Origin of the sequence: Saccharibacillus sp. CPCC 101409, from assembly GCF_030518235.1 — a bacterium.
Taxonomy (GTDB): domain Bacteria; phylum Bacillota; class Bacilli; order Paenibacillales; family Paenibacillaceae; genus Saccharibacillus.
On the sequence record NZ_JAULSA010000018.1, the window covers coordinates 1 to 57,671 of the forward strand.

50 protein-coding genes and 1 riboswitch (1 of these 51 running past the window's edge) are annotated in these 57,671 nt (G+C 57.8%); of the genes, 34 read left to right on the plus strand and 16 right to left on the minus strand.

Features of this window, described 5'->3' with window-relative positions:
- The 8 genes from QWJ34_RS23460 to cyoD all read left to right on the plus strand — a co-directional run.
- Nucleotides 1-577: IS3 family transposase (locus tag QWJ34_RS23460; RefSeq protein WP_302731537.1), on the plus strand; the 577-nt coding region annotated here is incomplete at its 5' end.
- A gap of 417 nt (nt 578-994) precedes the next feature.
- Nucleotides 995-3,343, plus strand: a complete 2,349-nt coding sequence (locus QWJ34_RS23465) for a glycoside hydrolase family 95 protein (RefSeq protein WP_302731538.1) — start codon at nt 995-997, stop codon at nt 3,341-3,343.
- A gap of 403 nt (nt 3,344-3,746) precedes the next feature.
- Complete coding sequence (locus QWJ34_RS23470) at nt 3,747-5,093, plus strand: GH1 family beta-glucosidase (protein WP_302731539.1); 1,347 nt, start codon at nt 3,747-3,749, stop codon at nt 5,091-5,093.
- 159 nt (nt 5,094-5,252) lie between these two features.
- Nucleotides 5,253-5,495 (plus strand): hypothetical protein, encoded by a 243-nt coding sequence (locus QWJ34_RS23475; RefSeq protein ID WP_302731540.1) that lies wholly within the window; start codon nt 5,253-5,255, stop codon nt 5,493-5,495.
- 530 nt (nt 5,496-6,025) lie between these two features.
- A complete protein-coding gene (gene cyoA, locus QWJ34_RS23480) occupies nt 6,026-7,009 on the plus strand; it encodes a ubiquinol oxidase subunit II (RefSeq protein WP_302731541.1) in 984 nt (327 codons plus the stop codon).
- Nucleotides 7,010-7,083: 74 nt separating this feature from the next.
- A complete protein-coding gene (locus QWJ34_RS23485) occupies nt 7,084-9,054 on the plus strand; it encodes a cbb3-type cytochrome c oxidase subunit I (RefSeq protein ID WP_302731542.1) in 1,971 nt (656 codons plus the stop codon).
- Nucleotides 9,054-9,671, plus strand: a complete 618-nt coding sequence (locus QWJ34_RS23490) for a cytochrome (ubi)quinol oxidase subunit III (RefSeq protein WP_302731543.1) — start codon at nt 9,054-9,056, stop codon at nt 9,669-9,671. The genes QWJ34_RS23485 and QWJ34_RS23490 overlap by 1 nt, the downstream gene beginning before the upstream one ends.
- A gap of 1 nt (nt 9,672) precedes the next feature.
- The gene (cyoD, locus tag QWJ34_RS23495) at nt 9,673-10,017 is read left to right on the plus strand and encodes a cytochrome o ubiquinol oxidase subunit IV (protein ID WP_302731544.1); all 345 of its coding nucleotides are present in this window, start codon (nt 9,673-9,675) and stop codon (nt 10,015-10,017) included.
- A 367-nt stretch (nt 10,018-10,384) separates the two neighbouring features.
- Here the strand turns inward: cyoD and QWJ34_RS23500 are convergent, their stop codons facing one another.
- Nucleotides 10,385-11,875 carry a glycoside hydrolase family 43 protein gene (locus QWJ34_RS23500; RefSeq protein WP_302731545.1) on the minus strand — a complete coding sequence of 497 codons (1,491 nt, stop codon included), beginning with the start codon at nt 11,873-11,875 and terminating at the stop codon, nt 10,385-10,387.
- 200 nt (nt 11,876-12,075) lie between these two features.
- Between QWJ34_RS23500 and QWJ34_RS23505 the strand changes: the two genes are divergently transcribed.
- Together QWJ34_RS23505 and QWJ34_RS23510 are read left to right on the plus strand one after the other, a co-directional pair.
- Nucleotides 12,076-12,984 carry an ArsR/SmtB family transcription factor gene (locus tag QWJ34_RS23505; RefSeq protein ID WP_302731546.1) on the plus strand — a complete coding sequence of 303 codons (909 nt, stop codon included), beginning with the start codon at nt 12,076-12,078 and terminating at the stop codon, nt 12,982-12,984.
- On the plus strand, nt 12,981-14,033 hold the full coding sequence (locus tag QWJ34_RS23510; RefSeq protein WP_302731547.1) for an SGNH/GDSL hydrolase family protein: 1,053 nt from the start codon (nt 12,981-12,983) through the stop codon (nt 14,031-14,033). The genes QWJ34_RS23505 and QWJ34_RS23510 overlap by 4 nt, the downstream gene beginning before the upstream one ends.
- Nucleotides 14,034-14,055: 22 nt before the next feature.
- On the opposite strand, the gene QWJ34_RS23515 is transcribed toward QWJ34_RS23510, so the two are convergent.
- From QWJ34_RS23515 to QWJ34_RS23530, 4 genes are all read right to left on the minus strand, one after another.
- Nucleotides 14,056-14,481, minus strand: a complete 426-nt coding sequence (locus QWJ34_RS23515) for a GtrA family protein (protein WP_302731548.1) — start codon at nt 14,479-14,481, stop codon at nt 14,056-14,058.
- Nucleotides 14,478-16,463, minus strand: a complete 1,986-nt coding sequence (locus tag QWJ34_RS23520; RefSeq protein ID WP_302731549.1) for a glycosyltransferase family 39 protein — start codon at nt 16,461-16,463, stop codon at nt 14,478-14,480. Before QWJ34_RS23520 ends, QWJ34_RS23515 begins: the two co-directional genes overlap by 4 nt.
- A 210-nt stretch (nt 16,464-16,673) precedes the next feature.
- Nucleotides 16,674-18,143: a sensor histidine kinase gene (locus tag QWJ34_RS23525; RefSeq protein ID WP_302731550.1), complete on the minus strand. Its 1,470-nt coding sequence runs from the start codon at nt 18,141-18,143 to the stop codon at nt 16,674-16,676.
- On the minus strand, nt 18,140-18,817 hold the full coding sequence (locus tag QWJ34_RS23530; RefSeq protein WP_302731551.1) for a response regulator transcription factor: 678 nt from the start codon (nt 18,815-18,817) through the stop codon (nt 18,140-18,142). Before QWJ34_RS23530 ends, QWJ34_RS23525 begins: the two co-directional genes overlap by 4 nt.
- Nucleotides 18,818-19,057: 240 nt before the next feature.
- Here QWJ34_RS23530 and kduI point away from each other — a divergent pair, with 240 nt between their 5' ends.
- From kduI to kduD, 3 genes are all read left to right on the plus strand, one after another.
- Nucleotides 19,058-19,891, plus strand: coding sequence for a 5-dehydro-4-deoxy-D-glucuronate isomerase (gene kduI / locus QWJ34_RS23535; protein ID WP_302731552.1), 834 nt, complete (start codon nt 19,058-19,060; stop codon nt 19,889-19,891).
- A 41-nt stretch (nt 19,892-19,932) separates the two neighbouring features.
- Nucleotides 19,933-20,697 (plus strand): DeoR/GlpR family DNA-binding transcription regulator, encoded by a 765-nt coding sequence (locus QWJ34_RS23540; protein ID WP_302731553.1) that lies wholly within the window; start codon nt 19,933-19,935, stop codon nt 20,695-20,697.
- A gap of 69 nt (nt 20,698-20,766) precedes the next feature.
- Nucleotides 20,767-21,519, plus strand: a complete 753-nt coding sequence (gene kduD / locus QWJ34_RS23545) for a 2-dehydro-3-deoxy-D-gluconate 5-dehydrogenase KduD (RefSeq protein WP_302731554.1) — start codon at nt 20,767-20,769, stop codon at nt 21,517-21,519.
- A 154-nt stretch (nt 21,520-21,673) separates the two neighbouring features.
- Here kduD and QWJ34_RS23550 read toward each other — a convergent pair whose 3' ends face one another.
- The gene (locus QWJ34_RS23550; protein WP_302731555.1) at nt 21,674-22,342 is read right to left on the minus strand and encodes a Type 1 glutamine amidotransferase-like domain-containing protein; all 669 of its coding nucleotides are present in this window, start codon (nt 22,340-22,342) and stop codon (nt 21,674-21,676) included.
- Between the two features lie 191 nt (nt 22,343-22,533).
- On the opposite strand from QWJ34_RS23550, the gene QWJ34_RS23555 reads away from it, so the two are divergent.
- The 5 genes from QWJ34_RS23555 to QWJ34_RS23575 all read left to right on the plus strand — a co-directional run bounded on the left by QWJ34_RS23555 (nt 22,534) and on the right by QWJ34_RS23575 (nt 27,541).
- Complete coding sequence (locus QWJ34_RS23555) at nt 22,534-23,394, plus strand: sugar phosphate isomerase/epimerase family protein (RefSeq protein WP_302731556.1); 861 nt, start codon at nt 22,534-22,536, stop codon at nt 23,392-23,394.
- 191 nt (nt 23,395-23,585) lie between these two features.
- Nucleotides 23,586-24,410 (plus strand): SDR family NAD(P)-dependent oxidoreductase, encoded by an 825-nt coding sequence (locus tag QWJ34_RS23560; RefSeq protein WP_302731557.1) that lies wholly within the window; start codon nt 23,586-23,588, stop codon nt 24,408-24,410.
- 202 nt (nt 24,411-24,612) lie between these two features.
- Nucleotides 24,613-25,908: a homocysteine synthase gene (locus QWJ34_RS23565; protein ID WP_302731558.1), complete on the plus strand. Its 1,296-nt coding sequence runs from the start codon at nt 24,613-24,615 to the stop codon at nt 25,906-25,908.
- Nucleotides 25,909-26,144: 236 nt separating this feature from the next.
- The gene (trxB, locus tag QWJ34_RS23570; protein ID WP_302731559.1) at nt 26,145-27,107 is read left to right on the plus strand and encodes a thioredoxin-disulfide reductase; all 963 of its coding nucleotides are present in this window, start codon (nt 26,145-26,147) and stop codon (nt 27,105-27,107) included.
- 203 nt (nt 27,108-27,310) lie between these two features.
- Nucleotides 27,311-27,541, plus strand: a complete 231-nt coding sequence (locus QWJ34_RS23575; protein ID WP_302731560.1) for a glutaredoxin family protein — start codon at nt 27,311-27,313, stop codon at nt 27,539-27,541.
- A gap of 166 nt (nt 27,542-27,707) precedes the next feature.
- On the opposite strand, the gene QWJ34_RS23580 is transcribed toward QWJ34_RS23575, so the two are convergent.
- Nucleotides 27,708-28,889, minus strand: a complete 1,182-nt coding sequence (locus tag QWJ34_RS23580; protein ID WP_302731561.1) for an ROK family transcriptional regulator — start codon at nt 28,887-28,889, stop codon at nt 27,708-27,710.
- Nucleotides 28,890-29,766: 877 nt separating this feature from the next.
- On the opposite strand from QWJ34_RS23580, the gene xylA reads away from it, so the two are divergent.
- The 3 genes from xylA (at nt 29,767) to QWJ34_RS23595 (ending at nt 34,447) form a co-directional block, all read left to right on the plus strand.
- On the plus strand, nt 29,767-31,080 hold the full coding sequence (gene xylA / locus QWJ34_RS23585; RefSeq protein ID WP_302731562.1) for a xylose isomerase: 1,314 nt from the start codon (nt 29,767-29,769) through the stop codon (nt 31,078-31,080).
- 467 nt (nt 31,081-31,547) lie between these two features.
- Complete coding sequence (xylB, locus tag QWJ34_RS23590; protein ID WP_302731563.1) at nt 31,548-33,053, plus strand: xylulokinase; 1,506 nt, start codon at nt 31,548-31,550, stop codon at nt 33,051-33,053.
- A 266-nt stretch (nt 33,054-33,319) separates the two neighbouring features.
- Nucleotides 33,320-34,447 (plus strand): transglutaminase domain-containing protein, encoded by a 1,128-nt coding sequence (locus tag QWJ34_RS23595; RefSeq protein WP_302731564.1) that lies wholly within the window; start codon nt 33,320-33,322, stop codon nt 34,445-34,447.
- Between the two features lie 100 nt (nt 34,448-34,547).
- Here QWJ34_RS23595 and QWJ34_RS23600 read toward each other — a convergent pair whose 3' ends face one another.
- Nucleotides 34,548-36,017: an amino acid permease gene (locus QWJ34_RS23600; RefSeq protein ID WP_302731565.1), complete on the minus strand. Its 1,470-nt coding sequence runs from the start codon at nt 36,015-36,017 to the stop codon at nt 34,548-34,550.
- Nucleotides 36,018-36,137: 120 nt separating this feature from the next.
- A riboswitch (Lysine riboswitch) is annotated at nt 36,138-36,326 on the minus strand.
- A gap of 303 nt (nt 36,327-36,629) precedes the next feature.
- On the minus strand, nt 36,630-37,787 hold the full coding sequence (locus QWJ34_RS23605) for a conserved virulence factor C family protein (RefSeq protein ID WP_302731566.1): 1,158 nt from the start codon (nt 37,785-37,787) through the stop codon (nt 36,630-36,632).
- 160 nt (nt 37,788-37,947) lie between these two features.
- Between QWJ34_RS23605 and QWJ34_RS23610 the strand changes: the two genes are divergently transcribed.
- Entirely contained in the window at nt 37,948-39,060 is a 1,113-nt protein-coding gene (locus tag QWJ34_RS23610) for an MBL fold metallo-hydrolase (RefSeq protein WP_302731567.1), read from the plus strand.
- Nucleotides 39,061-39,250: 190 nt separating this feature from the next.
- Nucleotides 39,251-40,876: an ABC-F family ATP-binding cassette domain-containing protein gene (locus tag QWJ34_RS23615; protein ID WP_302731568.1), complete on the plus strand. Its 1,626-nt coding sequence runs from the start codon at nt 39,251-39,253 to the stop codon at nt 40,874-40,876.
- A 126-nt stretch (nt 40,877-41,002) separates the two neighbouring features.
- On the opposite strand, the gene QWJ34_RS23620 is transcribed toward QWJ34_RS23615, so the two are convergent.
- The 3 genes from QWJ34_RS23620 to QWJ34_RS23630 form a co-directional block, all read right to left on the minus strand.
- A complete protein-coding gene (locus QWJ34_RS23620; protein WP_302731569.1) occupies nt 41,003-41,185 on the minus strand; it encodes a hypothetical protein in 183 nt (60 codons plus the stop codon).
- A 192-nt stretch (nt 41,186-41,377) separates the two neighbouring features.
- Complete coding sequence (locus tag QWJ34_RS23625) at nt 41,378-42,172, minus strand: hypothetical protein (RefSeq protein ID WP_302731570.1); 795 nt, start codon at nt 42,170-42,172, stop codon at nt 41,378-41,380.
- 355 nt (nt 42,173-42,527) lie between these two features.
- The gene (locus QWJ34_RS23630; RefSeq protein WP_302731571.1) at nt 42,528-42,695 is read right to left on the minus strand and encodes a DUF1328 family protein; all 168 of its coding nucleotides are present in this window, start codon (nt 42,693-42,695) and stop codon (nt 42,528-42,530) included.
- A 208-nt stretch (nt 42,696-42,903) separates the two neighbouring features.
- On the opposite strand from QWJ34_RS23630, the gene QWJ34_RS23635 reads away from it, so the two are divergent.
- From QWJ34_RS23635 to QWJ34_RS23680, 10 genes are all read left to right on the plus strand, one after another.
- The gene (locus tag QWJ34_RS23635; protein WP_302731572.1) at nt 42,904-43,419 is read left to right on the plus strand and encodes a DUF948 domain-containing protein; all 516 of its coding nucleotides are present in this window, start codon (nt 42,904-42,906) and stop codon (nt 43,417-43,419) included.
- Between the two features lie 114 nt (nt 43,420-43,533).
- On the plus strand, nt 43,534-44,058 hold the full coding sequence (locus QWJ34_RS23640) for a hypothetical protein (protein ID WP_302731573.1): 525 nt from the start codon (nt 43,534-43,536) through the stop codon (nt 44,056-44,058).
- 146 nt (nt 44,059-44,204) lie between these two features.
- Entirely contained in the window at nt 44,205-44,552 is a 348-nt protein-coding gene (locus QWJ34_RS23645; protein ID WP_302731574.1) for a YflT domain-containing protein, read from the plus strand.
- A 258-nt stretch (nt 44,553-44,810) separates the two neighbouring features.
- The gene (locus QWJ34_RS23650) at nt 44,811-45,980 is read left to right on the plus strand and encodes a PP2C family protein-serine/threonine phosphatase (protein WP_302731575.1); all 1,170 of its coding nucleotides are present in this window, start codon (nt 44,811-44,813) and stop codon (nt 45,978-45,980) included.
- Nucleotides 45,981-49,661 (plus strand): response regulator, encoded by a 3,681-nt coding sequence (locus tag QWJ34_RS23655; protein ID WP_302731576.1) that lies wholly within the window; start codon nt 45,981-45,983, stop codon nt 49,659-49,661.
- Nucleotides 49,662-49,723: 62 nt separating this feature from the next.
- Nucleotides 49,724-50,596 (plus strand): CheR family methyltransferase, encoded by an 873-nt coding sequence (locus QWJ34_RS23660; RefSeq protein WP_302731577.1) that lies wholly within the window; start codon nt 49,724-49,726, stop codon nt 50,594-50,596.
- A 17-nt stretch (nt 50,597-50,613) separates the two neighbouring features.
- Nucleotides 50,614-52,272 carry a response regulator gene (locus QWJ34_RS23665; RefSeq protein WP_302731602.1) on the plus strand — a complete coding sequence of 553 codons (1,659 nt, stop codon included), beginning with the start codon at nt 50,614-50,616 and terminating at the stop codon, nt 52,270-52,272.
- A gap of 135 nt (nt 52,273-52,407) precedes the next feature.
- Nucleotides 52,408-52,746 (plus strand): STAS domain-containing protein, encoded by a 339-nt coding sequence (locus tag QWJ34_RS23670; RefSeq protein ID WP_302731578.1) that lies wholly within the window; start codon nt 52,408-52,410, stop codon nt 52,744-52,746.
- Nucleotides 52,747-52,764: 18 nt separating this feature from the next.
- Complete coding sequence (gene rsbW / locus QWJ34_RS23675; RefSeq protein ID WP_302731579.1) at nt 52,765-53,220, plus strand: anti-sigma B factor RsbW; 456 nt, start codon at nt 52,765-52,767, stop codon at nt 53,218-53,220.
- The gene (locus QWJ34_RS23680; RefSeq protein WP_302731580.1) at nt 53,217-53,990 is read left to right on the plus strand and encodes a sigma-70 family RNA polymerase sigma factor; all 774 of its coding nucleotides are present in this window, start codon (nt 53,217-53,219) and stop codon (nt 53,988-53,990) included. The genes rsbW and QWJ34_RS23680 overlap by 4 nt, the downstream gene beginning before the upstream one ends.
- Before the next feature lie 122 nt (nt 53,991-54,112).
- Here QWJ34_RS23680 and QWJ34_RS23685 read toward each other — a convergent pair whose 3' ends face one another.
- The 4 genes from QWJ34_RS23685 to QWJ34_RS23700 form a co-directional block, all read right to left on the minus strand.
- Nucleotides 54,113-54,532, minus strand: a complete 420-nt coding sequence (locus QWJ34_RS23685) for a DUF5665 domain-containing protein (protein ID WP_302731581.1) — start codon at nt 54,530-54,532, stop codon at nt 54,113-54,115.
- A 95-nt stretch (nt 54,533-54,627) separates the two neighbouring features.
- The gene (locus QWJ34_RS23690; RefSeq protein ID WP_302731582.1) at nt 54,628-55,197 is read right to left on the minus strand and encodes a YtxH domain-containing protein; all 570 of its coding nucleotides are present in this window, start codon (nt 55,195-55,197) and stop codon (nt 54,628-54,630) included.
- A gap of 76 nt (nt 55,198-55,273) precedes the next feature.
- Nucleotides 55,274-55,531 carry a GlsB/YeaQ/YmgE family stress response membrane protein gene (locus QWJ34_RS23695; RefSeq protein WP_302731583.1) on the minus strand — a complete coding sequence of 86 codons (258 nt, stop codon included), beginning with the start codon at nt 55,529-55,531 and terminating at the stop codon, nt 55,274-55,276.
- Between the two features lie 247 nt (nt 55,532-55,778).
- Complete coding sequence (locus QWJ34_RS23700) at nt 55,779-56,018, minus strand: DUF1128 domain-containing protein (protein WP_302731584.1); 240 nt, start codon at nt 56,016-56,018, stop codon at nt 55,779-55,781.
- A gap of 286 nt (nt 56,019-56,304) precedes the next feature.
- On the opposite strand from QWJ34_RS23700, the gene yyaC reads away from it, so the two are divergent.
- Nucleotides 56,305-57,671, plus strand: partial view of a spore protease YyaC gene (gene yyaC / locus QWJ34_RS27135; protein ID WP_368047089.1) — the 5' portion only. 49 nt of this gene lie beyond the right edge of the window; only the first 1,367 of its 1,416 coding nucleotides appear in the window; it begins with the start codon at nt 56,305-56,307; its stop codon lies off the right edge, out of view.

Consider the following 57,671-nt stretch of genomic DNA (forward strand, 5'->3'; position numbering starts at 1 on the left):
GTTTCGCGTACAAACGACGGATTCCAACCACGACCTGCCGATTGCGCCGAATGTGCTGGAGCAAAACTTTAACGTGGCCGAGCCGAACCGGGTATGGGTGACAGATATTACGTATATCCCCTGCCGTGAAGGCCGATTGTACCTGGCGAGCGTCATGGATCTGTGCACACGAGAAATTGTGGGGTGGCGTTTGGAAAGACGGATGACCAAAGAACTTGTAATTGGCGCGCTGCAAGATGCCTATGCCGCAAAGCGACCGAAAAAAGAGCTGATCCACCACTCGGACCGCGGGTCGCAGTATGCCTCTCGTGAGTACCGCGAGCTGCTGCAAACCTACGAAATGCAAGCCAGCATGAGCCGAAAAGGGAACTGCTATGACAATGCGACGATGGAGTCGTTTCACAGTCTCTTAAAGAAAGAATTGGTGTACGTGAAGAAATTCAAGACATGTGCACAGGCGTATGAAGAAATCTACCGCTACATTGAATTCTTTTACAACCGAAAGCGAATGCATGGCTCCCTTGGCGATCTGTCCCCGGTTCAGTTTGCCGCACGGTTCAAGAAAAAAGTCGCTTAACGGGTCCCTTAATTACTGTCTACTATCTTGACAGAGGTCCAAATAGATGTATGAGTGCAGTTATTTGCTCGAAAACGTAAGATAAAGCCGGAATAAGGGCCTATACGCAGCTATTTGGATTCTTCTTGCCGCTGGCTTTATTTCTCCAGCCCTTTCCCGACCTTTCCTTCCAATCGAACCCGCCTAAATTAGGTTTACATCCAATCGTTTCTCGACAATCTGACCTTCATCGATAAGATGAAGGTTTTTTGCCGCGGAAATCCGGGCGGCATATTAAAGACGAATTTTGTCGAATTTGGAGTCTGCGGATTGACGGTCCCCGCGCGCTAACTTATACTGAGAACGTGTTGAAAGCCGTTTCAGACAAGTTTTGCCGGAATTGACCTAAAACGTTTTCTGAAAAAGGGGTATACCGGGATGAAGTCAAATCAAACGTATAAATTATGGTACAAACAGCCCGCTTCCCGCTGGGAAGAAGCGCTGCCGGCAGGCAGCGGAAGGCTGGGCGCGATGGTGTTCGGCGGCGACCGCAGAGAGCGGCTGCAGCTGAACGAAGACACGCTGTGGTCGGGCTTTCCGCGCGATAAGGTCAACTACGACGCCCAGCGCTACCTGAAGCGCTCCAGGGAGCTGATCTTCGCCGGCGATTACGCCGCAGCGGAGAAGACGATCAACGCCGGAATGCTCGGCTGGAACACGGAAGCGTATCAGCCGCTCGGCGATCTGTATATCGACCGGATCGGCGGCGGGGAAGCCGGCGGCTACGAACGCGAACTCGATCTGTCGACGGGCGTGCTGACCACCGCGTTTACGGCGGACGGCGTCCGCTTCACGCGCGAAGTCTGGATCAGCGCGCCGGACCAGGTGCTGGCGGTCGTACTGGAAGCGGACAAAGCGCACGCGATCGATATCGACGTCTCGCTCGAAAGCCTGCTGCCTTACGAGACGGCTTCGCAAACGGACGGACGCCTGACGATGCGCGGCATGGCGCCGAGCCATGTGGAATCGAATTATTTCCGCGACCATCCGCAGGGCGTGCTGTTCGAAGAAGGACTGGGCATGCGCTTCGAAGCGCAGCTGCTGCCGCGCGTCGACGGCGGCGAAGTCCGCGCGGCCGGCGAAAAGCTCGAAATTCGCGGCGCGGACCGCGTCGTGCTGCTGCTGGCGGCGGCGACCAACTTCGAAGCCTACGACAAACTGCCGGAGAGCGGCGGCCGCCGGCCGGACAAGCTCTGCCGCGAATGGCTGGAAGCGGCGGAGCGCTGCGGGGAAGCCGCCCTGCGCGAGCGGCATATCCGCGACCATGCGGCGCTGTTCGGCCGCGTGGAGCTGGATCTGGGCGGAGCGGAGCGGGCGCTGCTGCCCACCGACGAGCGGCTGGCTGCTTATAAGGAAGGAACGCAAGACCCGGCGCTCGAAGCGCTGTACTTCCACTACGGCCGCTATCTGCTGATGGGCAGTTCCCGTCTGGGCACCCAGCCCGCCAATTTGCAGGGAATCTGGAACCACCAGATCGAACCGCCGTGGAACAGCAACTACACATCGAATATCAACGTGCAGATGAACTACTGGCCGGTCGAGCTGGTCAACCTGAGCGAGTGCCACGAGCCGATGCTCAAGATGATCGAAGAGCTGGCGCAGGCCGGCCGCCGCACGGCGAAGATCCATTACGGCACGCGCGGCTGGACGGCCCACCACAACGTCGATCTGTGGCGGATGACCAATCCGTCGGGCGGCGAAGCGAGCTGGGCGTTCTGGCCGATGGGCGGCCTCTGGCTGACTTCGCATCTGTGGGAACACTATCTGTTCACCCGCGACGAAGAATTTCTGCGCGAGCGGGCTTATCCGGTAATGCGCGAAGCGGCGCTGTTTGCGGTCGACTGGCTGGTCGAAGCTCCGAACGGCAAACTGACCACCGTGCCGTCCACGTCGCCGGAGAACAAGTTCCGCGCCGAAGGAGGAGAGCCGTGCAGCACGGCTTACGGCTCGGCAATGGATCTGACGCTGATCCGCGACGTGCTGGAGCACTGCGTGGAGTCCGCGTCGCTGCTGGGTCTCGGCGAAGAAGAATCCGCCGAATTCCGCTCGGCGCTGGAGCGGCTGCAGCCGCTGCGGATCGGCGCGGACGGCCGTCTGCTGGAATGGGGCGAGGAGCTGGAAGAACACGAGCCGGGACACCGTCACGTCTCGCATCTGTACGGCGTGTATCCGGGCCGCTCCATCAACCGCGGCGAGACGCCCGAGCTGCTCGAAGCGGCGCGGAAGTCTCTCTCCGCCCGTATCGCGAGCGGAGGCGGCCATACAGGCTGGAGCTGCGCGTGGCTGATCAATCTGTACGCCCGACTGCTGGACGGCGAGAGCGCGTACCGCTTCGTGCATACGCTGCTTGCGCGTTCGACGCACCCCAACCTGTTCGACGACCATCCGCCGTTCCAGATCGACGGCAACTTCGGCGGTGCCGCCGGCATCGCGGAGCTGCTGCTGCAAAGCCATCTGGACGAAGTCCATCTGCTGCCCGCCCTGCCGGCGGCATGGCCCGACGGCTCCGTGCGCGGGCTGCGCGCGCGGGGAGGCTTCACCGTCGCGCTGGAATGGCGCGACGGCCGCATTCGGTCGGCCGAGATCGCGGCCGACCGCTCCGGCACGGTCCGCCTGCGCGCGGACCGCGCCTTCGAAGGCGCCTCGCCCGCAGACGGCGAGGCCGGCACGTTCACCGGCGAGCTGACCCTCGCCGCCGGCCAGACCGTCCGCCTGAGCTTCGCGTAGGCGAAAGACCCCGCCCTGAGGCCGCCTCTCATCCAGGCGGCCTCAGGGCCCCGGCAGGGCGGCCTTTGAACGCGAGGCCGCTCTGCCGCACCGATCCGCGGCCTTGCCTTTAAGGCCGCCGCTCTACCCGCACCCACAGCCCTGCGCAGCAGGCCGCGGGGCATTCGTCCTGTTCCCAAAGGCCGTCAGGCGGAGGGAGGGAATCGTGAAGGAGTGGAACGTTCGCCTTTGAAACCGGGAAATTCCATTTTGATTCAATCAAAATTTCCTGGTTTCAACACGCGACCGTAACGAATCCCTCCCGGAGCCGCCCCCCCCCGCCTTTCCCCAGAACAGGATCTACAGCCAGAAAGCCCGCTCCGCGGGGCCCAACTCAACTAACCGTATGGAGGAACATTCATCAATGACGATTTTTCAATTTCCTGAAGGCTTCAAATGGGGCACGGCTACGGCCGCTTATCAAATCGAAGGAGCCGCAAAGGAAGGCGGACGCGGTCCGTCCATCTGGGATACGTTCTCTCATACGCCGGGCCGGGTATACAACGGCGACAACGGCGACGTCGCGTGCGACAGCTACCATCGCTACGAAGAAGACATCGAGCTCATGAAAGAGCTCGGCATCAATACGTACCGCTTCTCCGTTTCCTGGCCGCGCATCCTGCCGGACGGCGACGGCGAGCTCAACCGCGAAGGACTGGATTACTACCACCGCTTCGTGGACAAGCTGCTGGAAGCGGGCATCGAACCGTTCTGCACGCTGTACCACTGGGATCTGCCGCAGGCGCTCCAGGACGCGGGCGGCTGGGAGAACCGCCGCACCATCGACGCTTTCGTCAAATACTCGGATATCATGTACCGCGAATTCTCCGGCAAGATCAAGAACTGGCTGACGTTCAACGAGCCGTGGTGCATCGCGTTCCTGTCGAACCTGATCGGCGTGCACGCGCCGGGCAATCAGGATCTCCAGGTCGCGCTGAACGTCGCGCACAACCTGCTGGTCGCGCACGGCAGATCCGTCTCCCGCTTCCGCGAGCTGGGCGCGGACGGCAAGATCGGCATCGCGCCGAACGTGGCCTGGGCCGTGCCTTATTCCAAAAGCGAAGACGATCAGGGAGCGGCGGACCGCAATATCCAGGTCTTCTCGGACTGGTTCCTCGACCCGATCTATAAAGGCAGCTATCCGAAGCCGCTCTACGACTGGTTCGAGCAGTCCGGCCACGTGCCTCCGATCCACGCAGGCGATATGGAAGACATCGCGCAGCCGATCGACCATATCGGCATCAACTACTATGCGATGAGCGTCAACCGGTTCAATCCGGACGGCGGTTATTTGCAGATGGAAGAAGTGGATATGGGCCTGACCAAGACCGATATCGGCTGGCCGGTCGAGTCCCGCGGTCTGTACGACGTAATCCATTACCTGCAAAAATACGGCAACATCGATATCTATATCACCGAGAACGGCGCCTGCATCAACGACGACGTCGTCAACGGCAAAGTCAACGACGAGCGCCGCATCTCCTACCTCCAGCAGCATATCGCCCAGGTGCACCGCGTCATTAACGACGGCATCAACCTGAAAGGCTATATGGCCTGGTCGCTGATGGACAACTTCGAATGGGCCGAAGGCTACCGCATGCGGTTCGGCCTGGTCCACGTCGATTACCGCACGCTCAAACGCACGCCGAAAGAAAGTTTTTACTGGTACCAGAACGTGGTGAAGAACAACTGGCTGAACACCCGCAAGTAAAAGTATCGCCGCGAAGACCGCCCGGTCTCCGCGGCTTTTTTGCGCTTTTTTCGCCCGGCCGGGCCTCAAGAATTGTTTAAATGTAAGCCAAAAGAGTTAATGGGAAGTAAGCGAACAATTCCAGCCGCAGGGGCGGCGTTGAAAGAAGGGGATCGAGAGATGAACCGCGAAGCGAAAAACACCAGAGGTCTGATGCTGGTCTCCACGATTATCTCTGTTATTTTGCTGGTGATCGGTATTGTAATGATCGTAATGGACCTGGGCAACTTCAGCGACAAAAGTTATCCGGTCATGGTCGGCATCGGATTTATCGTAGGCAGCATTATCATCTACGGCCTCAGCCGGGCGGTAGGCATGGCGCAGATGCGCAAGGAAGAAAGCAAGGGCAAAGTCGAGAATTGACTTCGGTCCGCGGCCGGATGAAATCCTTGCCCGCCGAATCGGAAAGTCCCTGAGCAAGCTCCGAAAGCGGGAGAGCTCAAGGACTTTTTTTGTGAAAAAAAGCCCGTTTTCCGATACCGGAACGCAGCGCGCCTAAGGAAGGAAAAGCGAGTCGGGTGTTTAGAAGTACGGCGGGGGATTTAATGGCTATATAAGAGCATATAATAGAAGAGAAAATTAAAATTTGAGATAATGGGAGGGATAAAGAGAGGGGATAAGGAAAAGAAAGCGGGTATCGCTAAGGAAGGATAAATAGATCCAAAGGTTTAAGATTTGTCTGTGAAACAGGCGTTTCAGTCTCGTTGAACATGCTTTTCAAGGCCCTACATCACGTTAATCGGCGGATAGTTTGACATCTTTGTTAACAAAGCAAAAACTTTTCGAAAAAGCTGTTCATTTCTGGTATCTTTAAGTGTAGAATCAAAGTTGCGTTTTATTGTGTGAAATGCTTACCGAATGATTTGAGCGTTCAACAAGGAGAGGGGATCTACATGGGCAAAAAACGAAGCTCGCTCGTTCGCGCCGCTTTCTCGGCCGTCGTTCTTGCAATGACAATGCTTCTGCTCTCCGGGTGCGGGAACTACATGGTTCTCGATCCGAAGGGACCGATCGCGCAGAAACAGCTGGACCTGATTGGCATCACCGTGCTACTATGCTCGATTATTATCGTGCCGGTGCTGATTATCACGTTCATCATCGTCTGGCGCTACCGGGCAAGCAACAAGAAGGCCGATTACAAGCCGGAATGGGCACACAACAACCTGCTGGAAACGATCTGGTGGGGAATTCCGATTGTCATCATTGCGATCCTGGCGGTTATCACGATCCGCTACACGCATGAACTCGAACCTTCGAAGACGCTGGCGGCGGAATCCGAAAAAGAAGTCGTGATTCAGGTCGCGTCGCTCGACTGGAAATGGCTGTTTATGTATCCGGAGGAAGGCATCGCGACCATCAACACGATCACGATTCCGGAAGATCGTTCGGTCCGGTTCGAACTGACGTCGGACGCTCCGATGAATTCGTTCTGGATTCCGGAACTCGGCGGACAGATCTACACCATGTCCGGCATGTCGATGGCGCTGCATCTGAAGGCCGACGAACCGGGCGATTACTTCGGCACGGCGGCAAACTTCAGCGGCGAATACTTCGCCAACATGACGTTCGACGTTCACGCCACGACCGAAGCGGACTACGAGAAATGGGTAGCCGACGCCAAGAACTCTTCCGACACGCTGACGGACGAAGGCTATCAAGAACTGGCCAAGCCGAGCGCGGATAACGAACAGCTCGTCTACGCTTCGTTCCCGGAAGGGCTGTACGAACGAATCGTTACGAAGTATATGCACGACGGCGCCGAGCTGCACGAGCACGGAAGCGCTTCTTCGGACGAAGAAGGCAAGCAGTCGGCCGATGCGGGCGCTGCTTCGACGGAAGCGGAAGGACACGATTCCTCTTCGCATACAGGTCACTAAAGCTGCGTATAACGGCCGGGAGGCCCAGCCGGACCTCAAGCCGGAACATCTAAAGCAATGAAAGGAGCTCCCTAATGCTCGATAATATCAAAGAGTTCGCATCCGAGTTTTTTGTAACGGGCGACCCGCTCATTTACGGCGCGGACGTATCCATCGTTCTGGCGACGCTCGCGATCGTGTTCGTACTGACGTACTTCAAAAAATGGGGCTGGCTCTGGAGAAACTGGCTGACGACCGTCGATCACAAGAAGATCGGCATCATGTACATTCTGGCCGCGATCGTCATGCTGTTCCGCGGCGGCGTCGATGCCGTCATGATGCGGACGCAGCTCGCTTTTCCGGATCTGAATTTCCTGGAACCGGAGCACTACAACCAGATCTTTACAACGCACGGCGTCGTCATGATCTTCTTCATGGCCATGCCGCTGATGTTCGGTTTGTTCAATATCGTCGTGCCGCTGCAGATCGGCGCGCGCGACGTCGCGTTCCCGTTCCTGAACTCGCTCAGCTTCTGGCTGTTCTTTGTCGGAGCGATGCTGTTCAACCTGTCGTTCGTCATCGGCGGTTCGCCTGACGCCGGCTGGCTCGCTTATCCGCCGCTCTCGGGCACGCAGTTCAACCCGGGCGTCGGACAGAACTTCTATATCTGGGGGATTCAGATCTCCGGTATCGGCTCGCTCGCGTCCGGTATCAACTTTATCGTTACGATCCTCAAGATGCGCGCTCCGGGCATGACGATGATGAAAATGCCGATGTTTACCTGGTCGGTATTCGCGTCTTCGACGACGATCATCTTCGCATTCCCGATTCTCGCCATCACCATGCTGCTGCTGTTTATGGACCGCTTCTTCGGCGCCCATTTCTTCACGCTCGACGGCGGCGGCAATCCGATGATGTATATCAATCTCATCTGGATGTGGGGTCACCCGGAAGTGTATATCGTCGTTCTGCCGGCCTTCGGCGTCTTCTCGGAAACGGTGGCGACCTTCGCGAGAAAACGGTTGTTCGGCTACGCTTCGATGGTATTCGCCATGGTCATCATCAGTATCATCTCGTTCTTCACCTGGGCTCACCACTTCTTTACGATGGGTTCCGGCGCGAACGTCAATGCGTTCTTCGCGGTGACGACGATGATTATCGCGATCCCGACCGGCGTCAAGATCTTCAACTGGCTGTTCACCATGTATAAGGGACGGATTTCGTTCCCGACTCCGATGATGTGGACGATCGCGTTTATTCCGGCGTTCGTTGTCGGCGGCATGACCGGCGTTATGCTGTCGGTCGCTCCGGCGGACTTCCAGTTCCACAACAGTTACTTCCTGATCGCCCACTTCCACCAGGTGCTGATCGGCGGCGTCGTATTCGGTTACTTCGCGGGCCTGTACTACTGGTGGCCGAAGATGTTCGGCTTCAAGCTGAACGAATACCTCGGCAAATGGGCATTCTGGTTCTGGAACATCGGTTTCTACGTCTGCTTCATGCCGCAGTACCTGGTCGGCCTCGACGGCATGACCCGCCGGATCAGCGTATTCAGCGATCCGGACTGGACGGGCCTGAACGTCGTTTCGACGATCGGCGCTTATATCATGGGTATCGCCTTCCTGTTCCAGGTGGCGCAGATCGGCTACAGCATCTTCCGTCACGAAAAAGATACGACGGGCGATATCTGGGATGCCCGCACCCTGGAATGGTCCACGCCTTCGCCGGCTCCGGAGTACAACTTTGCGGTTATCCCGCAGGTACACAGCCGCGACGAATGGTGGGAAGAAAAAGAACGCCGTGCGAGAGGCGAACAGCCTGCTCAGTACGGCCCGATCGAACCGATCCACATGCCGAAAAACTCGGCTATCCCGGCGATCATGGGCGCATGCTGGTTTATCGCCGGCTTCGGGCTCGTGTTCCACTGGCTGTTCTTCGCTATCCCGGGTCTGATCGGCGTATTCATTTGCATGTTCGCTCGTTCGTTCAGCGCTCACAAAGCGGAATACTACATTCCGGCTGAAGAAGTCGAACGTACCGAAGCGACGTTAAGGGGGTCGGTATAATGGCACAGTCTCCGGCGCATGGCGCGGACCATCACGATCATCACGCTGCGGGTCACCACGACCCGCAGGATCTGAAATTACTCGGTTTCTGGATTTTCCTTGTAACCGACGTCCTGATGTTCTCGACGTTGTTTGCAACATTTATCGTTCTGCGCGGCGGTACGGACGGCGGTCCGACCGGCGCGGAACTGCTTGAAATCAACGGGATCATCATCTCGACGTTCCTGCTCCTGACAAGCAGCTTCACCAGCGGTCTGGCCGTTCTGGCGATGCACCAGAACAAAGTTCAGCAGATGATTATCTGGCTGATCGTTACCGGACTGTTGGGCGCGGGCTTTATCGGGCTCGAACTTAACGAGTTCCTGCACCTGATCCATGAAGGCGCGACGCTGCAAACCAGCGCGTTCTGGTCTTCGTTCTTCACTCTGGTCGGCACCCACGGTGTCCACGTTACGGTGGGTCTGTTCTGGATGATCGCAATTATTATCCAGATCGTGCGCCGCGGCCTGAACTCGGATACGAAGGGCAAGATTACGGTATTCAGCTTGTACTGGCACTTCCTGGACGCGGTCTGGATCTTCCTGCTCTCGATCGTGTACCTGATGGAGGTGATGTAAGATGGCGGATCACAACAACGCGCACAACAGCCACGGCGGGGAACGTCACGAGCACGGCTCGCTCAAGTCCTACATTATCGGCTATATCATTTCGATCGTGCTGACGATTATTCCGCTCGTTGTCGTAATGAACCATATGATGGAACGCACGGGCACCATTATCGTTATCATGGTAACGGCGACGCTGCAGTTCCTGGTACAGCTCATCTTCTTCATGCACGTCCGCGACGGCGAACAGCCTCGCTGGAACGCGATTACGCTGGTCTTCGGTATTCTGATCCTGCTGACGATCGTGGTCGGTTCGATCTGGATTATGGGGAATAATGCGATCGGGATGAAGATGTAGAGAATTTGGTTATACAAAAAGAGCCCGCTTCGGCGGGCTTTTTGTATGTGGAGAAGATCCTATTCGATAGAAAAGTCGTGCGGGCTGCGGGAGAAATTCGTTTCGGTCGCGTGTTGAAATCGGGAAGAGTCTGATTGGATTATAAGTGGGATCTTCCCGATTTCAAAGGCGAACGCTATCGCTCCTACACTGAATTTCTCCCTCCGCTTGTTCAACTTTTCGCTCAATCCACTTTCTCAACATCGGAGCCCGCCTGTGCGGGCTCTTTTTTTGTATAAGCAAATGGTGTGGGCGAGGGAAGGGCGAGAGATAAAGGTCAAATATCAAAGATTAAAAGCTCACATAGAAAAAAATCAAAAGACAAAGTCTAAATATACGCACACTCGAAGACGGTAAACTCGGCTTGGGAGTCCCGGCCGACGGCATAGAGACCGATCAGGACACCGGTGAAACCGCCGGCGACTTCGGAGGACAGGTAGCGGGTCTGGGCGGTGCCCAGAGGAAATTCGACGCCGTCGATCACGGCGAAGAAGTGGTAGCGTTCATGGCCGGAACGGATTAAAAGCTTGACGCTATCGCCGGGAAGGGCGGTTTGGTGTTCGACGGACTTGATGTCGCCGACGTTCAGGCGGGTGATCGCCCGGATGCCGGTTGCGTCTCTGCGGATTGCCAGGTCGTAGTGATGGTTCTCGTCCATATACAGGGTCAGACCGGCTTCGCCGGTTCCGGTCAAAGAAACTTCGCAGCTTATCGTCGCGTCGAAGTCTTTTTGCCGGATGCCGATAAAGGTCGGGGAAGCGGGCGTGTCTAGTGTGACTTCGGTGCCTGTCAGTGTCGCTTTTCCGTGTGCCAGCCGGTAATTCGCCGCGGACGGATGACGCAGATAGCACCAGTCCAGATTCCAGTCGGTATTTTCGAACGTCTCGCTTTTCTTGACCCGCTGCAAGGTGGTGTCGGGGATGCGGTCGGTGTTGAAGCCGGTCAGCGTGATCCCGTCGTGTCCCGCCGTAAACCAGCCGTCTTCGCCGAATGTAACCGGGGTCAGGAACACTTCGCGTCCCAGATGGTGGTAGGTCAGCCAGCGGCCGATCTGGCGGAAGCCCAGATGCAGCATCCACCAATTGCCTTCGCCGTCTTGGACCAGATCGCCGTGGCCGACACCCTGCAGCTCGTAGCCGCCCAGATTGCGGTTGGTGAGCACGGGATTGGACGCATACGACTCGAACGGGCCGTGCAGCGATTCGCTGCGCGCGTAGATGACCATATGGCCGTATTCGGTGCCGCCTTCCGCGGCCATCAGGTAATACCGGCCGTCGATCTTGTACATATGCGGGCTTTCCAGATAGCGGCCGCCGGTTCCCTGCCAGATCGAGCGGCTCGGCGAGAGTTTGGTTCCCGTTTCGATATTCAGCTCGCACTGGATCACGCCGCCGACCCCGTCGTCGTCAAGACCGTTGCTCATGAAGAACGCCCGGCCGTTTTCGAAATACAAATCCGGATCGATGCCGCCCTGGTCCACGTATACCGGTTCGGACCATTCGCCGTAAATATCGTCGGTCCAGACATAGAAATTCTGGCGCGTGGTGTCGTTGGTCGTCGTCATATAGAAGCGTCCGTCTTGATGCCGGATCGTCGGAGCGAATACGCCGCCGGAACTGTTCACGCCGCTCAGCCGGACCTGGCTTTCGCGCGTCAAACAGTGGCCGATCTGCGTCCAATTGACCAGGTCTTTGCTTTCGAACAGCGGAACCCCGGGGAAGTATTGAAAAGAACTGCAAACGAGGTAATACGTATCTTCGACCTTGCAGACGCTGGGATCGGGATAAAAACCTTTGATTACGGGATTGCTGTATTTCATATCGCACCTCTTCTTGAATTCGCATTTTTGTGAATCGTGTATATTATGACCGCTATGCAAATTAAACCGTACTCCAAAACGGCTTACAATATGATAGGGTAGATTCGAAGAGTTAATTCCATTGAATTCATATAAATGTGATTTCAGTTAACGGGGTGAAGGAGGCGAACGCGATCAAAACCAACGGGGAAGCCCAATTTATGCCGCTGTACGAAGCGCTGGCGAGCGAAGTCAGATGGAGCATGATGAATCTGCTGTCCGCGGGCGAGCTGAATGTCAAAGACATTGCGGCGCAAATGAAGCTCAGTCCGTCCATCGTCACGATGCATATCCGCAAGCTCGAACAGGCGGGACTGATCGGCAGCCGCCGCGTGCGATTGAACGGCGGAACGCACAAGATGTGTTTTCTCAAGCAAAAAAAGATCGAAATCCAACTGCCTTCCGCCCGCGAAGAAACAAGGGTCCGGGAACAGTCGATCGCGATCGGGCACTATACGGCGTTCGATATTCATCCCACCTGCGGGCTCGGCACTCCGGAAAAAGAAATCGGCGTCTGGGACGATCCGCGCTACTTTCTCGATCCGGAACGGGTGCAGGCGGCGATTCTGTGGTTCGGTTACGGCTTTGTCGAATACAAAACGCCGAACTACTTGCTTCCGGAGCAAACCGCCGACGCGATCGAAATTTCGATGGAACTGGCTTCCGAAGCGCCTGGACTGCGGGACGACTGGCCGTCGGATATCGGGTTTGCGTTCAACGGCATCCGGCTCGGCACCTGGACCAGTCCGGCGGATTTCGGCCGCGCGGCCCGGGGCAAGTACACGCCGCTCTGGTGGCACCGCAACGTCAACCAGTACGGACTGCTCAAAACGATCCGCATCGACGCCGCCGGCACGTTTATCGACGGCGAGCGGATATCGGACGTAACCGTTTCGCGGCTTCGTCTGGAAGAACCGTTCTGGACGCTGCGCTTCGAAGTCGACGAGCAGGCGGACAATGTGGGCGGGCTTACGCTGTACGGAGCAGGATTCGGCAACCACGATCAGGATATTACGATTCGCGTGCATATCAGCGGCCATCCGGCGAAGCGGGAAGAGGAGAACAGATGAAGACATTTAAAGCGACGAACGAATCGGTCAAAAAACTCGGCAGAACGCACGAATACCGCGATGCGCTGTGGCTGACGCTGTCGGGCAGCGGAGCGGAGTTTTCGTTTTACGGCACAAAAGCGGAGATCGTGCTGAAAAGCGACGATATGGCGGGCGGCGTCAATCCGGCGAGAATCGGCATCCTGGTCAACGGAGAACGGGTGGTCGACGAGCGCCTGGACCGGCCTGTCAAAACGTACACCGTATTCGAAAGCGCCGCCGCGGAGCAGGTTGCGGTGACGGTGATCAAGCTGTCGGAAGCAGCCATGTCGACGGTCGGCATCGCGGAAATCCGGGTCGAAGCGGAACGGGGAATACAACCGACGCCGCAAAAAAATCGCAGGATCGAGTTTATCGGCGATTCGATCACGTGCGGGTACGGCGTCGACGACGAATACGAACGGCATTCTTTTTCGACCGCGACCGAAGATGTGACACAGGCGTACGCTTACCGGACTGCCGAAGCCCTTCAAGCCGATTACAGCATGGTTTCGTACAGCGGGTACGGCATCATATCGGGCTATACGGAAAACGACGCCAGGCTGCTTACCCATTTGGTGCCGGACTATTACGAGCAGCTGGCCAAGTCCGAAGGAAAGCTCGACGGCAAGCTGGACCCGCTGAGTATCGACTGGGATTTCGCGCGGTTTGCGCCCGACCTGATCGTGATCAACCTGGGCACGAACGACGATTCCTACACCAGCGATCATGCGGACCGGCAGGCGGAGTTCGGCAGGCGATACGTCGACTTTTTGAAAACGATCAGACGCCGAAATGCCGAAGCGCGGATTCTGTGCACGCTCGGCATGATGGGAGATCGGCTTTATCCGGTTGTCGAGCAGGCGGTTCGGGATTATACCGCGCAAACGGGCGACTCCGGAGTTTCCGCCATGAAGTTCGACGAGCAGCGGGCCGAAGACGGATACGCGGCCGATTATCATCCTTCCCGAAGGACCCACGCCAAAGCGGCGGACCGATTGACCCGGCATATCGAACAATTGTGGGGCTGACCGTTGGCGGGCGGCAGGCCGCTTACAAGTTGGGTTTCTCGGCGGCGGCCGGGCGGAATACCCAGACTTTGCTCAGGATATAGTTGAGCGCCATGCCCGGAACGGTCACGAGCACTTTGGACATCCAGACGGGCAGGAACAAATTGAGCAGGGCCAGCAGGACGGAGGTGAGCAGGGCGACGGTCAGGTTGACGACCAGGAAGCGCCCCAGCTCGCCTTTTTGCCTCGGCTGATCGGTCTTGAAGGTCCAGCGCCGGTTCCAATAGTAGCTGTTGGCCGTGCCGGCCGCGTAGCCGGCCGCCTGGGCGAACGGGCCGATCAGACCCTGAAGCAGGAAAAATACGATAAAATCGACGAGCGTGTTGGAAACGCCGACGATGGCGAAACGAATCGGTCGGCGCGCCGACGATGCGAGATCCGGCCCGCGCCGCTCTTCCGGCGAATTCATCCTTGTGCCTCCTTCTCGATTTTGTACAGCGTATACGTCTGCCGCAGGCCGAGTTTATCGGTCACTTTGCCGAGCAGCTGCGCCGCTTTGTCTGCTTCCGTTTCCCGTCCGCCGGCTTCGGCCAGCGGTCTCCACTCGGATTGAGGCACGACCGTTCCGTGTTCCTCGACCCAGCGCACCATCTCGCGGTTGCCGCGGGACGATTCGCCGACCAGGAAATACCGAACTTCGCCCCGGTCGATCATCCGCCGGAGCCCCTGCGCATCGATCGCCGGATCTTCGCCTTTGAAGCCGCCCCAGGTGAGGACCGGCTGCCGCGTCTGGATAATCAGGGCGTCGGCGCCGCTGTTGGAAGACGGCATGGCGACCAGGTATTTGGCTCCGTCCCGATGGGAGAGCAGATAATGCACCAGCGAAGCGTCCAGCGGTTCGCCGTCCCGGCTCCAGCCGCCGCTCGACGCCAGCGAAGGCGAAGCGTACGGCTGCCGCGAGCTTCCGCCGTAAATCGCCGGGGTAATCGACCAGTAGCCGGGCACGATCACCGCGGAAATCAGGGTCAGCGCCAGCGCGAAAGTCGGCAGCGGGCGGACTTTGATCCGGGAAAGCGCCAGGGAGATCCCCCCGGCGGCTGCCGCGCTCCAGCCGATCCGGGTGAAGCCGGCATCGTTGGCGATATAGACGATCGTGCCGAAAACGGCCGCTGCCGAAGGGAGCAGCCAGGGCAGCTTCGGCGAGCGGAGCAGATTGGCGAGACCCGCGCCGGCCAGCGCGGCGATCGCGGGCGCGAGCATAATCAGGTAATAGCGGTGGAAGAAGCCGGCCACGCTGAACACCGCGATCATCGGCAGCAGCCATCCGAGCCACAGCAGCAGTTCGCGCCGGCGTTCGGGCTGCCGGAACCAGAGCATGACCGCGCTCAGCAGCGCAAACGGAAGCAGCCACGAAATCTGTCCGGCAAGCTTCACGTCCATCAGCCGCAGCCAGCCCGGCGGGCCGTCTTCGCCAATCGTGCTGGCCGTGGTCCGGCCGGCCGGTTCGAACGCTTCGCCGTCTGCGGAAGCAGGCGGCGAAACCCCGGAGCCGCGCTCCGTTTGGGCCTGCCGCGCGCTCAGCGGATTCGGAAGCGAAGACGCCAGTCCCGCCGAAGAAGCGCGATCGGGAATATCCGACGAAGAAAACGGGTTTACCGACAGGTCGCCGGTCAGCCGGCCGATTCCGTTGTAACCCAGTGCCAGCTGGAGGACGGAATTGCTGTCGCTGCTGCCGACATACGGCCGCTCGGCGGCCGGCGTGCTGTCGACGGCGACCGCCCACGAGAGCGAGACCGCAGCGAGCAGGGCGCCCGCCGCGCTCAGATGGGCGATTGTCCTGCGCAGGGAGTGCTTGCGCGACACGAGCGCGAACAGCAGGAAGCCGGGCAGCACCAGGTAAGCCTGGAGCATCTTGGTGTTGAAGCCGACGCCGACCAGCGCGAAAGCGAGGCAGAGCGTGGACAGCCTGCCGCTGTCCATCGCGCGCGTGAGCGCGTAAGCGGCCAACAGCAGCACGAAGACCAGCACGCTGTCGACGTTGTTGGTGCGGCTGACGGCCGCCGCGATCGGCGTCAGCGTCAGCAGCAGCGCGGCAAGCCGCGCCGCGGCGAGGCCGAACGTGCGGCGCATCGTCAGGTACAGCAGCGCAACCGAACCGGCGAACGCCAGCGCCGACGGAAGCGCCAGGGTCCAGGAATGCAGACCCAGCAGCTTGACGCTAATCGCCTGCAGCCAGAACGCGAACGGCGGCTTGTCGATCGAGATAAAGCCGCCGGGGTCGAACGAATTGTAAAAGAAATTATGCCAGCTCTGGCTCATGCTGACCGCGGCCGCCGTGTAATAGGCGTTGAGATTGCCGGACTTCTGAATCTGGTAAAGCGACAAAAATAAAGCCGTCAACGCAAGCAGCGCCGGAACGGGATCGAACTTCTTCAGCAGCCGTGCATCCACGGGATTTCCCTCCAAACTATCGGTTCCTTGCCCCTATAACATCTTGATTCGCCTTATCTCTATAACGTTTCCGTTTCCGCAGGAGTTTGCTTCTTTACATCAAACTATAAAACCGGACCCTGAAGAAAAAATGAACGCGGGCTTAACGCAGGCTGAAAGAGCGGACGCCAATAGACAAAAAACGTCCGGCCGGCGGAGCTTCGGCCCGGTTCAAGCCTCCGGCCGGCCGGGCCCCGCAAGCTTGAGCGTCACCGACACGGCGGTTCCGCGGCCGGGCTCGCTCTCGATATCGACCCGGCCGCCGTGCAGCCTGACGATCTTCTGCACGATCGACAGCCCGAGTCCGCTTCCTCCGGCTTTGGCGCTGCGCGAGCTGTCGGCTTTGTAGAAGCGGTCGAAGACGTGCGGCACGTCTTCGGCGGGGATGCCCTGACCGGTGTCGCGCACGGTCACGATCACTTCGCCGCCGCGAAGTTCGGCGCCGAGAAACAGTTCGCCGCCTTCGGGCGTGAACTTGATCGCGTTGGACAGCAGGTTCAGCCAGACCTGGCTGAGCAGGTCTTCGTCGCCGACGATATCGGCGCGCTCAAGATCGGCGGACAATTCGAGCGACCTGGCCGACCACAGCGGCGCGCACGAAGCGGCGCTCCGGCGGATCTGCTCGTCGAGCCGCAGCGGCTTCAGGTTCAGGCGCACCGTGTCCAGCGAAGCGAGCTTGAGCAGATTGGCGCTCAGCTTGGACAGCCTTTCGCTTTCGCGGTCGATAATATTGAGGTATTCGCGGCGCTCGGCTTCCGCCGGATCGCTTTGCAGCGCGCGGGCGAAGCCGCGGATCGACGTCAGCGGCGTCTGGATCTCGTGCGAGACGTTCGACACGAATTCCTGGCGCATCGCTTCGATCTTGGACAGCTCGGCCGTCATCTGGTTGAAGTCTTCGCCGAGCCGGCCGATCTCGTCCCGGCGGGCGAGGGCGACGCTCGCGTTGTAATCGCCTGCGGCGACCCGGCGCGTCGCTTCGGACAGCCGGCGCAGCGGATTCGAGATCAGGCGCGCCGCAAACAGGAACAGCAGTGTGCCGATCACGATCATGATCGCCAGCGCGATCAGCATCTGGCGCGGCACGGCCTGGCTCGGGTGCGCCATCGTCGGCCGGACGAACAGCGCGTAGCGGACTTCGCCGCGCTCGAACGGCACGCCGATAAAGCCCGGGTCCGTACCTGCTTCGCCGGTGCCGAGGCTGCGATAAGTTTCTCCGTCGAATATGGAATCTTTGACGGAAGCGGGAATATTCCAATCCGGGCTGCGCCGCCCGGAGCCGGAAGAGGAGTCGGACTGCGGCGCTTCGAGCGCCGGGGCTTCCGCTCCGTCCGCCTCCGCGTCCGGCAGCGAGCTCGCCGCCGGAGGGCCGCCCCGGCGCACGCGCAGTTCGCCGCCGTCCTCCGCGGCGACAAGCAGTTCAAGCTGCACGGAACCGAAGCTGTCCAGCACGTCCTGGAGCAGATCGTCCGGTACTTCCGACAGGATATGCGCCATCCGCTGCGATTCGCCCAGGATCATCCGGCCGGGATCGCCGTTGGGCCCGCTCTCGTACACCCAGTCCGACAGCAGGAACGTCAGCACGAAGCTGACGGCGACGACGCCCATGAACGTGAATACGAGCCGCGAATAGATCGACTTCATTTGCCGGCGACCTCGACCCGGTAGCCGATGCCGCGAATCGTCTGGATCGAGAAGCCCAGCGCTTCGGGGAAGCGGTCGCGAAGACGTTTGATATGCACATCGATCGTCCGCTCGTCGCCTTCGTAATCGGGACCCCAGATTTTCTCGATCAGCTGGTCGCGCGTAAAGATCTGTCCGGGAAAGCCGGCCAGCGTGTACAGCAAATCGAACTCCTTGGCCGGCAGGGGAGCCGGTCTGCCGCCGATACGCGCTTCTTTGGACGACGCGTCGAGCAGCACTTCGCCGACCTGGAGCGATTCGCCGGAGAACACTTTATAGCGGCGCAGCAGCGCTTTGACCCGCATCACCAGTTCTTCCGGGATAAACGGCTTGACGACGTAATCGTCGGTGCCCAGCCGGAATCCTTTGATCCGGTCTTCGGTTTCGCCGCGCGCCGTCACCATCAGGATCGGCACGTCTCCGTAGTATTCGCGAATTTCCTCGCACAGCTTGAAGCCGTCGATGCCGGGCATCATCACATCCAGGAGAATAAGGTCCCAGCGCCGGCGGCCCAGCCATTCCTGCACCTCGATGCCGTCTTCGGCTTTTTGCACACTGTATCCCTCGCGGCTCAGGTAAAGCGCAATCAACTCAAGAATGGCCGGATCGTCGTCCGCCGCCAGAATATGCACCATGGACAGGACCTCCTTTGCGGTTCGTTTTCGAATAGATCAAGTTTACAACAAAACCGCGCCGCTTACGACAATCGGAGGTTGACCGATGCCGGATCTGCGGCGGGGCGGATATAAGAGTAACGGAAGTTTTCTTTTTTGCCACAAAAAGAGATATACAAAACGACCTAAATGAACTAATATGAACCTATAAGAACGTTCATTATCTCAAAACGAATACCCAACCGAAAGGATGACTTTATTATGGAAAACCGCTACTCTTCGCATCCCAACGACGTCAAGACCTTCGACACGACGCGGCTGCGGGAAGAATTTTTGATTCAAACCCTGTTCGCGCCCGGCGAGCTTGTAACCGTTTACTCGCACGTGGATCGTTATATCGTCGGCTCGGCCGTGCCTGTTTCCGGCGGTATCAAGCTCGAAGTGGACCTGAAGCAGATCGGCGCGGACTATTTCCTGGAACGCCGCGAGATCGGCATCATTAACGTCGGCGGAGCCGGATCGGTTGCCGCGGACGGCGAAAGCTTCGAAGTCGGCGCCAAAGAATGTTTGTATATCGGCCTCGGCGTCAAAGACGTTTCGTTCACAAGCGCGGACGGCGGCAGCCCGGCGAAATTCTACTTCGTTTCCACGCCGGCGCACAAAGCCTACCCGACCAAAAAAGCCGGCCAGGGCGAAGCGATCCAGGCGCATCTGGGCAGCATCGACAGTTCGAACGAGCGCACGATCAACAAATACATCCTGCCGGGCGGCATCGAGAGCTGCCAGCTGGTGATGGGCATCACCGAGCTCGAGCCGGGCAATATGTGGAACACGATGCCGTGCCACACGCACAACCGCCGCTCGGAAGTTTATCTGTACTTCAATATGCCGGAAGACGCGAACGTGTTCCATTTCATGGGCGAGCCGGACGAGACGCGCCATCTGGTCGTGCGCAACGAAGAAGCGATCATTTCGCCGAGCTGGTCGATCCACAGCGGCGTCGGCACGAACAACTACACGTTCTGCTGGGCGATGGGCGGGGAGAACCAGCTGTTCGACGATATGGACGCGGTGGACATGAAAGACCTAAAATAGATCCTAAATCCCTTTTTTGCGATAGGAGCTATTGATTTGTCATGAACGCACTCAAACGGCACGAGAAAATTATGGAGATTCTGATCGAGCGCAAGGAGGTCGCGGTGGGCGAACTCAGCTCGCTGCTCGACGTGACCGGCAAAACGATCCGTGAAGATCTGGCGCGGCTTGAGGAAAAAGGACTGCTGATGCGCGTGCACGGGGGGGCGATGCTGGCCCAGAACGACCAGTTCGGCATCCTGTCGGCGCAGGGGACGGGGGAGAAGCACGCGGCGGAGAAAGCGGAGATCGCGTCCCGCGCGCTGCGTTATATCGAGCCGAACGACATTATCGCGCTCGACGGCGGCGGCACCACGCTTGAGATCGCGCGCCGGCTGCCCAACGAACCGCTGACCGTGGTCACCAACGACCTGTTCATCCTCAGTGAGCTGGCGCGCAAAGACAAGATCCGCCTGGTCGTGCCGGGCGGCGAGCGGGTGCGCAACGTGCTGATCGGACCGCGCAGCGCGGAGTTCGTCGAAGGGCTGAATATCAGCAAAGCGTTTCTGTCGGCGACCGCGCTCGATTCGGAACTCGGCGCCTCGATCTACACGGGCGATCTGGTGCCGTACAAGAAAGCGCTGGTCAAGACCGCGCGCAAAGTCTACGGCGTGGCCGAGCACCAAAAATTCGGGCAGTTCGCGCTGTGGACGTTCGCGGCGTGCGAAGAGATGGACGTCATCATCACGGACAGCGGGATCGACCCGGCGCAGAAAGACCTTTTTGCAAAAAAAAACATACGGCTGGACGACGGCGGCGAAGCGTAGACATCCGATCGGGACAAGTCACGGGAAAGCGGCCGGTTCGGCGGAATTTATTTCGGGAGGAAAAATAATATGAGTTTCTTTGATCTCAGCGGCAAAACGGCACTGGTAACGGGGGCGAGCGGCGGTCTCGGACAGGGGATGTCGCTGGCTTTGGCCGAGGCGGGCGCGGACATTGTCGCCGTATCGTACACGGACAGCAAGGACACGGTGGCCAAAGTCGAAGCGCTCGGACGCAAAGCGTACGAAATCCAGGCCGACCTCAGCAAAGCGGACGATCTGGAAGACGTCGTGAAACGCGCGCTGGAATTCACGGGGCAGATCGATATCCTGATTAACAACGCTGGCATTATCCGCCGCACGCCGATCTCCGCGCACAGTTGGAAAGACTTCGACGACGTGCTGGATATCAACCTCAAGACCGTGTTCTACATGACGCAGCTGGTCGGCAACCACATGATCGCGCGCGGCAGCGGCAAGATTATCAATATCGCGTCCATGCTGTCGTTCCAGGGCGGCATCAACGTACCCGGCTATACCGCCAGCAAGCACGGAGTCGCCGGCCTGACCAAAGCGTTCGCCAACGAATGGGCTTCCAAAGGGGTGCAGGTCAACGCGATCGCGCCGGGATACATGTCGACCGACAACACCGCGCCGATCCGAGAAGACAAAGACCGCACCGACTCGATCACGGTCCGCATTCCGGCGGGACGCTGGGGCACGGGCGAAGACGTGGGCGGGCCGGCCGTATTCCTTGCTTCCAAAGCCGCGGATTACGTCAACGGCCATATTCTCTGCGTGGACGGCGGCTGGATGATCCGCTAACGGCGGGACGAACAACAGGCCGCGTTCGGCGGGAGCGGAGCAATCCGTATCGCCGGCGCGGCTTTTTTTCATATACGAAATCTTATTGAACGAAGGGTCGGAACGCCGCTGCATTCGTTCGATCGACGCCGCCTGCCGCTCAACCGCGGGAATATCAGAGCGCGAAATGCTTCCAGTGCCCTTCGGAAATCACTTCAACGTCTCCGTCGACGACTTTGATCGCGGTTTGATCGTCGATCGCATAGGCCGGTCCCGGCATCCCGGCGGCCCAGTTCTCGGCGGCGGCCAGGGTGTTTCCAGGCAGCATTTCGTGGTCGAGATGCGGAAACAGGGCAAAATCGACCAGGCCCAGCGCTTCGTCGCCGCCGGTCGGCGGCGTCCAACCGACGAAGAAATCCCCGATGCTGGGCGCCATCACCATACTGCCGGCGCTCATGCCCACATAAACCGCCCGCAGCGACGGCAAAAGGTCCGCCAGTCCGGACTTCCGCATCCAATGGTTCAGATAAAGAGCGTCGCCGCCCGAAACCAGCAGAACGTCGATCTCCCGGACCAGCGGCACCCAGCGTTCTTGATCGATACTCGGCAGCGCGGTCAGTTCGAGCACGCCGACCGATTTCCAGCCCAGTTCGACCATCGGGTTATCGGACTTTCCGCTGATGAATTCCCACGCATCGATGCCGGGACCGACCCAGGGATGTCCGTACATGGCGGTGGGGATGCACAGAGCGGTGGATTCGGCGATCGGCTTGTCCAGCATGTCGACCAGCGCTTCATGTATGCTCGGGTTGATTACGCCCCCGGAAGTCAGCAATAATTTCATCGTCTCACTCCTATGGAACTTATTTACTTATTCTAACATTTTATTTTTCGATCCAGCGTTTTATTTTTGGACAGATAAGGCTTGTTTTCCGCTTTTTCCATGCTCGTTTAACCGGCTGTTTGCAATGCAGGGCATCTAGGCTCCCGGGCGGCGTTTTCCCGACGCTCCGGAATCACGAGGAGGAATCAAGGATGAAACTGGGCATACTGGCACATACGTACGGCAGGCTTCCGGTCGCCGAGCTGGCGCGCAAAGTGGCTGCCGAAGGCTTCGCTTCCGTTCAGCTCGCGCTGCTCAAAGCGATCGCGGATATCGACTGCTCGCCGGGCAAGCTGAGTCCCGGGCTGGCGAATCATATCGCCGAGACGTTCGACCGCGAAGGGGTAAGGATCGCGGTGCTCGGCTGTTATATCGATCCGGTCCATCCGGACCGGGACGCGCGGCGGGCGGAGATCGACCGCTTCAAAGAACATCTGCGCCTGGCGCGCGACTTCGGCTGCGGCCTGGTGGGCACGGAAACGGGCTCGCTGACGACGTTCCGCGATTCGCACCCGCTCGATTACCGCGAGCAGGGGTGGAGCGTGCTGCGCGAGACGATGTCCGAGCTGGCCGAAGAAGCGGAGAAATGGGGCGCGAGCCTTGCGATCGAGCCGGTCGCGGGCCATACGCTCGATTCGCTGGACGATTTCCGGCGGCTGCTGGACGAAGTGCCGTCCACGACCGTTCGGCTGCTGTTCGACGCCTGCAATCTGATGAACGCGCAGCGGCTGCCGGCGCAGGACGATCTGATGCGCGGCGCGTTCGAGACGCTGGCCGAACGCATGGTGCTGATCCATGCCAAAGACCTGGTGTTTGAAGAAGCCGGGGAAGGTTCGGAGCAGCCCGCGCGGCGAGCCGACCGTCCGGTCGGAGACGGGCTGCTGCACACCGATGTGCTGTGCGCCCTGCTGAAGCGGCACAAGCCGCATATCGATATTTCGATCGAAGGCGTGACGGCCGAAACGGCGCGCCGTTCGGCGGACAGGCTGCGCGAGATTTACGCGAACGCTTGAACCGCCCGGCTTATCGAACGCAGGACAGGCGTCTTCCTCTGCGGGAAGACGTCTTTTTGTCTGTGCACCCGAATCGGCAAAGCCGGCAAAGTTTCCGCTTTCCGGGCGGTTCCGCGGCGGCGGCGAAGGGTAATGGGCCGTGAATGCGCATTCAGGAGAATCGCGACTATCGCGACAAAGGAGAGATCAAGATGAGCGACACGCAATCTTCGGAACAATTTCTCGTAGCTCTGGTCACGGGCGGAGCCAAAGGGGTGGGACTGGGCATCTCGCATGTACTGGCCCAAAAAGGCTACCGCATCGCGCTGACTTATCATTCGAGCTCGGACGACATGAAGACGATGACGCGGGAACTGAAGCATATCTACGGAGCGGAGCCGTTCGCGATCCAGAGCGACCTGAAGCAGCCCGGCGAACCGCAAAAAGTCGTCGACGCCGTGCTGGAGCACTTCGGCCGGATCGATCTGGTCGTCAACAACGCGGGAGAAGGCATGTACTCGGAATTGACCGAGCTCGATGAAGAAGACCTGAACGGGATGGTCGCGCTGGATTATACGGCGCCCATCCTCGTATCGAAGTACGCGGTCCGGTCGATGATCGAACGCGAGATCAAAGGAAGCGTGCATTTCATCACGTCTTCGCGCGGCGAGAGAGCTTATCCGGGCGACAGCATCTACGGCGGCATGAAAGCCGCGCTGATCCGCTCCTGCGGCTCGCTGGCGCTGGAATGGGCGCCGCACGGCATTCGCACCAACTGTGTCGCGCCCGGCGCGACGGTCAACAACCTGGACCAGAACGCGCACGAGGAGCCGCTCGGCCGCAAGATTCCGCTGGGCCGGCTCGGCACGCCGTCCGATATCGGGGAAGCGATCGCCTGGCTCGCTTCGGATAAAGCGTCGTATATTACCGGCATCAATCTGCGCATCGACGGCGGCCTGATCCTGCCGGGCATGCCGGAAGACACCTCGAAGGAAGCCGGTTACGGCTGGGGCTTTATGTATCCGGAGCGCAAGTAGAACCCAATCGCAAATTTTTTCTTTTCAATCCTCCCAATCTGTGTAAGAATAAGGCCAATATCACGCTTTCGCGCTGTTCACGATTAAAGGAAGGAAGCGTCCGGCAGAGAAGCTCGGCAGCCAGAAATCACGCGCCGTTCGGGAGCGCTTCCAAACTATCAGCGTCCCGGACTGCCGGGACGAAATTCGGGAGGATTCGGATATGACGGAGGAAAGAAAACTCGCATTCGAAACGCTGGCGGTACACGGAGGACAGGAGATCGACCCGACGACGGGAGCTCGCGCCGTGCCGCTGTACCAGACGACGTCGTACGGCTTTCGCGATACGGAGCACGCGGCCAATCTGTTCGGGCTGCAGGAGTTCGGCAATATCTATACGCGGCTGATGAATCCGACCAGCGATGTGTTCGAACAGCGGATCGCGGCGCTGGAAGGCGGAGCCGGCGCGCTGGCGACGGCTTCCGGGCAGGCGGCCATCACTTACTCCCTGCTGAATATCGCGGGCGCGGGCGACGAGATCGTGTCTTCGGCCAGTTTGTACGGCGGCACATACAATCTGTTCGCCGTGACGCTGCCCAAGCTGGGCATCACCGTGCGCTTTGTCGATTCGAGCGATCCCGAGAACTTCCGCGCCGCTATCAACGAGAAAACGAAAGCGGTCTACGCCGAAACGATCGGCAATCCGCGCGGCGACGTGCTCGATATCCGGGCCGTGGCCGATATCGCCCACGAACACGGCGTGCCGCTGATCGTGGACAATACGTTCCCGAGCCCGTATCTGCTGCGCCCGATCGAACACGGCGCGGATATCGTCGTGCATTCGGCCACCAAGTTTATCGGCGGCCACGGCACTTCGATCGGCGGAGTGATCGTCGACGGCGGCAAGTTCGACTGGACGCAGGGCGGACGCTTCCCGGGACTGACCGAACCCGATCCCAGTTACAACGGGCTCGTCTACACGCAGGCTGTCGGACCGATCGCCTACATCATCAAAGCGCGCGTGCAGCTCATGCGCGATCTGGGCGCGGCGATCTCGCCGTTCAACTCCTGGCTGCTGCTTCAGGGACTCGAAACGCTGCATCTGCGCATGGAGCGCCATTCGCAGAACGCTCTCGCCGTCGCGCGGTATCTGGAAGCGCACGAGCAGGTGGAATGGGTCAACTATTCCGGGCTGCCGAGCCATCCGTCGCACGAGCTGGCGCGGCGCTATCTGCCGAAAGGCCAGGGCGCCATCCTGACGTTCGGGATCAAAGGCGGCGTCGAAGCGGGCAAAAAGCTGATCGAAAGCGTCAAGCTGTTCTCGCACCTCGCCAACGTCGGCGATTCGAAAAGCCTGATTATCCATCCGGCGAGCACCACCCACCAGCAGCTCGGCGAAGCGGAACAAACGGCTTCCGGCGTGCTGCCCGGCATGGTGCGCCTGTCGATCGGCACGGAATCCGTCGACGATATCCTGCACGATCTGGAGCAGGCGATCGGCGCCGCTTCGCGCGTGTAAGCCGGGTCTTGCAAACGCGGCCGGCGGTTGGCGCTGCCTCGTCACGCCGCATTTCGTTTGGCCGCTTTCCTTTGGGGGAAAGCGGCTTTTTTGTCGTGCTGCCAACGACGGCTTCATCGAATCTTCATTTATATAGGGATAAATTGAACTTGACACAATTGATTTTGCGCAGCATAATAAATACTACATTGTAATCATTATAAATTAGGAAACGGTTGAGAAAGAGGAGGATCTTCATGTACAAATCGATCATTATCGGAACCGGCCCGGCCGGACTCACCGCCGCTATCTATCTGGCGCGCGCCAATATGAGCCCGCTCGTTATCGAGGGGCCGCAGCCGGGCGGGCAGCTGACGACCACGACCGAAGTCGAGAACTTCCCGGGCTTCCCGGACGGCATCATGGGCCCCGAGCTGATGGACAATATGCGCAAGCAGGCCGAACGCTTCGGCGCGGAATTCCGCACCGGCTGGGTCGAGAATGTCGACCTGTCGGAACGTCCTTTTAAACTGACCGTGGACGGCATGGGGCAGCTCGTGACCGAGACGCTGATCCTGTCGACCGGCGCAAGCGCCAAATACCTCGGCATTCCCGGCGAAGAAGAAAATGTCGGCATGGGCGTAAGCACCTGCGCCACCTGCGACGGATTCTTTTTCCGCGGCAAAGAAATCGTCGTGGTTGGCGGCGGCGACTCGGCGCTCGAAGAAGCGAACTTCCTGAGCCGCTTCGGCACGAAGGTCACGCTGGTGCACCGCAGATCGGAACTGCGCGCCTCGAAGATCATGCAGGAGCGCACGCGCCAGAACCCGAAAGTCGAATGGGCGCTGGACCGCACGCCGCTCGAAGTCGTCAAAGGCGTCAACGGCCTGCAGGGGCTGAAAGTGCGCAACAACGCAACGGGAGAAACGGAAATGATCGAAGCCAGCGGCGTGTTCGTGGCGATCGGCCACCATCCGAACACCGGCTTCCTGAACGGACAGGTAACGACCGACGAGAACGGCTACATCGTCGTCACGCCGGGCACGAGCGAAACGAATATTCCGGGCGTATTCGCCTGCGGCGATGTGCAGGATACGCGCTATCGCCAGGCGATCACGGCTGCGGGCAGCGGCTGCGCGGCGGCCATGGACTGCGAACGGTTTATCGAAAGCCTGGAATTCGCCGAAGCGGCCGCGGAAAAAGCGGAAGCGGTTCTGTAAAAAGAAAAGCGGGCGGCGCAGCGCAAACCGTCGAAAATGGCGAAACGGCGCGAACGGCCGAATCCGGCAAATTCGGCCGCACAAACGGCCGCCGCGTCTTTTTCGTCACATTTTATCCCGCTTAACATTTGGTATTGCGCTTCAATCGCGTTATAATAAAGAAAGCTGGTTTCAAAAACATATCGAGAAGGTGGAGAGAACCCATGGCAAACGCAATCGTATACACAAGCACCAACTGCCCGCACTGCAAGCAGGTCAAGACTTACCTGGACGGGAAAGGCGTATCTTACGAAGAACGCAACATCGAGCAGAGCGACGATTTCGCTCAGCAGGTTTGGGATATGGGGCTGCGCGCCGTGCCGGTTACGGTTATCGGCGAAGCCAAGATCGTGGGCATGAACAAACTTCAGCTGGAAAAAGCGCTTAAAGCGTAAATCCGGCTTGAAGCGGCCGGCCGATTCGCTTGGCGGGCCGACGGAAAAAAGGACTTCTTTTCGCCTTCGGGCGGAAAAGAAGTCCTTTTTTTGCCGGGCCGGCCGCCGCGCTGCGCGGAAGCGGGCGACGGCAAACCGACCGCGCCGATCGGGCCGGCCGCGCCGTTTACAGCGAGACCCGGACCCGCCCCAGAAACTGCGACACCGCCAGATGCGCCGCGCCGATCACGGCCGAACGGCTGCCCAGTTCGGAGAAAGACACCGCAAGTTCGCGCCGGTGATAAGGCAGCGCCCGCTCCGCGATCGTCCGCAGCATGGCCGGCTCGATCCATTCTTTGGCTTCGGTCAGCGGTCCGCCCACGACGATCTTCTCCGGGTTGAAGCCGTTGACCAGATTCGTCACGCCGATGCCGAGCCGCCGCCCGATCTCGTCGTACAGCGCCAGCGCGCCGGCATGGCCGCTTCGCGCGTATTCGACCAGCTCCGGCGTGGTCTGCGCCGGCAGAGCGCCGCTGCCGCCTGCGGATTCTTCCGACGCATACGCGTAAGCGCGTTCCGACGCGTACAGCTCCCAGCAGCCCCGGCTGCCGCAGCTGCACAGCCGTCCGTCGCTTTCGATCGACATGTGGCCGGTCTCGCCGGCGTAGCCCCAGGCGCCTTTGTACAGCTGTCCGTCGATAATCATGCCGGAGCCGAGGCCCATCCCGGCGCTGACGTACACCAGATGCCGCACATGCCGGCCCGCGCCGTATTCGCGCTCGCCCGCCGCGCCGGCGTTCGCTTCGTTGTCCACGACGACCGGCGCGCCGAACTCGGCTTCCAGCCGCGTTTTCAGGTCGACGCCTTCCCAGCCCAGGTTGGGCGCATACAAGACGACGCCGGAGTCGTCCGCCATGCCCGGCACGCCGATGCCGAGGCCGACCAGCCCGTGCGGCGATTCCGGCACCGCGTCCAGCAGCGGCCGCACCGCTTCGCGGATCTTGCCAAACACCGCCTCCGGATCGGTTCCTTCGAGCGCCGCGCCGCTTTCGAGCAGGATGCGTCCGCGCAGATCGGTCAGCGCCGCTTTGACGCTCGTGACGCCCAGTTCGATCCCGACCGAACTGCCCGCCGCCCCGTTGAACAGCAGCATCAGCGGCTTGCGCCCGCCGCTCGATTCCCCCGGCCCCGTTTCTTCGACCAGGCTTTGTTCCAGCAGCTCAAACGTCAGATTGGACACCGTCGCTTTATTGAGCCCGGTCCTTTCCGACACATCCGTCCTCGACAGCGGCCCCTGCCGGCGGATCGTATCCAGCACGATCGACTTGTTCAACTTCTTGACAAGGGCCTGATCCCCGGTCACTCTCATCCTCGATTCCTCCATCCGTGCTCCGAACATTCTCTCTATCATAAGCCAACTTGCCCGGGAAAAGAAGACATCATGCTTGGCTTTAAGCAGCGGGCGAGCCGCTGTGTAAACGCCCGGTTTGCAGAACAGCCGTAAAAAGCCGTGTAGAAAATTCGTTCACGTATGCTTCCAAGGTGACTTTCTCCGAAAGTGTTTAGCTATCGAGAAGCGGGTTTACGCCAAACAACTCGTACACTCGATTCGAATTAAACAAGAGGGAAGAAACCGAAAAACAAATCAAGTATCAAGTCGAATCCCAAATAAGCGTCTATATACACTTATTTAAGCTGAATCTTGCTTTTCTGAGCAAATAACTGCGCCCGTACATCTATTTCGAGCTTTTACACGCCTATTTGCTCTTTTACGCCTAAATAGTTGTACCTGCGCCGCTATTTCAAGAAACAGGAGCGTTCCGCCCGAAATAAGTGTACCTGTGCTTTTATTTTCTGTTTTGAACCGGACCGGCCTTTCTCGGCAGAGAAAGCCGTATCCCGCGATCCTGCGCCGGGAAGTTCCCCCGGTGCAGGGAGCCCCAAGCCCTTCCCGCGTCCCGAGATACGAGGGACGCCGCCCCGCACCAACCCTCCGGCGAGATGTTTTCGGCAGAAGCGACCTTTGGCTTTCCGAAGGAAAACAACCCGAGCGCCTGGCGAAAACATCGAGCTCCGCCAACCCCGAGCGCCTGGCGAAAATATCGAGCAAGCGCTTTCTATTTTGTATTTTAACCCGGAAAAACTTTTAGCGAAAGACTTAGTTTACCCGATAGACAAAGTTTTTCCGATGTGCTAGGATAGCGATGTAAACGATTTCTGCGAAATAACGAGGAGGCATTTCTTACATGGCTTATTTTGAAAATGTCGGTAAAGTGGCTTACGAAGGCAGTCAGTCGCAAAACCCATTCGCTTTTAAATTCTACAACGCGGACGAAGTGGTCGCGGGCAAGAAAATGTCCGAGCACCTGAAGTTCTCGATGGCTTACTGGCACACGCTGACGGCGGAAGGCGGCGATCCGTTCGGCGCAACGACGGCGATTCGCCCTTGGCATTCGTACAGCGGTATCGACCTGGCGAAAGCCCGCGTCGAAGCCGGCTTCGAGTTCATGGACAAAATGGGACTGGAGTACTTCTGTTTCCACGATATCGACATCACGCCTGAAGGATCGACGCTCAAAGAGTTTTTCGCGAACATCGACACGATCGTCGACCTGATTGAATCGAACATGAAATCCAGCGGCAAAAAACTGCTCTGGAACACGGCCAACATGTTCACGAATCCGCGCTTCGTGCACGGCGCCGCTTCCACCAACAATGCGGACGTGTACGCTCACGCAGCAGCTCAAATCAAAAAAGGTCTCGAAGTCGGCAAACGCCTCGGCGGCGAAAACTACGTATTCTGGGGCGGACGCGAAGGCTACATGTCCCTGCTGAACACGGATATGAAGCTGGAGCAGGACAATATCGCCCGCATGTTCCACATGGCGGCCGACTACGCGAAGGAAATCGGCTACGACGCCCAGTTCCTGATCGAACCGAAACCGAAAGAGCCGACCAAACACCAGTACGACTTCGACGCGGCTACAACGATCGCATTCCTGCAAAAATACGATCTCGACAAGCTGTTCAAGCTCAACCTGGAAGCCAACCACGCGACGCTGGCCGGCCACACGTTCGACCACGAACTGCGCGTAGCCCGCATCAACGGCATGTTGGGATCGCTCGACGCCAACCAGGGCGATATGCTGCTGGGCTGGGACACCGACGAATTCCCGGTTAATATCTACGACGCGACGCTGACGCTGTACGAAGTGCTGAAGAACGACGGCCTGGGCAAAGGCGGCATCAACTTCGACGCCAAAGTCCGCCGCGACTCTTTCGAAGCCGACGACCTGTTCCTGGCGCACATCGCCGGTATGGACACGTACGCCAAAGGCCTCAAAGTCGCAGCCAAGCTGATCGAAGACCGCGCGTTCGACAAAGTCATCGAAGAACGCTACAGCAGCTTCTCCGAAGGCATCGGCGCCGATATCATAGCCGGCAAAACGACCCTGTCTTCCCTGGCCGAGTACGCCCTGAACAACGAGAACCCGCGCCCGAACAAATCCGGCCGCCAGGAACTTCTCCAATCCGTACTCAACCAGTATATTTATGGTTAGGAGCAAAATTTGCGGACCCCTACGGGCACGTAAATTGTAGTCTCCCGCGCTGAGCGATAAGTTTTAAGGAGCAAAATTTGTGGATTCCCGGAGCAAGATTTGCATATCCCTCCGGGCTTAGCAAATCGCAGTCTCCCGCGCCAAGCGACGTTCTTTCCAAGTCCGTTGCGCTTGCCATAGGCCAAGCGCAATCATAAAAAAAGCCGGCTCTTCCAGCCGGCCACACCGCCCACAACACCGGCGGCGTCAGGGTTTCAACAAACATACAGAATCGCACAAGCGATCATCGCATGATAATCGGACGGCTTCCCGCAAGCTCCCTTCGGGGAGGGGAGCCGTCCTTTTACATTCTGTTCAAGCTGTTCACGCTTCAAGCTATTCACGCTGTTAACGCGGCCGCGGCCGTTTGGCCGCACGCTCCAACGCTAGTCGCAGCGCCAATATTCGCTCAACCAAGGAGGACACACATGAGTTACGTTATCGGAATCGACCTCGGCACCAGCGCCGTCAAATCGGTGCTCGTCGACAAATCCGGCAGAGTCGTCGCGGAGGAATCGGAAGCTTATCCGCTGCACCAGCCCAAGCCGGGCTACAGCGAGCAGGATGCCGAAGACTGGGTCGAGAAAACGATCCTGTCGCTGAACAAGCTGCTGCAAACGTCCGGCGCGAAGCCGGAAGAGATCGAAGGGATCAGCTTCTCCGGCCAGATGCACGGACTGGTGCTCGTCGGCGAAGACGGCCGCGCCCTGCGCCGGGCCATTCTGTGGAACGACACGCGCACCACGCCGCAGTGCCGCAGGATCGAGCAGACGCTCGGCGCGGACCTGCTGAAGATCGCGCGCAACCGCGCGCTGGAAGGCTTCACCCTGCCGAAGATCCTCTGGGTGCAGGAGCACGAGCCGGAGATCCTGGAGCGGGCCAAGCTGTTCCTGCTGCCCAAAGACTATGTGCGCCTGCGCCTGACCGGCAGCGCCGCCATGGACTACTCCGACGCGGCCGGCACGCTGCTGCTGGACGTGGCGGGCAAGCAGTGGAGCGAGCGGATCGCCGCAGCGTTCGGTCTGCCGACTTCGCTGTTCCCGCCGCTCGTCGAATCGTTCGACGACACGGGATCGCTGCTGCCGGAGATGCAGCGGAGCACGGGCCTGACGGAGAGCACGCGCGTATACGCGGGCGGAGCCGACAACGCCTGCGGCGCAATCGGCGCGGGCATCCTGGGCGAAGGCCAGACGATGTGCAGCATCGGGACGTCGGGCGTGGTCCTGTCGTACGAGACGCGCCGCGATCTGGACTTCGAAGGCAAAGTCCATTTTTTCAACCACAGTGAAAAAGACGCGTTTTATATCATGGGCGTCACGCTTGCGGCCGGCTACAGCATGCAGTGGTTCCGCGAAACGTTCGGCGGCGGCCAATCGTTCGAAGACCTGCTTGCCGGAATCGGCGAAGTAGCGCCGGGCGCGAACGGCCTGCTGTTTACGCCGTATATCGTCGGCGAACGCACGCCGCACCCGGATTCCGATATCCGGGGCAGCTTTATCGGCATCGACGCGAGCCACAAGCTGCCGCATTTCGCCCGTGCCGTGATGGAAGGCATCACGTTCTCGCTGCGCGAATCGATCGATATTCTGCGCGCGGCCGGCAAAACGGTCGATAAAGTGGTCTCGATCGGCGGCGGCGCGAAGAACAAGGAATGGCTGCAAATGCAGGCGGACGTGTTCGGCGCGGATGTGGTGAAGCTGGAAAGCGAGCAGGGGCCGGCAATGGGCGCGGCGATGCTGGCGGCGTTCGGCAGCGGCTGGTTCGAGACGCTGCAGGACTGCGCGCGCGAATTTATCCGCGCAGACAAGACGTACACGCCGGACGCGCAGCGCGCCGAAACGTACAGCAAATTGTTCGAGGTGTATCAAGACGTATACGGCCAAACGGCCGAACTGAACCGCAAACTTTCCGCGTTCCGCGGCGGCGACAACTGAGCCGCCGGGTATCCGCGCAGCCTGCCCGATGCAAACAGCCGTTTTCCCGTCCAAGGGAAAGCGGCTGTTTGCCGTGCGGACGATCGAAAAAAACGCTTCAACGACACCCTTTGCTTTTTAGACGGCTTCGTTCATAATAAAGAGAGGGCTTTTTTGGAAAAGAGATCTGCGCCGCTCTTGCGGGAAGCAGGGCGGATGCCGATATACATAAGGGATAAAGCGGCACAAGCACAACTTTCGTCAACCGAGGGGGAGAATGCGTACTCATGAAGGGAAGAGCAAGCAGGCAGATATTGAAGTTGGGCATGGCATTCGCACTGGTGGCGGGAGGCGCTCTGGGCGGGCTGCATCCGCTCGGCGAAACGGCAACGGCGGCGGCGGTCTCGGCCCAGGCCCAGTCGCAAACACAGCTGCAAAACCAGATCTATCAGGCGCTGACCGCGCGTAAAGGCGTGTTGAATCTCACTTACGCGGGCGGCATTCAGGAATTGAAAAAAGCAATCGAGCCCGCGCTGAACGCGGCGATCGAACAGGACCCCTATATTCACTATACGATGAAAGGCTACGCCTATTCGCTGCGCGGCACGAGTGCGTCGTCCAGCGCGGAGCTGAAGCTCACTTACCGCGAAACGGCCCAGCAGTCCGCTTACGTGCATCAGAAAGTCGGCGAGACGCTCAAGCAGATCACGACGCCGGATATGAACGATCATTTGAAGGTCAAAGCGATTCACGACTGGGTCGTGCGCAGCCTGAAATACGATCAGACGCTGTCGAAGTTTACGGCTTACGACGGGCTGAAGACAGGCAGCGCCGTATGCCAGGGCTACGCTTTGCTGACGTACGATCTGCTGAAGCAGGCCGGTTTTGAAACGAATATCGTGGAAGGTTATGTCGAAGGGACGGCGCACGCCTGGAATATGGTCAAGCTGGGCGGCAAGTGGTATCAGCTCGATACGACCTGGGACGATCCGGTGCCGGACCGCGGCGACCGCGTGTCGACGGCATACTACCTGGTCACGGACAGCCAGCTCAAACGCGATCACGTCTGGACTTCGGCCAACTATCCGCAGGCGGTGACGCTGTACGCGGATACGCTGAACGCGCTCGCGGCCAAAGGCGTAACCGTAGCAAAAGAGCTGCGGACGCTGCTGGGTTACAACAACGCTTCTTCGGATTCGGCGGCGGTCGTGTCCACGGCGTCGATGCTGCGGCAGGTCGTCAAGCAGGCGGACAGCCGGGGAGAAAGCCAAACTTCGTTTCAATACAAAGGAACGCGGGAGGAGCTGAAAACCGACCTTCGCTCGCTGACCGGCCAGGGAATTTCGGGAATCCGCTATACGAGCAAAGCGCTTGAGGGAACGAATAACTGGCGGGTTACGCTGTACTGGAAATAGAATGTTGGAAAAAGAACATTGGAAAAAGAAAAGACCGGGTCTTCGCTGCAATCGCGAACATCCGGTCTTTTGGTATGGAAAAGAACGCTGCGGGTATCGGTCAAACGTCGTCGCGGCCGCCGATTTCGCATTGTTCCAGCGGCACGACCCGGGTATTTTTTCTCCATTTGTAGCCGAACCACAGTCCCAGGAACAGCGGCACGCTGAGGTAGGTGGCGATCAGGCCCAGCCAGTCGACCGAACCGTTCTCGATCACCGACAGGCTCTGGCCGACGATGACGACCAGGCACAGCACGAACGCGAACAGCGGGCCGAACGGAAACCAGCGCGCGCGGTACGGCAGTTCGTCCAGGGAATGTCCCTGTTTGATAAACGCGCGGCGGAAGCGGTAATGGCTGATGGCGATGCCGACCCAGGTGATAAAGCCGCACATGCCCGAGGCGTTCAGCAGCCAGTTGTAGACGACCCCGTCGCCGAAAAAGGAAGCGAGGAACGCCAGCATGCCGATTACGGTCGTCGCCAGCAGGGCGTTGATCGGCACCCCGTGCGAAGTCAGGCGCTTGAGGAACCTGGGCGCTTTGCCTTCGAGCGCCAGCGCGTACAGCATGCGCGTGGACGCGTACATGCCGGAGTTGCCGGCGGACAGCACCGAAGTCAGGATAATCGCGTTCATGACGGCCGCGGCAAAAGCAAACCCGGCGCGCTCGAACACGAGCGTGAACGGGCTGACGCCGATCTGGTCCAGATCGCCGTTCAGCAGATTGGGATCGGTGTACGGAATCAGCAGGCCGATCACGAAGATCGCCAGGATATAGAAGATCAGGATGCGCCAGAACACCTGGCGGATCGCCCGAGGCACGTTGCGGCGCGGATCTTCGCTTTCGCCCGCGGCGACGCCGATCAGCTCGGTGCCCTGGAACGAGAAGCCCGCGGCCATAAACACGCCGAGGAAAGCCAGGAAGCCGCCGTTAAAAGGCGCGCCTTCGTGCGTGAAGTTTCCGAAGCCGGCCGCTTTGCCGCCGAGCACGCCGAAGATCATGGCGACGCCGACGACGAGGAACAAGATAACGGTCACGATCTTGATCAGCGCGAACCAGTATTCCGATTCGCCGTAGCCTTTGACCGACAGGGCGTTCAGCAGGAACAGCACGCCCAGGAACAGTACGCTCCAGAGCAGCGACGAGCTGCCGGGGAACCAGTATTTGATAATCAGGGTGGCGGCGGACAGCTCGGCCGCGATCGTCACGGCCCAGTTGTACCAGTAGTTCCAGCCCATGGCGAAGCCGAAGGCGGGATCGACGAACCGGCTTGCATAGGTGCTGAACGAGCCGGATTCCGGCATGTACGTCGCCAGCTCGCCGAGGCTGGTCATCAGGAAGTAGACCATGATGCCGACGGCGGCATAGGCGAGCAGGGCTCCGCCCGGGCCGGCGCTGGCGATCGCGCCGCCGCTGGCCAGGAACAGTCCCGTGCCGATCGCGCCGCCCAGCGCGATCATGGTCATATGGCGGGCCCGCAGGCCCTTTTTTAACCCGGCCGCCTGCGGCGGCCTTCCTTGTGCTGCTTTCATGGGAAACTCAACTCTCCTCGTGTGGATTGATAACACGAAAAGGAGCGTACGGCAAAAAGCCGGCGGAAACGGGTCCGCCGGCTGTGGCAAATCCCGCATCGCAAAACGCGCTTCCATTTTCGTGAAGATAGCTCAACACCCGCCTTGCCGGCGGGTGACAGTTCCGTTCCTTTCGGACACGGCCCCAGCGCGTTCTCCAGTCAGAGAAGACCGCGCTTCGGCGGGTGCGCCTTTCCGTATCCGGCTTCTTCGGCGCTCTGCCGCGCCTCCGCCGGTGTACTCATCGCCACCGCAACCTCTACCTCATCACCGAAAACGAACTCTGGTGCGATGAGGGCATAACGTATTCAATTCGACCGGCCGGCGTCCCGGTGCGGACTTCGCGGATTAATCGAAGCCGCAGCAGGAAAAGCCCTGCATCCGCAGGGCGAGCAGCTTTCACAGTATACGGGATTCCGCCGCCCGGGGCAACCGCATTTCGCACGTTTTTCGGGCGGGGCCCGAATCGTCCGAATCGGCGGCGGACGCGGCGATTCCGGCAGTTCGTTCCGCGGCCGGAACACGCTGCGCCCGGTACCCGCAAATTCGCTTTAAAGCGACAAGCTTTTTCTGTTAAAGCTGCGATTCCGATTCGCGGCTTTGCCGGCGGCTTTTGGCCATCTGCTGCCAGATGGTGCCGGCGGCTTCTTCGCCGGAGTCGATCCGCTCCAGCGCCATCCGCGCCTGGAGCCCGACTTCGAACTCGGGATCGTTCGAAGCTTCTTCTAGCGCTTCGCGCGCCTCGTCCGTGCCGACTTCGTACAGGAAGCGCGCCGCGCGCCAGCGGACGATCTTGCTGCCGTCTTTCAGCGCTTCGAGCATGACCTGCGTGCCGGCCGGATCGCCGATATCCGACAGCGTGTCCCCGGCCGTGCGGCGCACGGCCGGAGAACCGTCCTTCATCGCCCGGAAGAGCAGCCGCATCGCGGCGGGCGTCTTGAGATCGCCGAGATAAACGACGGCCAGACGGCGAATCTGCATCTTGTCGTCGCCGAGCGAACGCTCGATCAGCGGCAGCGTTTCTTCGCTCGCTTCCATCGCTTCCAGCGCCGAGTAACGGCGGCGCCAGTCGGAATGGGACAGGCCTTCCTCGATCTCGGCCTGCGTCCATTCGCGGCGTTCCTCGACGAACTCGTCCGCTTTGGCGCCGTGCGCGATCGCCTGCTTGACGACGCGTTCCAGCCGCTCCGGCGGGAACGCCGCTTCGAGCTCCTGCTCGACCTCGCGGGCGATATCGGGCAGATCGCCGTAGCGCACGCCGTAATCGGTCAGCTTGCGCTCCTTGATCAGCGTGGCGCTGGCGACTTCCGTCACCGCGTCCACAAAGCGCTGGGACAGGCCGATCCGTTCTTCTTCCAGCCCGGATTTGACGCGGATCTGCATCGGAATGCCGCGGAAGAACTGCACGAATACCTGCGCTTCGCCGAAATGCCCGGCGGCGTCTTCGATCTCGGAAGCGATCGGCTGTCCCGAATGGCTGCCGAACACGTCCTGCACGTTCGACAGAATCGCGGACCAGTCCGCGCCCGGTTTCCGGTCGACCGCGAGAAAGTCGGTGGTATGAAAAACGCTTTTGACGCCTTCGATATGCAGCAAACGCGCGATGATCGGCGGGGCCGATCGTTCATTGTCCAGCGTATATGTTTTTCGAATGCCCGCTTCCAGCGTTTCGTCCACATGCAGCTTCATCGTGTTCGGACTGGGAGTGGGCTCGATCAGTTTGATATTCATGGGCGATCAGGCCTCCTTCTCCGTCTATTTTACACCGCCCTATAATAATTGTCACAATAGAGGAGATTCTTTGGCGAAAAAATTGCTTTTTTCTAGTCGAAAGAAAGGGTAAGCGGGTAATTGGGTAGAGAGGCAGTCTTCATCGAAGGAGGAACGGGATATGCCCAAACTCAGATATATCAACGCCAACAATATGCCGATGGGGAAAACGCTGCGGGAGCATCGCGACCGGCATCTGCATCGCAGACGCAAAAAGCGCGATTATTCCTATATCATCCCGAGTCAGCCGGCGAAGCTGGATTATTTGACGGACAACCGGGAAGACGTGACCGTCACCTGGGTCGGGCACTCCACATTCCTGATTCAATACGCGGGACTCAATATTTTGACGGACCCGATCTGGGCCAAGCGCATGGGAGTCGGCAAACGGCTCACCGAGCCCGGCATCCCGATCGAGCAGGTGCCGCCGGTGGATCTGATTCTGATCTCCCACTCGCATTACGACCATATGCATATCGGCTCGATTCGCAGGCTCCAGGGGCCGAAGACGCAGATCGTGGTGCCGGTCGGGCTGAAAAAAAAGCTGGCCCGCAAACAGGTCGGACGCTGCATCGAACTGTCGTGGTGGGAGGAACTGGTGGTGGACGGCGTGCGGATCACGTTCGTGCCGACTCAGCACTGGACGCGGCGCACGCTGTTCGACGCGAATACGTCGCACTGGGGCGGCTTCGTGCTGGAGCCGGAACACGCGATCAAACCGGTGCCGGGTACGATCGTCAACGAGCCGCAGCGCGAACGGGGGACGTACGAGGCCCACGCCGAACCGGGATCGATCCATTCCGTCTCCAAAGCCAAATGCGGCCGCTGGGGCGACACGCTGAACGCCAATGTAAACTCGGACGGCACGCCGCTGCCGCCGACGATTTACTTTGCGGGGGACAGCGGTTACTTCGCGGGCTTCAAAGAGATCGGAGACCGGTTCCGCGTCCATATCACGCTGATGCCGATCGGGGCGTATGAACCGGAATGGTTTATGGGACCGCAGCATATGAATCCGGAGCAGGCGCTCCAGGCGTTCCGCGACGTCGGCGCCGAGATCATGATTCCGATGCATTACGGTACATTCAAGCTGTCGGACGATACGGCGGAAGAAGCGCTGGAACGGCTTGAGCAGGAACGGCGCAGGACCGGCACGTCCAAAGAGTGCGTCAAACTGATGGAGCACGGCGAAACGATGATCGTGCACGCCCAGCAGAAAACGATCGAAACGTAATTGCGATGCGGCCGCCCGGCTCTGCCGGCGCGGTCTTTGGCGCGGCGTACGAATTCCTGACGGAAAAACAATCGAAAGGGCGGAATATACCGGCGTTTTGTGCTATAATAAGCTTTTGAAAAGCACATTTCATTCCAAGCGCCAAAAATGGAGATTAACGAAAAGTTTATAATAAAGGATGGGAATGCACATGATCAGCACAAGCGGCGTTACGCTTCGCTACGGCAAGCGGCCACTTTTTGAAGACGTCAACATTCAATTCAACCCGGGCAACTGTTACGGCCTGATCGGCGCCAACGGCGCCGGCAAATCGACCTTTCTGAAGATTCTCTCCGGAGAAATCGAAGCCAATCAGGGCGAAGTTTCGATCACGCCGGGCGAACGCCTGGCCGTACTGAAACAGAACCATTTCGAATACGACGAGTATCAAGTGCTGGAGACGGTCATCATGGGCCACAGCCGTCTGTATTCGATCATGAAGGAAAAAGACGCCCTGTACGCCAAAAGCGACTTTTCCGAAGAAGACGGTATCCGCGCCGGCGAACTGGAAGGCGATTTTGCGGAACTGAACGGCTGGGATGCCGAATCGGACGCCGCGGCGCTCCTGATCGGCCTGGGCATCGTGCGCGATCTGCACGACAAGAAAATGGACGAGCTGAGCGGCAACGAGAAAGTTCGCGTCCTGCTGGCGCAGGCGCTGTTCGGCAATCCGCAGATCCTGCTGCTGGACGAACCGACCAACCACCTGGATATCGAATCGATCAACTGGCTGGAGAACTTCCTGATGGGCTACGAAGGCACCGTTATTGTCGTATCCCACGACCGTCACTTCCTGAACAAAGTCTGCACGCATATCGCGGACATCGACTTCGGCAAGATCCAGCTGTATGTCGGCAACTACGATTTCTGGTACGAATCCAGCCAGCTGGCTTTGCGTCTCGTACGCGACCAGAACAAGAAGAAAGAAGAAAAGATCAAAGAACTGCAAGCTTTCATCCAGCGCTTCTCGGCGAACGCTTCGAAGTCCAAACAAGCGACGTCGCGGAAAAAGCAGCTCGACAAGATCTCTCTGGACGATATTCGTCCTTCGAACCGCAAGTATCCGTTTATCAACTTCAAACCGGAACGCGAAGCGGGCAAGCAGCTGCTGACGGTCGAGAACCTGAGCAAGTCGGTGGAAGGCGAGAAAGTGCTGGACAACTTCAATCTGGTCGTCAACAAAGGCGACAAGATCGCATTCGTCGGCCCGCACGGACTGCCGAAATCGACGCTGTTCGATATCGTGATGGGCGAACAGGAAGCGGACGGCGGCGAATACACATGGGGCGTTACCACGACCCAGGCGTATTTCCCGAAAGACAACTCCGAATACTTCGACGGCGTGGATCTGAACCTGGTGGAATGGCTGCGCCAGTATTCCAACGAACAGGACGAGACGTTCCTGCGCGGATTCCTCGGTCGTATGCTGTTCGCGGGCGAAGAAGGCCTGAAAAAGGCGAGCGTATTGTCCGGGGGAGAGAAGGTCCGCTGCATGCTGGCCAAAATGATGCTCAACGGCGCCAACGCGCTGATCATGGACGAGCCGACCAACCACTTGGATCTCGAATCCATTACGGCGCTCAACAACGGGCTGATCGATTTCGACGGCACGCTGCTGTTCGTTTCGCATGACCATCAGTTCATCCAAACGATCGCCAACCGCATCGTGGAGATTACGCCGAACGGCGTCATCGACCGCGTCATGACTTACGACGAATACCTCGAAAGCGACGAAGTCAAAGCGCTGCGCGAGCGGATGTACGCTGTACAGGTTTAAATACCGATTTTCCGATCAGATGGAACGGCCCAGCCGGGTCGAGAATTGAAAAACCCCTGTTCCCGAATTAAACGGGAACAGGGGTTTTTGGCTTTCGGACGATTTCCGGAGACCAAAGAAGAAGCTCTAAGATCCACCGGTGCGTCTGCGCTGGTTGTTCGGCTTTTTGTTGTTCTGGGTCGTCAGCTTTTTGGTCTGACTGTCGTGAAAAGCCGTGCTGCCCGAACCGGCCTGTTTTTTCTTCTGTTCAAGTTTACTGCGGATCGCTTCGGCCAGGTCGACTTTGCGGGTCCCTTTCTCCTCGCTCATGCGGAACTCCTCCTCGCTGTGCAGGTATACGCTTTTTCTGCGATACAAACAGACAAACGGCGTATTCGCTGCGGGTTTCTCCTTTATCTTATCCGCTTTCACCCGGAGGGACAAGCGAATTTTGCGATGTTTGCACGCAAAAAAGCACCGGCCGGAGCCGGTGCTTTCGATTGAACCGGGAGGATAACCCGATTATTTTACCAGGATCCAGCCTTTGCCGATCCAAGTGTAGATTTCTACCCATTGGCCGGCAGCCGGAGCCATCGAACCGTTGCCGGTTGTATCGACTTTTTGCGATTGCAGGTAGCCCAGCGTTTTGCCGTTAGGCGCATCGTAGAACGGAGTCGTACCTGTGATCAGGATAACCGGAGTCGGGTTGGCTACGACTTTGCCAGTGTCGACGCCTACAACCGGAGTGTCTGTTCCAACCGGTACGGTTGTCGACGGGTTGGTAGGCAGAGTCGGGTTAACCGTTGTGCTGAAGTTTGTGGAAACTCCGCTTCTCACGCCTTGCAGCAGGTTGCTGAAGCGCTCCATGTCAGCCGCGTTTGTGAACGGGTTGGCCGTAACCGGCTCCAGAACGTAAACGATATCGCCGGTTTGGTTCAGCACTGTGCCCAGCGTGTCTTTGTTTGTAATGGAATCCCAAACCGTACGCTCGTAACCGCGGATGGAAGCGAATTTAACCGGATCCAACGAACCGTTAGGAGCTGCGAATTCTGGAGTGTATGTAAAATCTGCACGGTAAACGCCGCTTTCGTTCAGAGCTTTGAGCTGGTCGGCATTGAGTTCGGTGTTCGTTACGCGCGAATCCCAGTAAGCCGGAGTCGGGAACGTATAGCCGTTTTGGTTGCCTACGAAGTTTGCAGTCGCATTGCTGGTTGGAGTCGTAGTAGTCGTCGTTGCAGGAGCCGTTGTCGTCGTGTCCGTAGTTGTTGTAGTTCCGGTCGACGGAGTCGTCTCGGCAGCCGATGCCGCAGTGGCCATAGTCGCCATGAGCATAGCGGAAGCTGTAAGGGTAACCAATTTTTTCATTTAAATAAACCTCCTTAGTGTTGGGAGCGTTCTGCTCCATCCTGCTATACAAATAAACTAGTTGCCAACCGGTTGAATCAATCCTGATTAAAAAAATTACGGAAGCTTAACTTTTTACGGAAAAGGTACCGGACTTCTACGAAAAATAGGAGGAATGCTATAATGAAGAAATTCAAATTTAGCAAGCAAGGGGATTCGAAACCGTCTCGATAAAATAATTACAAAAAAACCGCTCCCGGAGGGAACGGTTTGGTTTGTCGCGCGGTTTATCGGATGCCGGAAGCGCGTAAGGCCCGTCTATCGGACTCTATCGGACTGAACGTCCTCGGCCCATAAAGAGGGAAATAATGAACAGGACCAGGAAAACGAAGAACAGAAGTTTGAATACAGCCGCGGCCGCATGGATGATTCCGGCAAAGCCGAAAACGCCGAGCACAATGGCGACTACGAGCAGGAGCAAAGACCATTTCAACATGACCGACACTCTCCTTTCGGTGGATTGATTATGAATATGTAGACACACATTAACCTGGCATTTTATCCTTGAAACAAAGGCTTTGCGCATAAAGGCGCACCGGTTTCAGGTTTTGTTTCGGCGTAAAAAGCAGAGGGTAACTATGCAGTAAAGCAAGAGAAAATCAGTACAAACGGTACAAAAAAACGGGTGTAGAGAAAGCGAGGTTATGCGTGTGATTTGGGAATGGGCATTGATTATTGTGGCTTTGGGATTCGTGTTGCTGGTATTTTTCCTGGGCAAAACGCTCAAGGCGGCGGCGCACACGCTGGAAAGCACGGCGCAGACGTTGAAAGAAGTGCAGAAAACGATGGACGAGCTGACTTACGAGGTGAAACAAATCGTGCGGCATACGAACGATATTACATTGGATGCCAACCATAAGCTCAAGCAGCTCGATCCGGTTATGGAGTCGGTGAAAAATCTCGGCCAGCTGCTGAACGAAGTCACGCTGGTGAGCCAACAGTATTCGCACCGCATGATCGAGAAAGCGAAACATCATAAAGAAAACAAAGCCAAACGCGAAAACGGCGCGGCGCTGCTTCCGGCATCGGGCGAGAGCCCGGCGGTCCGCTCTTACAACGCCACTTACGGCGCCGGCGGAAGCGCCCAGCAGGGCGGCGTACAAAAAGTCGTCAAATGGGTAGACACCGGCGTTTCGCTCTGGCAAAAAATCCGCCGCTGATATTCGGATAAAGGCAGGCGAAGCTTTCGACGCCGCGTCGGCTGCGAGGCTTCGGGAGGCCGGCCGACGGAGCAGGGCGGATACAGCCCAGGCTGACACGAAAGGATGAGAAACATGTTTACAATCATGATGTTGCTTACCGGAATGTTGTCTTCTCTTTCGATGCAGAACCCTGTTTCCGCTCCCGCTCCGCACGCCGCTTCTTCCGCCGTTTACGGCAGTGCCGTTCACGCGGCCGCCCTGGCTCCCGTTTATCCCGCCGGTTCGGGCGTGGAGAAGTTGAACGGACTTTCGCTCGACGATCGTCTCGACGACGTTAAAGCGCTCTACGGCGAACCGAACGATACCGCTCCCGCTTATATGTCCGGAGAAGAGTATCGGTTCGACAAAGCGAATGTCGGCGCCTATGAAGGATGGGTTTATTACATATCCGTTCCCGGCAGCGCGCAAGCTTTCGACCTGAACGGACGCAGTATCCGAATGGATAAACTGGCGATTCTGGCGGCACTCGGCCAGCCGGATTTCTCGGCCGAAGACGGGTTCGGGTACGAACACGACGGCCAGGCGCTGAAGTTTTTTATCGATCCGTCTAGCGGAGATGTACGCAGCGTGGAACTGTTCGACAGCGAATCGACCTGAACAGGGAGATTCGCGGCGAACGGTCCGCGCTTTTTATTTGCGACTTTCTATGACTTTCTATATTGTTTGTTTCAAAACGTTTGAAAACGGGTAAAATGAAATTTGTGTCCCATAAAACAGTCTTTATCAAAGGAGTGTGCGGAAAGATGGATGCTTCCCAGACTAAAGCATACGCGAAAGTTGTCGAGAACGGCGTTCAAGCCGTCGAGACGATTCGGGAGCTCCGGATGACCGGCTATACCGGAGATCAGCTGTTTGTACTGGCTTACGATGAAGAGCAGACCGGCCGAACCGCGGAAGCGGCGGGAGCACAGCCGATTCTGTCGGAGCATGAACAGTCGGAATTGACCGGCACCCGTTGGCTGCGGCCGACTCCCGACGAGCTGCGTCGGAGGATTGAGGGGATGGGCTTTTCCGAAGCAGAATCCGGTTATTACGAACAACAGCTTGAACAGGGCAAAGTCCTGGTCGTGGCTCTGACGTCCGCCGTCTGAGCAGACGCACCAGCAGCGACAAATTTGCGCCGCCGTTTCGGCGGTTTCAAGGTATAGATAAGGAATGGGATTGCGAATCCCATTCCTTATCTATGTTTATGGAATCTTTTACAGGAAGTAGATAAAGAGACTTTAGAAGGCCGGATTAAAGAGAGATTATAATCCGGAGAGGCCGCGGAGAGAACCGAAACGGCTGACTGAACGTTAACGCTTCATACCTTGAGTGTTGACAAGGTACTAGAGCAGAGGGAGAGGGTTATGAAGATTCTAGTTGTCGACGACAATCCGACCAACGTCATTATTATTCGCGAAATTTTGAAAAAAGAAGATTACCGGAATATCGAGATTGCCGCCTCGGCGCGGGAAATGTTCGCCATTTTGGGCGTGAACGTACTCGATCCGCAGGTGAAAGCGAAAAATTCCGACATCGACCTGATCCTGCTGGATATGATGATGCCGGAAATGGACGGAATCGAAGCCTGCCGGATCGTTCAGACTTACGAGCATCTGCGGGATATCCCGATCATAATGGTTACGGCGGTCGGCGATTCGAAAAAGCTGGCCGAAGCGCTCGACGCGGGCGCCGGCGACTACGTCACGAAACCGATTAACAAAGTGGAACTGATGGCCCGTATCCGTTTGGCCCTGCGCTTGAAGATGGAGAAAGACTGGCACAACGAGCGCGATCAGCGCCTCCAGGAAGAACTCAAACTGGCTGCGCTCGTGCAAAACGCGGTGCTGAGCCTTCCGGTCAGCGACAACCGCATCGAAATCGACGCGCTTTACAAACCTTCGTTCGAGCTGGCCGGCGACCTGTATGCGTGGTACCCGCTCGGAGACGGCCGCTACGGCATTATTCTGCTCGATATGATGGGACACGGGATCTCGTCGTCGCTGTTCTGCATGTTTATCGCGTCGGTGCTCAAGGATACGGTCATCACTTACGTCGATCCGGAGAAAGTCATTCAGGAACTGAACCGCCGCTTCAATCAGCTGCATATCGAGAATCAATTGATCCAATATTACTTTACGGCAATCTATATGGTCGTGGATACCCGCTTCAAGCGCATCGATTACGTAAACGCGGGCCATCCGCCGGGACTGTTGTTTCGCGAAGACGGCGAAGTGGTCAAGCTGGAACGCTCGTCGTACCCGGTCGGCTTGTTCGATCGCATCGACGCGGAGCCGCGCACCGTTTCTTACGAAGGAGAAGGCCATCTTGCGCTGTATACCGACGGTCTGCTGGAAGCGGTGGACGGGGAGCAGGAAGAACAGTTGGATTTCCTGATCAGCCATCTGCGGGGCGGACATACATTCGATAAAGTGCAGATGCAGGAAGTCTTTTTCGAAGAAGCGGATCCGAACGCCGAACAGGCCGACGATAAATGCCTGGTCTGGATTTCGTTGAAAGAGGGAGCGGCTGAATAGATGAAAATAAAGACCAAACTGGTCGCGGGATTCAGCGCGCTGCTGATTATTATGCTTGCGTTGTCGCTGGTGAGCTACGACCGGATGAATTACATGAACAAGCAGATCGACCGCGTGTATCAGGAACGATATATGAAAGTCCGCTACAGCAGCGGGATGCGCGGAGAAGTCAACAATATCGCGACTGAACTCGCCAATCAAATGCTGGACGCCCGTTCGGGCGATTTGTCCGACAGCCGGGTGACGATCGAGAATTCGAAGCAGCGCGCCGAAAAGTACTGGGATTTGATCGTTGCCGAGAAAGGTTCTTCGGAAGAGCGGCGCCTGGTGCAGAACGTCGAGAGCGCCTGGAACAACTTCTCCGATTACGAAGCCGATTTGATGCAGCTGCTTGAAAACGGGGATACCCAGCAGGCGCAATCTTACCGGAATTCGACAGGGATTTCGCTCCAGCGGGAAGCGCTCGGCGCGCTGAACGAACTGGCTACTTATCAGGATTTGCAGATCGAAGAGGAAGTAGCCGACGTTACGGCCGCTTATCAGCGTTCGGTACAGATTACCGCCATTTTCCTCGCTGTAGGCCTGCTGCTCGGACTCGGCATTATGATGTGGGTGATTCCGAGCGTTACCAGAGGCCTCGGCACGGTATCGATGATGATTTCCGGCTTCGGCAAAGGCAAACTTAAAGCCATCCGCCGGATCAAAGTCAAATCCAAAGACGAAATCGGCGAAGTAGCGCGCGTGTTCCAGCGAATGGCCGAAGATATCGAAGAAAAGCAGCAGATCGAGCGTACGTATATGGAAGCCCAGAACAATCAAGCCTGGATCAATTCCAATATGGCGCGCATTACCGATGTATTCAAAGGCGTCATGTCGCTGGAAAAAGTCTCGCAAATGTTCGTCAGCGAATTCACGCCGATCCTGGGCGCCGAATATGGAGCCTTGTATTTGGTGGATATGAAGAATGCGAACGAACTTAATCTGTACGGCTCCTATGCGTTCGAAAACGATTCACGCGCCAAAAAGTCGTTCCATATCGGCGAAGGACTGTTGGGCCAAGCCGCGGCGGACCTCCGTCCGATCGTACTGAGCGAAGCCTCGCAGCAGTATATCGAGATCCGCTCGGCGCTTGGCGAAGACAAATCTTCGCAGATTATGATCTACCCGATCGTGGTGGAAGAAGAACTGATCGGCGTGCTGGAGATCGCTTCCCTGTCGACTTTCAGCGAACTTCAGCGCCAGCTGCTGGAGCAGCTGGCGGTCAATCTGGGCGTAATTCTGAACAACATCAAAGGCCGTCTGCGGGTCGAGGAACTGCTGCGCGAATCCCAGGCGCTGACCGAGGAGCTGCAGTGCCAGTCCGAAGAGCTTCAAACCCAGCAGGAAGAACTCAAGCGTTCGAACGAAAGCCTCGAAGCGCAGACCGGAGCGCTCAAGCAGTCGGAAGAACTGCTGCAGCGGCAGCAGGAAGAACTGGAGCATTTCAATACCGAGCTGATCGCCAAGACGCGGGCGCTCGAAGAGCAGGTGCACGAGACCGAAGAAAAGAACCGCGAAGTCGAAGCGGCCCGCGTTCAGCTCGAACGCCAGACGATGCAGCTCGCCGTTTCGAGCAAATACAAATCCGAATTCCTGGCCAATATGTCGCATGAGCTGCGCACGCCGCTCAACAGCCTGCTGATCCTGTCGCAGCTGCTGGCCGAGAACAAAGACGGCAATCTGGCTCCGAAGCAGGTCGAATACGCCCAGACGATCTATATGTCCGGAGCGGACCTGCTCAAGATGATCGACGAGATTCTCGATCTGTCCAAAGTCGACGCGGGCAAGATGGAAATCAACCGCGAATCGGTTCCGTTCGGCGAGATTACTTCGTTCGTCCACAGCAATTTTGCCGCGGTCGCGGACAAAAAAGGCGTCGACCTGAAGATCGAACTGGACGAAAGCGCCCTGCCGAAAACGCTGATCACGGACGGTCACCGTCTCAAGCAGGTACTGCGCAATTTGCTTTCGAACGCATTCAAGTTTACTTCGGACGGTTCCGTCACCTTCCGGGTTCGCGAAGCCCTGCCGGAGCAGCTGCCCGACTATCTGGAGAAGAAACGCAAGTTCGTCGAGTTTTCCGTTGTCGATACCGGGATCGGCATCCCGGCGGACAAGATGGATATCATCTTCGAGGCGTTCCAGCAGGTGGACGGAACGACGAGCCGCAAGTACGGCGGAACCGGTCTCGGCCTGTCGATCAGCCGCGAGCTGGCCAAGCTGCTCGGCGGCGGAATCGAGCTGGCGTCCAAAGAAGGAGAAGGCAGCCGGTTTACGCTGTATATTCCGAAGCTGACGGCTTATGCGACGGCGGGAGAAGACGCGGCCAGACCGGAAGAACTGTATCCGTACGATCTGCGCGAAGAGCAGCCGCTGCCGCGCCGCGCCAAGCCGGCTTCCGTGCAGCCCCTGGAGCCCAAAGCGCAGCCGGCGGAGATCGAGGACGACCGCGACAGCATCGCTCCGCAGGACAAAGTACTGCTGATTATCGAGGACGATCCGAAGTTCGCCGTGATCCTGCGCGATATGGCCCGGGCCAACGGCTTCAAAGCGCTGGTGGAAGTCCAGGGCGATACGGGGCTGGAAACGGCCAAGAGCCGGATTCCGGACGCCGTCATTCTCGATATCCAGCTGCCGGTCATCGACGGCTGGACGATTCTGAGCGAGCTGAAAAGCAACTCGGAGACGCGGCATATTCCGGTTCACGTCGTGTCGGTCGTCGACGATGTGAAGCAGGGACTGATGATGGGCGCGATCGCTTATCTCAAAAAGCCGGCCAGCAAAGACGGACTGGAGCGGGCGTTCTCTTATATCGGATCGTATGCGGAGAAAGGCATGAAGCATCTGCTGATCGTCGAAGACGACGAAGTACAGCGCAAAGCGATCATCGAACTGATCGGTCACGACGACGTGGCGATCAAAGCCGTGGGCACCGGCACGCAGGCTCTTGAAGAACTGCAGCGCCATCGGTATGATTGTATGGTGCTCGATCTGATGCTGACCGATATGACCGGCTTCGAGATGCTGGACCGCATTCGCGAAGACGAGCGGCTGCGCGATCTGCCGATCATTATTTATACGGGCAAAGACCTCGACTCCAAAGAAGAGACCCGCTTGAGACAATACGCGGAGTCGATCATCGTCAAGGACGTCAAGTCGCCCGAGCGCCTTCTCGACGAAACGACGCTGTTCCTGCACCGGGTGGAAGCGGATCTGCCGGAAGACAAGCGCAAGATCCTGCAGAAGCTTCATAATAAAGAAACGCTGTTCGAAGGCAAAAAAATTCTGCTGGTCGACGACGACGTCCGAAATGTGTTCGCGCTCTCCAGCGTGCTCGAAAGCTACCGGATGGACGTGACCTTCGCCGAGAACGGCCGCGAAGCGATCGAGATGCTGGCCGACCGGAACGATTTCGACCTGATCCTGATGGATATGATGATGCCGGAAATGGACGGCTACGAAGCGATGCGCCGCATCCGGCAGATGCCGGAGTTCGAGAAGATTCCGATTATCGCGCTCACCGCCAAAGCCATGAAAGAAGACCGCAGCAAGTGTATCGAAGCGGGAGCATCGGATTATGTCAAAAAACCGATTCAGACCGAGCAGCTTCTTTCGCTTATGCGGGTCTGGTTGTATTCGTAAGCCGAAAGTTTGGGTAATAAACTTAGATTAAGGACGATTTTCTACACATCGGGGTTGAACTTATGTCATCCAACGACTATCAAGAAATTACGCTGTCCGAAACCGAGGGTCTCGATGTAAACGAACGGGAAGCGATCGAAACGGATCTGCTGCTCGAAGGCGTGCATCGCATGTATGGCTACGATTTCCGCAATTACGCGAAGCCTTCGCTGCTGCGGCGAATCTGGCACCACGTCCATTCGGAGGGTTTGCAGACGATCTCGCAGCTTCAAGGCAAAGTGCTGCACGATCGCTCCTGCTTCGAACGCATGGTACAAAGCCTGTCGATCCCGGTAACGGAGATGTTCCGCGATCCCGAGCTGTTCCGCACGTTTCGGAAAGAAGTGGTGCCGATCCTGCGCACTTATCCGTATATCCGAATCTGGCACGCCGGTTGTTCGACCGGCGAAGAAGTCTATTCGATGGCTATCCTGCTGCACGAAGAAGGGCTGTACGACAAGGCGCGCATTTATGCGACCGATATGAACGACCGTTCGCTTCAGCAGGCCAAAGAAGGCATTTACGGCATCGAGAAGATGAAGCTGTATACCAAGAATTATCTGGAAGCCGGCGGAACGCAGTCGTTTTCCGACTACTATACGGCCAAATACAATTCCGTTATGTTCCAGCCGTTTCTGCGCAAGAATATCATCTTTGCGGAACACAATCTGGCGACGGACCGTTCCTTTAACGAATTCAACGTCATTTTTTGCCGCAACGTCATGATTTACTTTAACGACACGCTCCGGGATCAGGTGCATGGACTGTTCTACGAAAGTCTCAGCCGGTTTGGGATTCTGGTGCTGGGGTCCAAAGAGTCCATTCACTTTACCCGTTTCAGCGAATGCTACGAGCAGCTGGACCGGGTCGAAAAGATTTACCGGAAGATTAAATAGAAAGTGTGGGGGACTCCATCGTGGTTCAAGAGCCGATTCATATCCTGCTGGTCGACGACCGTCCGGAAAACTTGCTCGCTTTGGAAGCCGTACTGGGCAGCGAGCGTTATACGCTCGTAAAAGCGACTTCGGGGGAAGAAGCGCTGCGCTGCCTGCTTAAAGACGAATTCGCGGTTATCGTCCTGGATGTTCAGATGCCCGGCATGGACGGGATCGAAACCGCGAAGCTCGTCAAGGCCAGAGAGAAGACCAAGGATATTCCGATCATCTTCATCTCCGCCAACAGCAAAGAGTCCGAGCACTTGTTTGCCGGCTACTCGGCGGGCGCGATCGACTATATGGTCAAACCTTTCATCCCTCAGATTTTGAAATCCAAGATCGAGGGCTTTGTCAGCATGTACCTGGCCAATAAACGGCTCAAGGACCAGACAGCCCTGCTGCATCAGAAGACGCAGGAACTGGAGAAGATCAACGAAGAACTGGTCAAAGCCAAAGAAGCGGCGGAAATCGCGGCCAAAGCGAAAACGGAGTTCCTGGCGATGATGAGCCACGAAATCCGGACGCCGATGAACGGCGTAATCGGGATGATCGATCTGCTGATGGAAACGGAACTGAAGCCGGAGCAGAAAGAGTATACGGAGATTATCCGTGGAAGCGCGGACGCGCTCGTTACGGTCATCAACGATATTCTGGACTTTACCAAGATGGAATCGGGAAAAATGGAGCTTGAAGAGCATCCGTTCGAACTGAAGACCTGTATCGGCGAAGTATTCAATCTGTTTACGATGGAGACCGCGCGCAAAAATCTGGAGATGGTTTATTTTACCGAGGAATCGGTGCCCGAGCTGCTTTACGGAGACATGGCGCGCCTTCGGCAGGTGCTGATTAACCTGGTTGCGAACGCGGTGAAGTTTACCGAACGCGGCGGGATTTACCTGGTCGTATCCAGAAGACAGGAGATCGACGGACGGCTTACACTGGAATTCGCCGTCAAAGATACGGGCATCGGCATTTCGCCGGACAAGATCAACCGTTTGTTCCAGCCTTTCTCGCAGCTCGATTCTTCGATGACGAGAAAGTACGGCGGAACGGGCCTCGGACTTGCCATCTGCAAAACGCTGGTCGAAATGATGGGCGGCGATATCCGGGTGGAAGCGATGGACGAAGGCGGAGCCACTTTTATTTTTACGATCCAGGTGCAAAGCTTTCAGCCCGAAGATCCTTTGCCGTTTCGGAACGAGGAATTTCCGGGCCTGCGGGAAGAAGCGGGCGTACCGGCTTCCGTATTGATTGTGGACGATCATCCGGTCAACCGGAAACTGATGGTCAGCATGCTGCAAAAATTGGGAATCGAAGCCGACGCGGCGGAAAACGGCGAAGAAGCGCTGGAAAGAGCCAGTCTGGTGCGGTACGATTACGTCTTTATGGATCTGCAAATGCCGGTGATGGACGGACTTGAAGCGACCCGCAGGCTCCGCGCCCGTTTGGGGGAAGAAGACTGTCCGGTGATCGTTGCCATGACGGCCAACGTAATGAACGATATCCAGGCGCGCTGCCGGGAAGCGGGGATGGACGATTATATCAGCAAGCCGGTCAAGATGACCAGCGTGAAGCAGGCGCTCGCCCGTCACGCGGTGTCGGAACGTTCTTACCGGGTTCGCAAGGCTGCTCCCTGATTTTTAGCAATCGGGGCGGCGGCTTTGTTGTGTTTGGACCCCCAAAGATGATACCTTTAATTAAGGATGCCGGAGTTTCAATTGCTTGGTTTAGGTTTAATAAGCTTAGAAAACATTTTTTTAGGGAGAATGTCTATGACCACACACAAAAGTGATAAGTTTAATGCCAGAACGGTTTCCGAAGAAGGCAAAAGTATCGTTTATTTGACGGGGGAACTCGATTTATCCGTAGCTCCGGACTTTCGCCTTGTAATGGAGCCTCTGGTAGGGGATTCCGACGTCGATTTGGTAATCAATTTGCAAGAATTGAAGTACATCGACAGTACGGGGATTGGGATTCTGTTGTCTATCTTGAAAGCCCGGCATTCGATGAATGCGTCTTTCAGCGTCGAAGAAGTGCCGACACAAATTCAAAAGCTGTTCGATATGACAGGCATCGCCAAGTTTTTTGCGCCCCAGGAGAATTCCCAATAGGAAAGGATCGAACAACGCATGAAAGCAGATCAAACCGTTACCCTCAACTTACCGGCTACGGCCGACTACGTGGATATTGTAAGGCTTAATCTGTACGGAATCGCGTCCAAGATGGGTTTCTCCTACGAAGACATCGAGGACATGAAGGTTGCCGTATCGGAAGCCTGCAACAACTCCGTTTTATACGCTTACGGACAGGAAGGAGGATTAGTTGAAGTCCTTTTTCAAGTCAACGGCGAAGAGCTTTCCATCACAGTTAAGGACGAAGGCGTGAGCTTTGCGCTTCCGCAGCAGAATTCTTCCGAAAATGCTCCAACCCTGCACGAAAAAGAACTGCATGACGTGGAAATCGGCGGGCTCGGTTTCTATCTGATGCAGGCTCTTATGGACGACGTCAGCGTCGTCAGCGAGAGCGGAAAAGGCACGCAGGTCGTTCTGACCAAGCGTCTCACCAGGAGTGAGGAGAAAGTATGAATGATAAAGTGATCCCACCTGAATCAATGTCGGAGGCCGTGTCTTTGATCTGGGAGTATCAGCAGACCAAAGACAACGAAATCGCGACGGTACTCATTAAGAAGTATGAACCTATGGTCAAGATGGCCGCGGGCAAGATCGCCAGAAACCGGCCGGATCTTTATGAGGACCTGTATCAGGTCGGTCAAATGGCGTTGATTCGCCTGCTTCAACAGTACGACATCCAACTGGGCATTCCGTTCGAGCCTTACGCGATGAAGAGTATGATCGGGCATATGAAGAACTTCCTGCGCGATAAGTCCTGGTACATACAAGTGCCGCGCCGGATAAAGGAAAAAGGTGCGCTCGTCCAACAGGCGATCGACGAATTGACCGTGCGTTTGGAACGTTCGCCCGACGTCAAAGAAATTGCGCAGTACCTCGATCTGAGCGTGGAAGAAACGGTTGAAGTATTGGCCGGTCGCGAATGCTACCACTATGTATCCCTCGATTCCCCGCTTTCCCAGGAGGAGAGCGCCGCAACGCTGGGCGAGCTGATCAGTTCCGACGTAAACGATTACGATACCGTTGAACGGCGGATGGATCTGCAGCAGGCGCTCAGTCAACTGAAAGAGCAGGAACAAAAAGTGCTTCTGCTTGCCTTCCAGGAAGGACAATCGCAGCGCGCTATTGCCCAAAAGCTTGGCGTGTCCCAGATGAGCGTGTCCCGGATTCAGAAACGGGCTACCGAGAAGCTGAAGCAAATCATGTCCAACTCGTCTTCGCTGTAACGGCATCCAAGATGAATATTCAATCGAATACGCAGCCGCAAACAAGGCCGGACCGCTTCTGGAGTACAGAAAAGGTTCCGGCCTTGTTTGCGCGGTTTCTTTTGACTGCCGCGATCCGGGAATCAGGAACCGCCGCCGCGTCCTTCTTGGATGAGACTGCCGATATATTCGAAGAAGTCGCTGACATAAGGGACGCCCAGATTGGCCATAATGGAAGCGATCCAGGTCAACAGAGCGATTACGACGACCGTACCGACGGACAGTCCGAGACCGCGGGCGATACCGGCTGTGAAGTTGGAAATGATACGCTTTTTCCAGTCGGTGTAATTCTCGACCAGGTCTTTAAAATCGCCTTTTTTCAAAGCCACCGAAATATCTTCAAGCTGCTTGTTAAGCCGCGTGACTTCGTGCCGGAGTTCGAACGGGTGATCTTTTGCGAGATCCTGCGGCCTTAATGTGCCGTCGTTGGTACGCTCGTTCTGCTCGATCGTACCGCTTGCGAATCGATCGCCAGGATTCGGTTCTGCTTGAGTGCGTGCCATAAAAATCCCCCGCTTCTATAGTAGGATATACATCGTTGCCGGGCGATTGTGCCCAAAAGAAAAGCCGGCTGTTTCAGCCGGCTTTGAGAAACGTTTTACAGGGAGCCTTTGCTGCCGGACGGATTGCCGGGATCCAGAGCCTTGATTTCATCTTTGGCTTCTTTTGCTTTGTCGGCCGTTTCTTTCATCGCTTCCTTATCGGCTTTGGCTGCTTCGTTCGCAACGTCCGCGGAAGCGGATTTTACGGATTCGCCGACATCGGCGGAAGCGTCTTTGACCGCTTCGGCAACGTCTTCGCTGTTTTTGCGTACCGCTTGTACCACATTCGACGTTTTTTCGGAGACCGACTGAGCGAGCGTAGTCGCTTTATCGCTGACTACCGAAGCCGCCGTCTGGGCCTTTTCGCTGACAGCCGATGCGGCTGTTTTGGCTTTTTCGCCGACAACCGAAGCGGTGTCTTTCGCTTTGAGTCCGATTGTGCTGGCCGCGCCTTTGGTTTTATCCGTTACGGCGCCGACTTTGTCCGACAGGTCGCTGCGCAGATCGCGTCCCGGTTTGGGAGCGAACAGCAGCGCTGCCGCAGCGCCGATCAATCCGCCGATGAATACGCCTTTGTAGAAAGTGGAACCGCTTTGTACCGGATATTCTTTTTCTGCTTCGTTCATGAGGAATCACTCCTTAAAGTAGTGGTCTTAAACCGATAATTATTGATCATTCCAATTGTTCCCGAAGGGTAAACCTCTAGGCTGCGCGTCTGAACAACTTGGCAATGAGTCCGAGAAATAAAACGAAGATCGCAGTACCGAGTACCGCCGGAATAATTGCAAAGCCGGCAATATTCGGACCGAAGTTTCCGAACAGTAGGTTGCCGACCCAGGCTCCGGCCAAACCGGCGACCGCGGCTCCAATAATGCCTCCAGGCATCATGTTATCCGCCAGTGCGTCTCCGATAAAACCGATAACGATTGCCATGATCAGGCTGATTACCAGTCCCCACATACGGCTCACCTCCGTTCCCGGCTGCCGCTTGCACAAGGATTTGTTTGGCTGCGCCGCCGCTCTTAATTGCTATATAAACGTCCTCTTTCCAGCTGAAACAGGAAAAGGCGCGCAGCGGCGGGCTTTGCGGAGGCGGCGAAGAGATAGAAGGACGCGGCAAAAACCCGGCTCTCCGGCTCGAAGGCGAGCGCGGAAAACCGGGTTGCGGGAACAAGGGATCGAAGCGGCGGGCACAGCGGACTTTCGGTTACTTTCGGCGAAGCCGGCCCAGTTCGGAAGCGACTGCTTCCACTTCGGAAATACTTAAAGAAGGCTTATTTGTGACAAGATCGTATACGTCGAAAATGTCGTCGTACTGTTCGACCGAGAAAGACGAAGGCTGCATTGCCGCGCCGGAAGCCATGCGAAGCTTCGTTTTGATGGCGTCGATCATCCATTCTACGTTTTCCTGCGTTTTGCTGGACAAATCTTTACGGGACGAATCCATGTTTGCTCTCCTTCCGGCAGGCCAATTCGTGTTCGAAGAGCCGGTCGGCCGGCAAACCGGCCGCCGGTTCCGAAGCGTGAAGCCTGCGGCTCATGTTTTCATATTGTAGCACGATCGGGCTTCGGGCTCACCTTTTTTTGCGGAATTTGCGCTGATTGCGTTAAACTCGCGGATTGCGCTAGAATCAAAGCATAGCCGGGCACGCCGACGAAAGATAGAGCGCAAAGGCCGAATGCACGAATGGCACAGGATTGATAGGAAACGGAATAAAGAGGTGGAATGACTGTTGAGTATACGCGAAGCGGTATGGGCGCGAACCGAGGCAAGCGTCCGCCGCGACAAGCGCTTCGGCAGCGTGGAAGAGCTGTTTGCGGAAGCCGCGGCGTCCGGCGGAACCGAAAAGGTGCTGTTTCTTTGTATCGGTACGGATCGTTCCAGCGGCGACGCGCTGGGGCCGCTTGTCGGCAGCCGTCTGCAATCGGCCGGCTTTCCCCGGGTAATCGGCACCATGGAAGAACCCTGCGACGCTTTGAACCTGGAGCGGCTGACAGCCGGACTTCCCGCCGATACGACGATCATCGCGATCGACGCCTGTCTGGGCAAACCGGGTTCGGTCGGCTCGCTGCTGCCGCTGCGCTCGCCGCTGACGCCGGCGGGCTCCATGCAGAGCGGCTTCGCGCCGGTCGGCGATTACAGCATCGCCGCCGTTGTGAATGTGTACGGCCCCAAGCCGTACCAGGCACTGCAGACCGCTTCGCTGCGGCTCGTGCTGGAATTGGCCGACCGCATCGCGGCGGCCGCGGCGGAGGCTTTCATGCCAGGCAAAGAAGGTCGAGGCGCAAGCCTAACACAAGGGTCTCCCGATCCCAAGAAAGAAGGCGGCAGAATGGAAAGACGCAAATTGGAAGGCCGGCCGATTCGTTATATCGATAGAGGAGAAGGCCGGCCGGTCGTGCTGCTGCACGGCTTTATGGGCAGCGCGGATTATTGGGAACGGATCGTTCCGCTGCTGGAAGGGCATTTTCTTCGCTGCATCGTGCCGGATCTGCTCGGTCACGGCGAATCGGACGCGCCAGAAGGGCCGTATACGATCGAACGCATGGCCGACGATGTAAACGGGCTGCTGGATGAGCTGGGCGTCGAGCGCGCGGTGCTGCTCGGACATTCGATGGGCGGTTATATCGCCCTGTCTTTCGCCGAACGATATGCCGACCGGTTGAAGGCATTCGGCCTGATCCATTCGACGCCGCTGCCCGACGACGAAGCCGGCCGGGAGAAAAGAACGGCGGTCGCCGAACGCGTACGGCGCGAAGGCGTCCGGCCGTTCGTCGAGCAGTCCGCGCCCAATTGGTTTGCGCCGGAGAATGCCCGGCTGCTGGGCGCGGAAGTGCGGCGAGTGCGCGAGATCGGCTTCGCCACTTTGCCCGAAGGCGCGGCAGGCGCCGCGCTGGCGATGCGCGAACGGCCGGATCGCGGCGAAGTCATTCGCCGTTCGGAGCTTCCGGTGCTGCTGATCGCGGGTACCGAAGACGGCATCGCGCCGGCGGAGAAAGCGTTCGCCGCCAAGAACGAACGCACCGTAACCCGGACGATCGAAGGCGCGGGACATATGAGCTTGTTTGAAGCGCCGCAGGAATTGGCGCGGCAGATCTC

Coding starts and splice junctions, on each gene's coding strand:
- QWJ34_RS23465 (WP_302731538.1), top strand. CDS start 995: ATGAAGTCAAATCAAACGTATAAATTATGGTACAAACAGCCCGCTTCC.
- QWJ34_RS23470 (WP_302731539.1), top strand. CDS start 3,747: ATGACGATTTTTCAATTTCCTGAAGGCTTCAAATGGGGCACGGCTACG.
- QWJ34_RS23475 (WP_302731540.1), top strand. CDS start 5,253: ATGAACCGCGAAGCGAAAAACACCAGAGGTCTGATGCTGGTCTCCACG.
- cyoA (WP_302731541.1), top strand. CDS start 6,026: ATGGGCAAAAAACGAAGCTCGCTCGTTCGCGCCGCTTTCTCGGCCGTC.
- QWJ34_RS23485 (WP_302731542.1), top strand. CDS start 7,084: ATGCTCGATAATATCAAAGAGTTCGCATCCGAGTTTTTTGTAACGGGC.
- QWJ34_RS23490 (WP_302731543.1), top strand. CDS start 9,054: ATGGCACAGTCTCCGGCGCATGGCGCGGACCATCACGATCATCACGCT.
- cyoD (WP_302731544.1), top strand. CDS start 9,673: ATGGCGGATCACAACAACGCGCACAACAGCCACGGCGGGGAACGTCAC.
- QWJ34_RS23500 (WP_302731545.1), bottom strand. CDS start 11,875: ATGAAATACAGCAATCCCGTAATCAAAGGTTTTTATCCCGATCCCAGC.
- QWJ34_RS23505 (WP_302731546.1), top strand. CDS start 12,076: ATGCCGCTGTACGAAGCGCTGGCGAGCGAAGTCAGATGGAGCATGATG.
- QWJ34_RS23510 (WP_302731547.1), top strand. CDS start 12,981: ATGAAGACATTTAAAGCGACGAACGAATCGGTCAAAAAACTCGGCAGA.
- QWJ34_RS23515 (WP_302731548.1), bottom strand. CDS start 14,481: ATGAATTCGCCGGAAGAGCGGCGCGGGCCGGATCTCGCATCGTCGGCG.
- QWJ34_RS23525 (WP_302731550.1), bottom strand. CDS start 18,143: ATGAAGTCGATCTATTCGCGGCTCGTATTCACGTTCATGGGCGTCGTC.
- QWJ34_RS23530 (WP_302731551.1), bottom strand. CDS start 18,817: ATGGTGCATATTCTGGCGGCGGACGACGATCCGGCCATTCTTGAGTTG.
- kduI (WP_302731552.1), top strand. CDS start 19,058: ATGGAAAACCGCTACTCTTCGCATCCCAACGACGTCAAGACCTTCGAC.
- QWJ34_RS23540 (WP_302731553.1), top strand. CDS start 19,933: ATGAACGCACTCAAACGGCACGAGAAAATTATGGAGATTCTGATCGAG.
- kduD (WP_302731554.1), top strand. CDS start 20,767: ATGAGTTTCTTTGATCTCAGCGGCAAAACGGCACTGGTAACGGGGGCG.
- QWJ34_RS23550 (WP_302731555.1), bottom strand. CDS start 22,342: ATGAAATTATTGCTGACTTCCGGGGGCGTAATCAACCCGAGCATACAT.
- QWJ34_RS23555 (WP_302731556.1), top strand. CDS start 22,534: ATGAAACTGGGCATACTGGCACATACGTACGGCAGGCTTCCGGTCGCC.
- QWJ34_RS23560 (WP_302731557.1), top strand. CDS start 23,586: ATGAGCGACACGCAATCTTCGGAACAATTTCTCGTAGCTCTGGTCACG.
- QWJ34_RS23565 (WP_302731558.1), top strand. CDS start 24,613: ATGACGGAGGAAAGAAAACTCGCATTCGAAACGCTGGCGGTACACGGA.
- trxB (WP_302731559.1), top strand. CDS start 26,145: ATGTACAAATCGATCATTATCGGAACCGGCCCGGCCGGACTCACCGCC.
- QWJ34_RS23575 (WP_302731560.1), top strand. CDS start 27,311: ATGGCAAACGCAATCGTATACACAAGCACCAACTGCCCGCACTGCAAG.
- QWJ34_RS23580 (WP_302731561.1), bottom strand. CDS start 28,889: ATGAGAGTGACCGGGGATCAGGCCCTTGTCAAGAAGTTGAACAAGTCG.
- xylA (WP_302731562.1), top strand. CDS start 29,767: ATGGCTTATTTTGAAAATGTCGGTAAAGTGGCTTACGAAGGCAGTCAG.
- xylB (WP_302731563.1), top strand. CDS start 31,548: ATGAGTTACGTTATCGGAATCGACCTCGGCACCAGCGCCGTCAAATCG.
- QWJ34_RS23595 (WP_302731564.1), top strand. CDS start 33,320: ATGAAGGGAAGAGCAAGCAGGCAGATATTGAAGTTGGGCATGGCATTC.
- QWJ34_RS23600 (WP_302731565.1), bottom strand. CDS start 36,017: ATGAAAGCAGCACAAGGAAGGCCGCCGCAGGCGGCCGGGTTAAAAAAG.
- QWJ34_RS23605 (WP_302731566.1), bottom strand. CDS start 37,787: ATGAATATCAAACTGATCGAGCCCACTCCCAGTCCGAACACGATGAAG.
- QWJ34_RS23610 (WP_302731567.1), top strand. CDS start 37,948: ATGCCCAAACTCAGATATATCAACGCCAACAATATGCCGATGGGGAAA.
- QWJ34_RS23615 (WP_302731568.1), top strand. CDS start 39,251: ATGATCAGCACAAGCGGCGTTACGCTTCGCTACGGCAAGCGGCCACTT.
- QWJ34_RS23620 (WP_302731569.1), bottom strand. CDS start 41,185: ATGAGCGAGGAGAAAGGGACCCGCAAAGTCGACCTGGCCGAAGCGATC.
- QWJ34_RS23625 (WP_302731570.1), bottom strand. CDS start 42,172: ATGGCCACTGCGGCATCGGCTGCCGAGACGACTCCGTCGACCGGAACT.
- QWJ34_RS23630 (WP_302731571.1), bottom strand. CDS start 42,695: ATGTTGAAATGGTCTTTGCTCCTGCTCGTAGTCGCCATTGTGCTCGGC.
- QWJ34_RS23635 (WP_302731572.1), top strand. CDS start 42,904: ATGCGTGTGATTTGGGAATGGGCATTGATTATTGTGGCTTTGGGATTC.
- QWJ34_RS23640 (WP_302731573.1), top strand. CDS start 43,534: ATGTTTACAATCATGATGTTGCTTACCGGAATGTTGTCTTCTCTTTCG.
- QWJ34_RS23645 (WP_302731574.1), top strand. CDS start 44,205: ATGGATGCTTCCCAGACTAAAGCATACGCGAAAGTTGTCGAGAACGGC.
- QWJ34_RS23650 (WP_302731575.1), top strand. CDS start 44,811: ATGAAGATTCTAGTTGTCGACGACAATCCGACCAACGTCATTATTATT.
- QWJ34_RS23655 (WP_302731576.1), top strand. CDS start 45,981: ATGAAAATAAAGACCAAACTGGTCGCGGGATTCAGCGCGCTGCTGATT.
- QWJ34_RS23660 (WP_302731577.1), top strand. CDS start 49,724: ATGTCATCCAACGACTATCAAGAAATTACGCTGTCCGAAACCGAGGGT.
- QWJ34_RS23670 (WP_302731578.1), top strand. CDS start 52,408: ATGACCACACACAAAAGTGATAAGTTTAATGCCAGAACGGTTTCCGAA.
- rsbW (WP_302731579.1), top strand. CDS start 52,765: ATGAAAGCAGATCAAACCGTTACCCTCAACTTACCGGCTACGGCCGAC.
- QWJ34_RS23680 (WP_302731580.1), top strand. CDS start 53,217: ATGAATGATAAAGTGATCCCACCTGAATCAATGTCGGAGGCCGTGTCT.
- QWJ34_RS23685 (WP_302731581.1), bottom strand. CDS start 54,532: ATGGCACGCACTCAAGCAGAACCGAATCCTGGCGATCGATTCGCAAGC.
- QWJ34_RS23690 (WP_302731582.1), bottom strand. CDS start 55,197: ATGAACGAAGCAGAAAAAGAATATCCGGTACAAAGCGGTTCCACTTTC.
- QWJ34_RS23695 (WP_302731583.1), bottom strand. CDS start 55,531: ATGTGGGGACTGGTAATCAGCCTGATCATGGCAATCGTTATCGGTTTT.
- QWJ34_RS23700 (WP_302731584.1), bottom strand. CDS start 56,018: ATGGATTCGTCCCGTAAAGATTTGTCCAGCAAAACGCAGGAAAACGTA.